Source organism: Streptomyces sp. NPDC057438 (assembly GCF_042802995.1).
Lineage (GTDB): Bacteria > Actinomycetota > Actinomycetes > Streptomycetales > Streptomycetaceae > Streptomyces.
Genome location: NZ_JBHVDD010000011.1, coordinates 1 through 57,671 on the forward strand (window position 1 = coordinate 1; position 57,671 = coordinate 57,671).

49 protein-coding genes (1 of these 49 running past the window's edge) are annotated in these 57,671 nt (G+C 71.6%); 21 read left to right on the plus strand and 28 right to left on the minus strand.

The window, feature by feature from the left end; genetic code table 11:
* Positions 1-120 precede the first annotated feature (120 nt).
* From ACFU5F_RS09150 to ACFU5F_RS09185, 8 genes are all read right to left on the minus strand, one after another.
* Positions 121-453 (minus strand): metal-sulfur cluster assembly factor, encoded by a 333-nt coding sequence (locus tag ACFU5F_RS09150; RefSeq protein ID WP_005477879.1) that lies wholly within the window; start codon positions 451-453, stop codon positions 121-123.
* Entirely contained in the window at positions 450-920 is a 471-nt protein-coding gene (gene sufU, locus ACFU5F_RS09155; RefSeq protein ID WP_059079336.1) for a Fe-S cluster assembly sulfur transfer protein SufU, read from the minus strand. Before sufU ends, ACFU5F_RS09150 begins: the two co-directional genes overlap by 4 nt.
* A gap of 16 nt (positions 921-936) precedes the next feature.
* Entirely contained in the window at positions 937-2,193 is a 1,257-nt protein-coding gene (locus tag ACFU5F_RS09160; RefSeq protein WP_383884167.1) for a cysteine desulfurase, read from the minus strand.
* Positions 2,190-2,954 (minus strand): Fe-S cluster assembly ATPase SufC, encoded by a 765-nt coding sequence (sufC, locus tag ACFU5F_RS09165; protein ID WP_383884170.1) that lies wholly within the window; start codon positions 2,952-2,954, stop codon positions 2,190-2,192. Before sufC ends, ACFU5F_RS09160 begins: the two co-directional genes overlap by 4 nt.
* Positions 2,955-2,961: 7 nt before the next feature.
* A complete protein-coding gene (locus ACFU5F_RS09170; RefSeq protein WP_383884172.1) occupies positions 2,962-3,282 on the minus strand; it encodes a non-heme iron oxygenase ferredoxin subunit in 321 nt (106 codons plus the stop codon).
* The gene (gene sufD, locus ACFU5F_RS09175) at positions 3,279-4,472 is read right to left on the minus strand and encodes a Fe-S cluster assembly protein SufD (protein WP_383884175.1); all 1,194 of its coding nucleotides are present in this window, start codon (positions 4,470-4,472) and stop codon (positions 3,279-3,281) included. The genes ACFU5F_RS09170 and sufD overlap by 4 nt, the downstream gene beginning before the upstream one ends.
* 83 nt (positions 4,473-4,555) lie before the next feature.
* Positions 4,556-5,980 (minus strand): Fe-S cluster assembly protein SufB, encoded by a 1,425-nt coding sequence (gene sufB / locus ACFU5F_RS09180; protein ID WP_383884177.1) that lies wholly within the window; start codon positions 5,978-5,980, stop codon positions 4,556-4,558.
* A complete protein-coding gene (locus ACFU5F_RS09185; protein ID WP_383884180.1) occupies positions 5,977-6,711 on the minus strand; it encodes a helix-turn-helix transcriptional regulator in 735 nt (244 codons plus the stop codon). The genes sufB and ACFU5F_RS09185 overlap by 4 nt, the downstream gene beginning before the upstream one ends.
* 161 nt (positions 6,712-6,872) lie before the next feature.
* Between ACFU5F_RS09185 and ACFU5F_RS09190 the strand changes: the two genes are divergently transcribed.
* From ACFU5F_RS09190 to ACFU5F_RS09205, 4 genes are read left to right on the plus strand one after another with little or no spacing between them, the layout of a single operon-like run.
* The gene (locus tag ACFU5F_RS09190) at positions 6,873-7,706 is read left to right on the plus strand and encodes an aminoglycoside N(3)-acetyltransferase (protein WP_383884183.1); all 834 of its coding nucleotides are present in this window, start codon (positions 6,873-6,875) and stop codon (positions 7,704-7,706) included.
* Positions 7,707-7,716: 10 nt separating this feature from the next.
* Positions 7,717-8,640, plus strand: a complete 924-nt coding sequence (locus ACFU5F_RS09195) for an ABC transporter ATP-binding protein (protein ID WP_383884186.1) — start codon at positions 7,717-7,719, stop codon at positions 8,638-8,640.
* Complete coding sequence (locus ACFU5F_RS09200; RefSeq protein WP_383884189.1) at positions 8,637-9,422, plus strand: ABC transporter permease; 786 nt, start codon at positions 8,637-8,639, stop codon at positions 9,420-9,422. The genes ACFU5F_RS09195 and ACFU5F_RS09200 overlap by 4 nt, the downstream gene beginning before the upstream one ends.
* 59 nt (positions 9,423-9,481) lie before the next feature.
* Positions 9,482-10,504 (plus strand): heme A synthase, encoded by a 1,023-nt coding sequence (locus ACFU5F_RS09205; protein ID WP_383884191.1) that lies wholly within the window; start codon positions 9,482-9,484, stop codon positions 10,502-10,504.
* 41 nt (positions 10,505-10,545) lie between these two features.
* On the opposite strand, the gene ACFU5F_RS09210 is transcribed toward ACFU5F_RS09205, so the two are convergent.
* The 4 genes from ACFU5F_RS09210 to ACFU5F_RS09225 all read right to left on the minus strand — a co-directional run bounded on the left by ACFU5F_RS09210 (position 10,546) and on the right by ACFU5F_RS09225 (position 13,985).
* Positions 10,546-11,316: a nucleotidyltransferase gene (locus tag ACFU5F_RS09210; protein ID WP_383884193.1), complete on the minus strand. Its 771-nt coding sequence runs from the start codon at positions 11,314-11,316 to the stop codon at positions 10,546-10,548.
* A gap of 18 nt (positions 11,317-11,334) precedes the next feature.
* Positions 11,335-12,441: an amidohydrolase family protein gene (locus ACFU5F_RS09215; protein ID WP_383884196.1), complete on the minus strand. Its 1,107-nt coding sequence runs from the start codon at positions 12,439-12,441 to the stop codon at positions 11,335-11,337.
* Between the two features lie 57 nt (positions 12,442-12,498).
* Entirely contained in the window at positions 12,499-12,861 is a 363-nt protein-coding gene (locus ACFU5F_RS09220) for a hypothetical protein (RefSeq protein WP_383884199.1), read from the minus strand.
* A 167-nt stretch (positions 12,862-13,028) separates the two neighbouring features.
* A complete protein-coding gene (locus ACFU5F_RS09225; RefSeq protein ID WP_383884202.1) occupies positions 13,029-13,985 on the minus strand; it encodes a heme o synthase in 957 nt (318 codons plus the stop codon).
* A 374-nt stretch (positions 13,986-14,359) separates the two neighbouring features.
* On the opposite strand from ACFU5F_RS09225, the gene tkt reads away from it, so the two are divergent.
* Genes tkt through pgl form a run of 5 tightly spaced genes read left to right on the plus strand, consistent with a single transcriptional unit; the run spans position 14,360 to position 21,178 of the window.
* Positions 14,360-16,447: a transketolase gene (gene tkt, locus ACFU5F_RS09230; RefSeq protein WP_383884205.1), complete on the plus strand. Its 2,088-nt coding sequence runs from the start codon at positions 14,360-14,362 to the stop codon at positions 16,445-16,447.
* 42 nt (positions 16,448-16,489) lie between these two features.
* Positions 16,490-17,608, plus strand: a complete 1,119-nt coding sequence (gene tal / locus ACFU5F_RS09235) for a transaldolase (protein WP_383884207.1) — start codon at positions 16,490-16,492, stop codon at positions 17,606-17,608.
* On the plus strand, positions 17,605-19,137 hold the full coding sequence (zwf, locus tag ACFU5F_RS09240; protein WP_374194952.1) for a glucose-6-phosphate dehydrogenase: 1,533 nt from the start codon (positions 17,605-17,607) through the stop codon (positions 19,135-19,137). Before tal ends, zwf begins: the two co-directional genes overlap by 4 nt.
* Positions 19,134-20,399 (plus strand): glucose-6-phosphate dehydrogenase assembly protein OpcA, encoded by a 1,266-nt coding sequence (gene opcA, locus ACFU5F_RS09245; RefSeq protein WP_383884210.1) that lies wholly within the window; start codon positions 19,134-19,136, stop codon positions 20,397-20,399. Before zwf ends, opcA begins: the two co-directional genes overlap by 4 nt.
* The gene (gene pgl, locus ACFU5F_RS09250; protein ID WP_383884213.1) at positions 20,396-21,178 is read left to right on the plus strand and encodes a 6-phosphogluconolactonase; all 783 of its coding nucleotides are present in this window, start codon (positions 20,396-20,398) and stop codon (positions 21,176-21,178) included. Before opcA ends, pgl begins: the two co-directional genes overlap by 4 nt.
* A 199-nt stretch (positions 21,179-21,377) precedes the next feature.
* Here the strand turns inward: pgl and ACFU5F_RS09255 are convergent, their stop codons facing one another.
* Complete coding sequence (locus ACFU5F_RS09255) at positions 21,378-22,775, minus strand: MFS transporter (protein WP_383884215.1); 1,398 nt, start codon at positions 22,773-22,775, stop codon at positions 21,378-21,380.
* 536 nt (positions 22,776-23,311) lie between these two features.
* On the opposite strand from ACFU5F_RS09255, the gene ACFU5F_RS09260 reads away from it, so the two are divergent.
* The 12 genes from ACFU5F_RS09260 to fabG all read left to right on the plus strand — a co-directional run bounded on the left by ACFU5F_RS09260 (position 23,312) and on the right by fabG (position 36,403).
* Complete coding sequence (locus tag ACFU5F_RS09260; RefSeq protein WP_383884218.1) at positions 23,312-24,160, plus strand: class I fructose-bisphosphate aldolase family protein; 849 nt, start codon at positions 23,312-23,314, stop codon at positions 24,158-24,160.
* On the plus strand, positions 24,157-25,407 hold the full coding sequence (locus ACFU5F_RS09265) for a 3-dehydroquinate synthase II family protein (protein ID WP_383884221.1): 1,251 nt from the start codon (positions 24,157-24,159) through the stop codon (positions 25,405-25,407). Before ACFU5F_RS09260 ends, ACFU5F_RS09265 begins: the two co-directional genes overlap by 4 nt.
* A 6-nt stretch (positions 25,408-25,413) precedes the next feature.
* A complete protein-coding gene (locus ACFU5F_RS09270) occupies positions 25,414-26,829 on the plus strand; it encodes a class I adenylate-forming enzyme family protein (protein ID WP_383884223.1) in 1,416 nt (471 codons plus the stop codon).
* Positions 26,830-26,877: 48 nt separating this feature from the next.
* Positions 26,878-27,192, plus strand: a complete 315-nt coding sequence (locus ACFU5F_RS09275; RefSeq protein WP_383884226.1) for an acyl carrier protein — start codon at positions 26,878-26,880, stop codon at positions 27,190-27,192.
* Positions 27,189-27,506, plus strand: coding sequence for an acyl carrier protein (locus ACFU5F_RS09280; protein ID WP_383884228.1), 318 nt, complete (start codon positions 27,189-27,191; stop codon positions 27,504-27,506). The genes ACFU5F_RS09275 and ACFU5F_RS09280 overlap by 4 nt, the downstream gene beginning before the upstream one ends.
* Complete coding sequence (locus tag ACFU5F_RS09285) at positions 27,496-28,773, plus strand: beta-ketoacyl-[acyl-carrier-protein] synthase family protein (protein WP_383884230.1); 1,278 nt, start codon at positions 27,496-27,498, stop codon at positions 28,771-28,773. Before ACFU5F_RS09280 ends, ACFU5F_RS09285 begins: the two co-directional genes overlap by 11 nt.
* Positions 28,770-29,654, plus strand: coding sequence for a hypothetical protein (locus tag ACFU5F_RS09290; RefSeq protein WP_383884232.1), 885 nt, complete (start codon positions 28,770-28,772; stop codon positions 29,652-29,654). The genes ACFU5F_RS09285 and ACFU5F_RS09290 overlap by 4 nt, the downstream gene beginning before the upstream one ends.
* The gene (locus ACFU5F_RS09295) at positions 29,641-31,341 is read left to right on the plus strand and encodes a class I adenylate-forming enzyme family protein (protein WP_383884235.1); all 1,701 of its coding nucleotides are present in this window, start codon (positions 29,641-29,643) and stop codon (positions 31,339-31,341) included. Before ACFU5F_RS09290 ends, ACFU5F_RS09295 begins: the two co-directional genes overlap by 14 nt.
* Positions 31,338-31,892: a hypothetical protein gene (locus tag ACFU5F_RS09300; RefSeq protein WP_383884238.1), complete on the plus strand. Its 555-nt coding sequence runs from the start codon at positions 31,338-31,340 to the stop codon at positions 31,890-31,892. Before ACFU5F_RS09295 ends, ACFU5F_RS09300 begins: the two co-directional genes overlap by 4 nt.
* Before the next feature lie 98 nt (positions 31,893-31,990).
* A complete protein-coding gene (locus ACFU5F_RS09305) occupies positions 31,991-34,054 on the plus strand; it encodes an FAD/NAD(P)-binding protein (RefSeq protein WP_383884240.1) in 2,064 nt (687 codons plus the stop codon).
* 2 nt (positions 34,055-34,056) lie between these two features.
* A complete protein-coding gene (locus ACFU5F_RS09310; protein WP_383884243.1) occupies positions 34,057-35,529 on the plus strand; it encodes an adenylosuccinate lyase family protein in 1,473 nt (490 codons plus the stop codon).
* A gap of 157 nt (positions 35,530-35,686) precedes the next feature.
* The gene (gene fabG, locus ACFU5F_RS09315; protein ID WP_383884246.1) at positions 35,687-36,403 is read left to right on the plus strand and encodes a 3-oxoacyl-ACP reductase FabG; all 717 of its coding nucleotides are present in this window, start codon (positions 35,687-35,689) and stop codon (positions 36,401-36,403) included.
* Between the two features lie 80 nt (positions 36,404-36,483).
* Here fabG and pgi read toward each other — a convergent pair whose 3' ends face one another.
* The 15 genes from pgi to ACFU5F_RS09390 form a co-directional block, all read right to left on the minus strand.
* Positions 36,484-38,136: a glucose-6-phosphate isomerase gene (gene pgi, locus ACFU5F_RS09320; RefSeq protein WP_383884249.1), complete on the minus strand. Its 1,653-nt coding sequence runs from the start codon at positions 38,134-38,136 to the stop codon at positions 36,484-36,486.
* Positions 38,137-38,397: 261 nt separating this feature from the next.
* The gene (locus tag ACFU5F_RS09325; RefSeq protein ID WP_383884252.1) at positions 38,398-38,733 is read right to left on the minus strand and encodes an RNA polymerase-binding protein RbpA; all 336 of its coding nucleotides are present in this window, start codon (positions 38,731-38,733) and stop codon (positions 38,398-38,400) included.
* A gap of 230 nt (positions 38,734-38,963) precedes the next feature.
* Entirely contained in the window at positions 38,964-39,194 is a 231-nt protein-coding gene (gene secG, locus ACFU5F_RS09330; RefSeq protein ID WP_029181151.1) for a preprotein translocase subunit SecG, read from the minus strand.
* Between the two features lie 100 nt (positions 39,195-39,294).
* The gene (gene tpiA / locus ACFU5F_RS09335; protein WP_383884255.1) at positions 39,295-40,071 is read right to left on the minus strand and encodes a triose-phosphate isomerase; all 777 of its coding nucleotides are present in this window, start codon (positions 40,069-40,071) and stop codon (positions 39,295-39,297) included.
* Between the two features lie 6 nt (positions 40,072-40,077).
* The gene (locus tag ACFU5F_RS09340; protein WP_383884257.1) at positions 40,078-41,289 is read right to left on the minus strand and encodes a phosphoglycerate kinase; all 1,212 of its coding nucleotides are present in this window, start codon (positions 41,287-41,289) and stop codon (positions 40,078-40,080) included.
* 135 nt (positions 41,290-41,424) lie between these two features.
* Positions 41,425-42,435, minus strand: a complete 1,011-nt coding sequence (gene gap, locus ACFU5F_RS09345; RefSeq protein ID WP_059079307.1) for a type I glyceraldehyde-3-phosphate dehydrogenase — start codon at positions 42,433-42,435, stop codon at positions 41,425-41,427.
* A gap of 269 nt (positions 42,436-42,704) precedes the next feature.
* Complete coding sequence (locus tag ACFU5F_RS09350) at positions 42,705-45,659, minus strand: M14 family zinc carboxypeptidase (RefSeq protein WP_383884260.1); 2,955 nt, start codon at positions 45,657-45,659, stop codon at positions 42,705-42,707.
* A gap of 178 nt (positions 45,660-45,837) precedes the next feature.
* The gene (gene whiA / locus ACFU5F_RS09355) at positions 45,838-46,827 is read right to left on the minus strand and encodes a DNA-binding protein WhiA (RefSeq protein WP_013004513.1); all 990 of its coding nucleotides are present in this window, start codon (positions 46,825-46,827) and stop codon (positions 45,838-45,840) included.
* A complete protein-coding gene (gene yvcK / locus ACFU5F_RS09360) occupies positions 46,818-47,897 on the minus strand; it encodes a uridine diphosphate-N-acetylglucosamine-binding protein YvcK (RefSeq protein ID WP_383884264.1) in 1,080 nt (359 codons plus the stop codon). The genes whiA and yvcK overlap by 10 nt, the downstream gene beginning before the upstream one ends.
* Positions 47,894-48,964, minus strand: a complete 1,071-nt coding sequence (gene rapZ, locus ACFU5F_RS09365; protein WP_383884267.1) for an RNase adapter RapZ — start codon at positions 48,962-48,964, stop codon at positions 47,894-47,896. The genes yvcK and rapZ overlap by 4 nt, the downstream gene beginning before the upstream one ends.
* Positions 48,961-51,045 carry an excinuclease ABC subunit UvrC gene (uvrC, locus tag ACFU5F_RS09370; protein ID WP_383884270.1) on the minus strand — a complete coding sequence of 695 codons (2,085 nt, stop codon included), beginning with the start codon at positions 51,043-51,045 and terminating at the stop codon, positions 48,961-48,963. Before uvrC ends, rapZ begins: the two co-directional genes overlap by 4 nt.
* Before the next feature lie 83 nt (positions 51,046-51,128).
* Positions 51,129-51,800, minus strand: a complete 672-nt coding sequence (locus ACFU5F_RS09375) for a response regulator (protein ID WP_383884273.1) — start codon at positions 51,798-51,800, stop codon at positions 51,129-51,131.
* A 305-nt stretch (positions 51,801-52,105) separates the two neighbouring features.
* Positions 52,106-54,859 carry a PAS domain S-box protein gene (locus ACFU5F_RS09380; RefSeq protein ID WP_383884275.1) on the minus strand — a complete coding sequence of 918 codons (2,754 nt, stop codon included), beginning with the start codon at positions 54,857-54,859 and terminating at the stop codon, positions 52,106-52,108.
* Between the two features lie 93 nt (positions 54,860-54,952).
* Complete coding sequence (locus tag ACFU5F_RS09385; protein ID WP_383884278.1) at positions 54,953-56,356, minus strand: ABC transporter substrate-binding protein; 1,404 nt, start codon at positions 56,354-56,356, stop codon at positions 54,953-54,955.
* Positions 56,353-57,671 carry the 3' portion of an ABC transporter substrate-binding protein gene (locus tag ACFU5F_RS09390; RefSeq protein WP_383884281.1) on the minus strand. The gene runs 79 nt beyond the window's last position, so 1,319 of the gene's 1,398 nt are visible here — the last part of the coding sequence; the start codon falls outside the window, past its right edge; its stop codon occupies positions 56,353-56,355. Before ACFU5F_RS09390 ends, ACFU5F_RS09385 begins: the two co-directional genes overlap by 4 nt.

The following is a 57,671-nucleotide window of genomic DNA, read 5'->3' on the forward strand; positions in this document are numbered from 1 at the left end:
GTATGCCTACGGGCTACCGCTTGCAAACGGGCAGGTCTTAACCCCGCTGCCCCCACCTGCCCTTGGGGTTTGCCCCCGGGCTATTCAAACATCCGGGGGGCCCCACACCCCTGTCACATCTCAGACGTTGAAGCCGAGCGCCCTCAGCTGCTCGCGGCCGTCGTCGGTGATCTTGTCGGGGCCCCACGGGGGCATCCAGACCCAGTTGATGCGGAGTTCGTTGACGATGCCGTCCGTCGCGGACTTGGCCTGGTCCTCGATGACGTCCGTCAGCGGACAGGCCGCGGAGGTCAGGGTCATGTCGATCGTCGCGATGTTCGCGTCGTCGATGTGAATGCCGTAGATGAGGCCGAGGTTGACGACATCGATGCCCAGCTCGGGGTCGACGACGTCGTACAGGGCCTCGCGGACCTCCTCCTCGGAGGCCGGCTTCATCTCCAGGGTCTCGCTCATGCCGTCTTCCTTTCGACGTCGGCGTCGGCGCCCAGCGCCTGGGCCGTCGCGTCCTTCCACGCCATCCAGCTGAGGAGGGCGCACTTGACCCGTGCGGGGTACTTGGAGACACCGGCGAACGCGACCGCGTCCTCCAGCACCTCCTCCATCGCGTCGTCCGGCTCGATCTTCCCCTTGGACTGCATCAGCTCCAGGAAGGTCTCCTGGATCTTCCGCGCGTCCGAGAGGTCCTTGCCGACCAGGAGGTCGTTCAGCACGGAGGCCGATGCCTGGCTGATCGAACAGCCCTGGCCCTCGTACGACACGTCCTCGACGGTCGTGCCGTCGTACTTCACTCGCAGGGTGATCTCGTCGCCGCACGTCGGGTTCACGTGGTGCACCTCGGCGTCACCGTCCCGCAAGCCCCGGCCGTGCGGGTGCTTGTAGTGGTCCAGGATGACTTCCTGGTACATCGAGTCCAGCTTCATGCGATCGCTCGTCCCCTCAGCCGAAGAAGTTCCGTACGTGCTCCAGGCCGTCGACCAGGGCGTCGATCTCGGCCGGGGTGGAGTACAGATAGAACGACGCTCGGGTGGTCGCGGGAATTCCGTAGCGCAGGCAGACCGGACGGGCACAGTGGTGGCCGACCCGGACCGCGATGCCCTGCTCGTCGAGCACCTGGCCCACGTCGTGCGGGTGGATGTCGCCGAGCGTGAAGGAGATCGCCGCACCCCGCTCCTCGGCCGTGGCCGGGCCGATGATCCGCAGGTCAGGCACCTCCGTGAGCCGCTTCACCGCGTACTCGGTGATCGCGTGCTCATGGGCGAGGATCTTGTCCATGCCGATGGAGTTGAGGTAGTCGATCGCCGCGCCGAGGCCGACCGCCTGGGCGATCGGCGGGGTGCCCGCCTCGAACTTGTGCGGGGCGGGGGCGTACGTCGACGAGTGCATCGACACCGTCTCGATCATCTCGCCGCCGCCGAGGAAGGGAGGCAGGTCCTCCAGCAGCTCCTGGCGGCCCCAGAGCACGCCGATGCCCGTCGGACCGCACATCTTGTGGCCGGTGAAGGCCACGAAGTCGGCCTGGAGGGCCTGCACGTCCAGCGGCATGTGCGGCGCGGCCTGCGAGGCGTCGATGCAGACCAGGGCGCCGACCTCCTGCGCCCGGCGCACTATCGCCTCGACGGGGTTGACCGTGCCGAGGATGTTGGAGACCAGCACGAAGGAGACGATCTTCGTCTTCTCGGTGATGATCTCGTCGATGTTGGACAGGTCGAGCCGGCCGTCGTCGGTCAGCCCGAACCACTTCAGCTTCGCGCCCGTGCGCTGCGCGAGCAGCTGCCACGGCACGATGTTGGAGTGGTGCTCCATCTCCGTGATGACGATCTCGGTCTCGGCGTCCACCCGGTAGGGCTCGTCGGCCCAGCCGAGCATGTTCGCCACGAGGTTCAGCGACTCGGAGGCGTTCTTGGTGAAGATCACCTCGTCGCGCGAGGGCGCGTTGATGAAAGCGGCGACCTTGTCGCGCGCGCCCTCGTACAGCGCCGTGGCCTCCTCGGCGAGCACATGCACACCGCGGTGGACGTTGGCGTTGTAGCGCTCGTAGTACTCGCTCAGGGCGTCCAGCACCTGGCGCGGCTTCTGCGAGGTCGCCGCGTTGTCCAGGTACACGAGCTTCTTACCGTCGTGGACCTGGCGGTCCAGGATGGGGAAGTCCTTGCGGATCGCCTCGGTGTCGAGGAGGCCCGGCAGCTGTGTCACGCGGATGCGCCACCCTTCACGTACTTGTCGTAGCCCTCGGACTCGAGCTGGTCGGCGAGCTCCGGGCCGCCGGACTCGGCGATACGGCCGTTCGCGAACACGTGCACGTGGTCGGGCTTGATGTAGCGCAGGATGCGCGTGTAGTGGGTGATCAGCAGGGTGCCGACCTCACCGGTCTCGCGGACGCGGTTCACGCCCTCGGAGACGATGCGCAGCGCGTCGACGTCCAGACCGGAGTCCGTCTCGTCGAGGATCGCGATCTTCGGCTTGAGCAGCTCCAGCTGGAGGATCTCGTGGCGCTTCTTCTCACCGCCGGAGAAGCCCTCGTTGACGTTGCGCTCGGCGAAGGCGGGGTCCATGTTGAGGCGCTGCATGGCCTCCTTGACCTCCTTCACCCAGGTGCGGAGCTTGGGGGCCTCGCCGCGGATGGCGGTGGCGGAGGTGCGCAGGAAGTTGGAGACCGAGACGCCGGGGACCTCGACCGGGTACTGCATCGCCAGGAACAGGCCCGCGCGGGCGCGCTCGTCGACGGACATCTCCAGGACGTCCTCGCCGTCGAGGGTGACGGTGCCGCCGGTGATCGTGTACTTCGGGTGACCCGCGAGGGAGTAGGCGAGGGTCGACTTGCCGGAGCCGTTCGGGCCCATGATGGCGTGCGTCTCGCCCTGCTTCACGGTGAGGTCGACGCCCTTGAGGATCTCCTTCGTGGCGTTGTCGGCCTCGACGGTGACGTGCAGGTCGTGGATTTCAAGCGTTGCCATGGGTGCCTCAGGACTCCTGGGAGAGGGAGACGAGCACGTCGTCCCCTTCGATCTTTACGGGGTATACGGGGACGGGGCGCGTCGCGGGAAGACCGGACGGCTTGCCGGTTCTGAGGTCGAACGCGGAGCCGTGCAGCCAGCACTCGATCTGGCAGTCCTCCACCTCGCCCTCGGAGAGCGAGACGTTCGCGTGCGAGCAGATGTCGTGGATGGCGAACACCTCGCCCTCGGTCTGCACGACCGAGACCGGCGTGCCGTCGAGCTCCACCCTTTTCGGGGTGTCGTCCTCCAGCTCGCTCAGCCCGCAGGCGCGTACGTAGGTGGTCATCGGCCGGATCCAGTCACAGTCTCCAGCTCCTCGTCGATCTTCGCGAGGAGCCGCTCCTGGATGTCGTCGACACCGATCTGCTGGACCAGCTCGGCGAAGAAGCCGCGGACGACGAGACGGCGGGCCTCGTCGGCCGGGATACCGCGGGCCATCAGGTAGAACAGCTGCTCGTCGTCGAAGCGGCCGGTCGCGGAGGCGTGGCCGGCGCCGACGATCTCGCCGGTCTCGATCTCCAGGTTCGGCACCGAGTCGACCCGGGCGCCGTCCGTGAGGACCAGGTTCCGGTTCATCTCGTAGGTGTCGGTGCCCTCGGCCTTGGCCTCGATGAGCACGTCGCCGATCCAGACGGCGTGGGCGCCCTCGCCCTGGAGCGCGCCCTTGTAGACGACGTTCGACTTGCAGTGCGGGACGTTGTGGTCGACCAGGAGGCGGTGCTCCTGGTGCTGGCCGGCGTCCGTGAAGTACAGCCCGAACAGCTCGGCCTCGCCGCCGGTGCCGGCGTAGGAGACGCGCGGGTGGAGGCGGACGACGTCGCCGCCGAAGGTGACGACGACCGACTTGAAGCTCGCGTCCCGGCCGACGAGGGCGTTGTGCTGGGCCACGTGCACGGCCTTGTCGTCCCAGTCCTGGACGGAGACGACGGTCAGCTTGGCGCCGTCACCGAGGACGTAGTCGACGTTGGCCGCGAGGACGGCGTCACCGGTGTGGTCGATGACGACGACGGCCTCGGCGAAGGCGCCCAGCTCGATCACCTGGTGGGCGAAGGCGGTGCCGCCCTCGCCGTGCACGGCGATCCGGATCGGCTCGGCGAGGACCGTCTCCTTGGGGACGGTGATCACGCCGGCCCGCTCGAACGCCGAGTAGGCCTGGGCGGCGATGCGGTCCACGGGGGTGCCCGCCCTGCCGAGGCGCGCGTCGTCGCGGCCGACGCCCTCGACGGTGACGCCCTCGGGGGCCTGCACGTCGACCTTCAGGCCGCCGTCGCTCGCGACGGCGGTGCCGTCGTGCAGCCCGCGCAGCCGCTCCAGCGGGGTGAACCGCCACTCCTCCTCACGGCCGTGCGGGACCGGGAAGTCCGCCACGTCGAAGGACGGGGGCGCGCTCATGCGCGTGGCGACGGTCGACTCGGCGGCAACGGCCACCGCGCCGGCGGTGGTGGAGCCCACCGGGATGTTCTGAGCCTCAGCCATGGCTGTCGGTCTGCTCTCTTCCTACGTTTCGAACCTCGGCCCGCCCGGGGAGGCGGGCCGCTAGCTGCTGATCCGACGGCGCGTCAGCCGACCGCGCCTTCCATCTGCAGCTCGATCAGCCGGTTGAGCTCCAGCGCGTACTCCATGGGCAGCTCCTTCGCGATGGGCTCGACGAAGCCGCGCACGATCATCGCCATGGCCTCGAACTCGGTCAGGCCGCGGCTCATCAGGTAGAACAGCTGGTCATCGGAGACCTTGGAGACGGTCGCCTCGTGGCCCATGGACACGTCGTCCTCGCGGACGTCGACGTACGGGTAGGTGTCGGAGCGGGAGATCGTGTCGACGAGCAGGGCGTCGCACAGCACGTTCGACTTGGAGCCGGGCGCGCCCTCGCCGATCTCGACCAGGCCGCGGTAGGAGGTACGGCCGCCGCCGCGCGCCACCGACTTGGAGACGATGTTGGAGGAGGTGTTCGGCGCCATGTGGACCATCTTGGAGCCGGCGTCCTGGTGCTGCCCCTCGCCCGCGAAGGCGATGGAGAGCGTCTCGCCCTTGGCGTGCTCGCCCATCAGGTAGACGGCCGGGTACTTCATGGTGACCTTGGAACCGATGTTGCCGTCGATCCACTCCATGGTCGCGCCCTCGTACGCCACGGCGCGCTTGGTGACCAGGTTGTAGACGTTGTTCGACCAGTTCTGGATGGTCGTGTAGCGGCAGCGGGCGCCCTTCTTGACGATGATCTCGACGACCGCGGAGTGCAGGGAGTCCGACTTGTAGATCGGGGCCGTACAGCCCTCGACGTAGTGGACGTAGGCGTCCTCGTCGACGATGATCAGCGTCCGCTCGAACTGGCCCATGTTCTCCGTGTTGATACGGAAGTAGGCCTGGAGCGGGATCTCCACGTGCACGCCCTTCGGCACGTAGATGAAGGAGCCGCCGGACCACACCGCGGTGTTCAGCGACGCGAACTTGTTGTCGCCGACCGGGATGACCGTGCCGAAGTACTCCTTGAAGAGTTCGGGGTGCTCCCTCAGGGCGGTGTCGGTGTCGAGGAAGATGACGCCCTGCTCCTCCAGGTCCTCACGGATCTGGTGGTAGACGACCTCGGACTCGTACTGGGCCGCGACGCCCGCGACGAGGCGCTGCTTCTCCGCCTCGGGGATGCCGAGCTTGTCGTACGTGTTCTTGATGTCCTCGGGCAGGTCCTCCCAGGACTCCGCCTGCTTCTCCGTGGAGCGCACGAAGTACTTGATGTTGTCGAAGTCGATGCCGGACAGGTCCGAGCCCCAGTTCGGCATGGGCTTCTTCTCGAACAGGCGCAGGCCCTTGAGACGGAGCTTGGTCATCCACTCCGGCTCGTTCTTCTTGGCCGAGATGTCGCGGACGACGTCCTCGTTGATACCGCGCTTGGCAGAGGCACCGGCCACGTCGGAGTCGGCCCAGCCGTATTCGTAGTTACCCAGACCCTCGAGCTCGGGGTGGGCGGTCTCCTCGATGGGGAGCGTCATGCGGGGTTCCTCCCGGCGGTACGTGCAGATGCGGTGTCGGTGGCTGTGTGGGGAATTCTGGGGATGAACGTCGTGCAGACGCCGTCGCCGTGGGCGATGGTGGCCAGCCGCTGGACGTGTGTGCCGAGCAGCTCGGCGAAGAGCTCGGTCTCGGCCTCGCAGAGCTGCGGGAACCGCTCGGCGACATGCGCTACCGGGCAGTGGTGCTGGCAGAGCTGCTCTCCCTGGTGCGGGTGGGGCGCGCTGCGCGCCGTAGCAGCGTACCCGTCGGCACTCAGGGCCTTGGCCAGGGCTTCGGTCCTGTCCTCGGGGTCCGCGGCCTCGACGGCCCGGCGGTAGGCGCCGGCCTCGGAGGCGACCCGGGCCCGGGCGAAAGCGGCGACGGCCTGCTCCCCGCCCTCCTGGTCGGCGATCCAGTGGAGCGCGTCCATGGCGAGCTTGTCGTAGGACTGGTCGAACGCGTCCCGGCCGCAGTCCGTCAGAGCGAACACCTTGGCGGGGCGCCCGCGCGTGCGCGCGCCGTAGACGCGCTGCTCGCGGGGCTGCACGACGTCGTCGCCGACCAGTGCGTCGAGGTGCCGACGGACGGCGGCCTGGGTGAGGCCGAGGCGCCCGGCGAGGTCGGCGACCGTGGACGGGCCGTGGGACAGGATGGAGCGCGCGACACGGTTGCGGGTGGACCGCTCACCGGTCGCGAGTTCCTCCTGCGGAGCCTCGCCGACGTTTTTCACAACGCCATTGTTGCGTAATTCCTCAGACAGGGGCAAGCCGCGCCCGGACGGGCGGCCGGTGCCGTGCATCACTTAGGTAAACCTAAGCTGACCTGGGGAAACGATCATTGATCGATCAAGTCGGTGGCGCCGCGCGAGCGGCTCCGGAAGACTGCCACACCATGCCGACAACCCCTCCCACCGGCCCGCTCGTCACCCGCGCCGGCCTGGCGGCGGACCTGCGCGCCGCCGGTGTCGAACCCGGCGAGACCCTCCTCGTGCACTCCTCGCTCAGCGCGCTCGGCTGGGTCTGCGGAGGCGCGGTCACGGTGGTCCGGGCGCTGCTCGACGCGCTCGGTCCGGACGGCACCCTGGTCGTGCCCACCCAGACCGGTGACCTCTCGGATCCCGCGCTCTGGGCCCGTCCGCCGGTGCCCGAGGAGTGGTGGGAGCCCATACGGGTGACCATGCCCGCCTACGACCCCGCGATCACGCCCTCCCGCGGGGTCGGCGTGATCCCCGAGACGGTACGGACCTGGCCGGGCGCCCTGCGCAGCGCGCACCCCCAGACGTCGTTCGCGGCGATCGGCCCGGCCGCGGCCGCGCTCCTCGCCGACCACGCCCCCGACTGCCGCCTCGGTGAACGCAGCCCGCTGGCCCGGCTGGAGCGGGCGGGCGCCCGGGTACTCCTGCTCGGCGCGGGCTACGACACCTGCACCAGCTTCCACCTGGCCGAGTACCGCACGCCCGCGCCGCTGGTCGAGGTCGGCCGGCCGGGTCCGGACGGCTGGGAGGTGGTGACCGAGGTGTCGATCGACTCGGACCGGTTCGACGAGCTGGGCCACGACTTCGAACGCGACCGGGGCATCCGCCGGACCAGGGCGGGCGCGGCGGACGTACGTCTGTTCCCGGTGGCCGACGCGGTGGCGTACGCCGAGCGCTGGCTCCCGTTGCACCGTCCCCGTGAGGAGGAGATCTCCGGACCCGGCCGCCTCGGCGCCCGGCCGCGTCCCTAGACTCGGGCCCATGCGAAGTGACCCCGTGGTCCAGGTCCGCTCCCTGGTGAAACGGTACGGCGACAAGACCGCGGTGGACGGCCTGGACCTGACGGCCCGAGCGGGCGTCACCGCCGTCCTCGGCCCCAACGGCGCGGGGAAGACGACCACGATCGAGACCTGTGAGGGCTACCGGAGCCCGGACTCCGGCTCGGTGTCCGTCCTCGGTCTCGACCCGGTCCGCGAGGCCGCGGCCCTGCGCCCCCGGATAGGCGTGATGCTCCAGTCCGGCGGCGTCTACTCCGGCGCCCGCGCGGAGGAGATGCTCCGGCACGTGGCCCGGCTGCACGCCCACCCCCTCGACATGGACGTCCTGATCGAGCGGCTGGGGCTCGGCGGCTGCGGCCGCACCGCCTACCGCCGGCTCTCCGGCGGCCAGCAGCAGCGGCTCGCCCTCGCGATGGCCGTGATCGGCCGCCCCGAGCTGGTCTTCCTCGACGAGCCCACCGCCGGCCTCGACCCGCAGGCCCGCCGGGCCACCTGGGAGCTGGTCCGGGACCTGCGCGCGGACGGCGTCGCGGTCATCCTCACCACGCACCACATGGACGAGGCCGAGCAGCTCGCGGACGACGTCGCGATCATCGACGGCGGCCGGGTCGTCGCCCAGGGCTCGCCCGAGGAGCTGTGCCGGGGCGGTGCCGAGAACACCCTGCGCTTCACCGGCCGCCCCGCCCTCGACGTCGGCTCCCTGCTCAAGGCCCTCCCGGCGGACTCCGCCGCCGTCGAGCTGACGCCCGGTGTCTACCGGGTGACCGGCAAGATCAACCCGCAACTCCTCGCGACCGTCACCTCCTGGTGCGCCCAGCACGGGGTGATGCCGGACCGCATCTCGGTGGAGCGGCACACCCTGGAGGACGTCTTCCTGGAGCTGACCGGCAAGGAGCTGCGTTCATGAGCGCGACGACCGACAGGGGCGCCGGCACCTACGCGCCGAAGCCGGGCGCCGCCCCCCTGCCCCGCATGATCGCGGCGCAGGCGGCCCTGGAGACACGGATGCTGCTGCGCAACGGCGAACAGCTGCTGCTCACCGTGGTCATCCCGACCCTGCTGCTGGTGCTGTTCGGCTCGGTGGACATCGTCGACACGGGCGAGGGCGAGGCGGTCGACTTCCTGGCGCCGGGCGTCCTGGCGCTCGCCGTGATGTCGACGGCGTTCACCGGACAGGCCATCGCCACCGGCTTCGAGCGCCGCTACGGCGTGCTGAAGCGGCTGGCGGTCTCGCCGCTCCCGCGCTGGGGCCTGATGACCGCGAAGACCCTGTCCGTGCTGGTCACGGAGATCCTCCAGGTGGTCCTGCTCACGGTGATCGCCTTCGCGATGGGCTGGGACCCGCACGGCAACCCCTTCGCCGTACTGCTCCTGCTGGTCCTCGGTACGGCCGCCTTCTCCGGCCTCGGGCTGCTGATGGCGGGCACGTTGAAGGCGGAGGCGACACTGGCGGCGGCGAACCTGGTCTTCCTGCTGCTGCTGGTGGGCGGTGGCGTCGTGGTCCCGCTGGAGAAGTTCCCGGACGCGGCGCAGAGCGTGCTCGGGCTGCTCCCGATCGCGGCCCTGTCGGACGGGCTGCGGGACGTCCTCCAGCACGGCGCCGGCGTTCCCTGGGGCGACCTCGGGATCCTCGCCGTGTGGGCGGTGCTCGGGCTGGGTGCGGCGGCCCGGTACTTCCGCTGGGAATAAGCGCAGGTCACCGGACCGGCCGTACCCTCGTGAACGCGTGCACAAGCGGCGGGCCTACCATGGTGCGCGTGCCGAAACCGACCCGCGACGACCTCGTCTCCGCTGCGCGCAACCCGCTCGCCTTCATCGCCGACCGCTGGACCCCGGACCCCGGAACGGTCCGGCGGGCGGCCCTCGCCGCCCTCGTCATGGCGGTGGTGATCGTGGTGACCGGCGGTGCCGTACGGCTCACCGGGTCGGGCCTCGGCTGCCCGACCTGGCCCAAGTGCACCGAGGACTCGATCACCGCGACCCGTGAGATGGGCGTCCACGGCTACATCGAGTTCGGCAACCGCTTGCTGACGTACGTGCTGTGCGCGGCGGTCGGCTGGGCGATCGTCGCCGCGCGCTCGCAGAAGCCGTACCGTCGCGGTCTGACCCGGCTGGGCTGGGCGCAGTTCTGGGTCGTCATGAGCAACGCCGTGCTGGGCGGCATCGTCGTCCTGGTCGGCCTCAACCCGTACACCGTGGCCGCGCACTTCCTGCTCTCCACCGCCCTCATCGCCGTCGCCGCCGTGATGTGGCACCGCACCGGCGAGGGCGACACCGCCCCGCGTCCGCTGGTCGGCCAGGCGGTGCGGCAGCTGGTGGCGATCCTGGTGGGCGTCACCCTGCTGCTGATCGCGGTGGGCACGGTCGTCACGGGCGCCGGCCCGCACGCCGGCGACTCCAGCGAGGTCCATCGCATTCCGCTGAACTGGGAGAACGTCACCAAGCTGCACGCGGTGCTGGCCTGGATCGTGGTGACGCTCACCTTCGCCCTGTGGTTCGTCCTGAAGGCGGTGGACGCCCCGCGCGAGCCGCTGAACCGCACCCGTGACCTGTTCCTGGTCCTGCTGGCCCAGGGCGTCGTCGGCTACGTCCAGTACTTCACCGACCTTCCCGAGATCCTGGTCGGCGCGCACATGCTGGGTTCCTGCCTGGTGTGGATCGCCACGCTCCGCGTCCTGCTGTCGCTTCGTGAACGGCCGGCGGACGAGGTGGAGGGGGCGGACGTGCCGGGTCCGGCCGTCACCGAGACACCGGTCGCCGCGCAGGGCTGAGGCACGGACGGCGAAGGCCCGGACGGGGGGACGGGCCCGCGTCAGCCGTACGTCCGTACGAGGTCGTCGATCGCCGGGCCGAGGAACAGCCGGGTCAGCTCGCCCCGGTGAGGCACCCGCCCGGCCCGGCGCCCGTACCGGCGCCGGGCGATGTCCTCGACCACCTCGGCGGGGGCGCCCAGGGCGGGCAGCAGGTCCAGGGCCTCGCGCTTGGTGATGAGCCGGCCCTCGCGCAGGGTGACGGTGGCGCGGGCCAGGGTGAGCAGTCCGAGGTCGACCCAGACGTCCTGGTCCCACAGGTGGGCCCGGTCCACCGCCGGGCGCCAGAAATCCCGCTGGTCGCGCAGGACGAAGGCGTCGAGCTCGGTGTCGGAGACCGGCGGCAGCAGCGCCCCGGGCGGTTCGCCGTGCAGGACGAGCCCGAACGTGAGCAGCTCACGCCGGGTGACCGGGGTGATCGTGCGCCGGAACAGCCGCCCGTGCGCCCAGGTCAGGTGCGGGCGGCCGGCGTCGGCCGCCGCCGTGCCGGGCGTCGGATACGAGCAGTGCAGGTTCGCCGCCAGTGGCGTGTGGCGCAGGCCGGCGTGCAGGCGCCCCACCCGCCATGCGGTCCGGGCGGTGACCGGGCCGTCCAGGACGGCGATCAGGTCCAGGTCGCTGCGGCCCTCCTGGTAGTCGCCGCCGCCGAGGGAGCCGTGGGCCCAGAGGGCGAGCGGGGTGAGGTCCCGCAGCCCGTCGAGGAACCGTCCGACGAGGGCCGCGGTGTCGGTGGCGGGGGCGGGGAGGCCGCCCCTCGCGTCGCTGGGGGTCATACGGTCAGTCTCATCGGCTCACCCCAGCCCGTACACCCGCCGCGCGTTCCCCGCCGCGACCAGTCCCGCCACGCGCTGCGCGTCCGCCGGCGACCAGGCGCCCTCCGCCACCCAGGCCCCCAGCACCCGGGCCAGCGCCTCGCGGAACAGCCGGGCCCCGACCACGTGCAGCTCGGGCAGGCCGTGCGCGCCGCTGGAGAAGAGGACCTTGCCGAAGGGGGCGAGTTCCAGGACCTCGGCGAGCACGGCGGTGGCGCGTGCGCCGGTGCGCACGAGTTCGGCGCCCAGGTCGACGTGGACGTGCGGGAAGACCCCGGCGAGATGGGCCGCGTGGCGGTGGTAGGGGTAGCCGTGCAGCAGGACCAGGTCGGTGCCGAGGCCGGCCGTGGCGCGGGCGAAGTCGGTCAGCAGGACGGGGTCGGTGGCGTCGATGCGCAGGCCCGGTTCGCCGAGGCCCGCGTGGAGCTGGAGGGGGCGGCCCGAGGCGACGGCGATCCACAGCAGATGGCGCAGGAGGACCGGGTCGGTGAGCGCCCCGCCGACCGGCCGGTGCGCGAGCCAGCGCCCCACCGCGCCGCGCACCTCCCCCGGCCCGGGCGGCTCGGGCGCGAACGCCAGGCCGTGCCGTACACCCGACACCGAGGTGAAGGCGACGGCGTTCGCGGCGGCCGCGTGCACCGACTCGGCGAGATTGGCCAGGAACGCCTCGACGGTGCCGGAGGTGTCGGCGACCTGTTCGGCGAGGAGTTCGAGGCGGACGATCTCATGGGCGTCGGCGTCCGCGGTGGAGGCCATCTCGCCCGGGCCGGTGAGGTCGCCGGGCAGCCCCGTGTCGACGAGGTAGGTCGTGATGCCGCTGCCCCGCAGGAGTCTGCGGCCGGCCTCCAGTACGCCCAGTTCGCGGCGCCGGGCCAGATAGCGGGCCGGCGGGCAGTGGGGTTCCAGACCGAGCAGGGGCGGGCACCAGCGGCGTACGGCGAAGCCCGTCTGGGTGTCGAAGAAGGTGGTGCCGGGCGCGGGCGGGCCCTCGCTGCGCGCGAGGTGGGCCTCGAAGGTGCCGAGGCCCAACTCCGTGCGCAGTACGCCGTGGCAGTACTGGTCCACGAGGGACGGCGTCTCGATCATCGGGCTCCCCGGGGCTGGACCTGTGCACTCGCACAGGTCCTAACGGGTGAGCCGGGCTCAGGTGTTGCTGTTGGCGGGTCCGCCGACCTGGATTCCGGCCATCCGTGACCATTCGTACGGGCCGGTCCGCACCTTGGCGGCGAACTCGCCGTCGAAGTCCTCGTGCACGGTGACGCCGGCCTTCTGGACGGCCAGCTCGGCGACGGCGTGGGTGGGGGCGACGAGATCGCCCCAGCCGCCGTCCTCACCGACGAGGACGATGCGTGCGCCGAGTTGGCCGATGTAGGCGACCTGGGCCTCGGCTCCCCCGTGGGCCTTGGCGAAGGCGCCGATCTGCTTGGCCAGCCGGGCCGCTCGGCGCTCGGCCTTGGCGGCGGCCTTGGTTGCCCCGGCCTCGTCTGCCTGCTTGGTGTCTGACATGGTCAGGATGCTACCGATGGGTATTCGCTCGGGCGACGGGCGGGGTCAGTGGGCTTGGCCACTCGCCGCCGCGTGGCGCGGTGCGCGGGCGCGTGCGTCGTGGTAGCCGCGCCCACACGGCGGAGCCGCACATCGCCACGGCCCCGCGCCCCTTGTGGGGCGCGGCCTCAGCGCAGGAAGGGGTCCACCGCCACCGCCACGAACAGCAGCGACACGTAGGTGATCGACCAGTGGAAGAGGCGCATCTCCTTGAGCTTGGCGCCGGTGGTGCCGTTCTTCGCGCGGTTCTGGAGGGCGTGCGCCTCCCAGAGCCACCAGCCGCCCGTCACCAGGGCGACCGCGGTGTAGAACCAGCCCGTGTAGCCGAGGGGGGTCAGCAGCAGGGAGACGGCGACCATCACCCAGCTGTAGAGGACGATCTGCCGCGCGACGACCTTGTTGGACGCGACCACGGGGAGCATCGGGACGCCGACGCGGGCGTAGTCGTCCTTCACCTTCATGGACAGGGGCCAGTAGTGCGGCGGGGTCCAGAAGAAGATGACCAGGAAGAGGATGACGGCGGCCCACGACATCGAGTTCGTGACGGCGGACCAGCCGATGAGGACCGGCATGCAGCCGGCGATGCCGCCCCAGACGATGTTCTGCGACGTACGCCGTTTGAGGATCATCGTGTAGACGACGACGTAGAAGAGGAGCGCCCCGAGCGACAGCCAGGCGGACAGCCAGTTGACGAGGAGGCCGAACCAGGCGGTGGAGACGGCCGCGAGGGTGAGGCCGAAGACCAGGCCCTCACGCGGGGTGACCATGCCGGTGACCAGCGGCCGCTGGGACGTGCGCTCCATGAGCGCGTCGATGTCGCGGTCGATGTACATGTTGAGCGCGTTGGCACCGCCGGCCGAGAGGTAGCCGCCGACGCAGGTGGCGAGCACCAGCCAGAGGTCCGGGACGCCCTGCTCCGCGAGGAACATCACCGGAACGGTGGTGATCAGCAGCAGCTCGATGATCCGCGGCTTGGTGAGCGCCACGAACGCCATGACTCGGGCCCCGATCGGCCGCTGACCCCGGCTGCTGCTCGTGCTGCTCGCGCCCAGCACGCCCGGTGGACGGGATTCGACGGCCGTCACGCACACCCCTGACAGAGACTCCTCAGCAAGCCTCCGGTCGTGAACTCCCCGTAACGGCTCGCGCGTACCACGCCACTGTAGACGTTGCCCAGAGCCAGCCTTTCAAGGGGGGTGGGTCGTGTTGGCGGGTGCTCCGGGGCGAGCCGGACACACGTGCGTTGAGCAGTCGGATGAGCGGCTGCGTATTCACATGTCGAACAGCGGAACCCCCTGGTCTCAGCATGCGAACCACTGGTCGGGAGGCGGACGGGACACAGTCCCGGCAGTCTGGAATGACTCGAAAAAATGCGCGTTCCTACGGGGGTAGGCTCGACAACGGCCGGTGCCGTGAAGAACACCGGCACGAGACATGTGGAGAGGAGCCCTGACCCAGGGTGAGCACCAAGCCGACCACTACAGACCTCGCGTGGAACGAATTGGACCAGCGGGCCGTCGACACCGCCCGGATCCTGGCCGCCGACGCCGTCCAGAAGGTCGGCAACGGCCATCCGGGTACGGCGATGAGCCTCGCGCCCGCCGCGTACACCCTCTTCCAGAAGGTGATGCGCCACGACCCCGCCGACCCCGACTGGGTGGGCCGTGACCGGTTCGTCCTGTCCGCCGGCCACTCCTCCCTGACCCTCTACATCCAGCTGTACCTGGGCGGCTTCGGCCTGGAGCTCCAGGACCTGGAGTCCTTCCGCACCTGGGGTTCGAAGACCCCGGGTCACCCCGAGTACGGGCACACCAAGGCCGTCGAGACGACGACCGGCCCGCTCGGCCAGGGTGTGGCCAACGCGGTGGGCATGGCGATGGCCGCCCGCTACGAGCGCGGCCTGTTCGACCCGGAGGCCGCTGTCGGCGAGTCCCCGTTCGATCACCACATCTTCGTGATCGCCGGTGACGGCTGCCTCCAGGAGGGCATCTCCGCCGAGGCGTCCTCGCTGGCCGGTCACCAGAAGCTCGGCAACCTGGTCCTGCTGTGGGACGACAACCACATCTCGATCGAGGGCGACACCGAGACCGCCGTGTCCGAGGACACCGTCAAGCGGTACGAGGCCTACGGCTGGCACGTGCAGCGCGTGGAGCCCCAGGAGAACGGCGACCTCGACCCCGCGGCGCTGTTCGCGGCGATCGAGGCCGCGAAGGCCGTCACCGACCGTCCGTCGTTCATCGCGATGCGCTCGATCATCGCCTGGCCGGCCCCGAACGCGCAGAACACCGAGGCCGCGCACGGCTCGGCGCTCGGCGCGGACGAGGTCGCCGCCACCAAGCGGGTCCTCGGCTTCGACCCCGAGAAGAACTTCGAGGTCGCGGACGAGGTCATCGCGCACACGCGCGCCCTGGGCGAGCGCGGCCGTGAGGCCCGTGCCGTCTGGGAGAAGCAGCTGCAGGAGTGGCGTGACGGCAACGCCGGGCGCGCCGCCGAGTTCGACCGGATCAGCGCGGGCGAGCTGCCCGAGGGCTGGGAGTCGCACCTGCCCGAGTTCGAGACGGGCAAGGGTGTCGCGACGCGTGCCGCGTCCGGCAAGGTGCTCCAGGCGCTCGGCGCGGTGATCCCCGAGCTGTGGGGCGGCTCCGCCGACCTCGCCGGTTCGAACAACACGACGATCGACAAGACGTCGTCGTTCCTCCCGGCGGACAACCCGCTGCCGGAGGCGAACCCCTACGGCCGCACGATCCACTTCGGCATCCGTGAGCACGCCATGGCCGCGGAGATGAACGGCATCGCGCTGCACGGCAACACCCGTATCTTCGGCGGCACGTTCCTCGTGTTCTCCGACTACATGCGCAACGCCGTGCGCCTGTCGGCGCTGATGCACCTGCCGGTGACGTACGTGTGGACGCACGACTCCATCGGTCTGGGCGAGGACGGCCCGACGCACCAGCCGGTCGAGCACCTGGCCGCGCTGCGGGCGATCCCGGGCCTGAACGTGGTCCGCCCGGCCGACGCCAACGAGACCGCGATCGCCTGGCGCGAGATCCTCAAGCGGTACACCAAGGAGTTCGGCAAGGGCGCCCCGCACGGTCTGGCGCTGACCCGTCAGGGTGTGCCCACGTACGAGGCCGACGAGAATGCCGCCAAGGGCGGTTACGTCCTCTTCGAGGCGTCGGGCGGTACGCCGGAGGTCGTTCTCATCGCCACCGGTTCCGAGGTGCACGTGGCCGTCGAGGCCCGTGAGCGGCTGGAGGCCGACGGGGTGCCCACGCGGGTGGTGTCCATGCCGTCCGTGGAGTGGTTCGAGGAGCAGGACCAGGGGTACCGGGACAGCGTTCTGCCGCCGTCCGTCAAGGCGCGTGTCGCGGTCGAGGCCGGGATCGGGCTCACCTGGCACAAGTACGTCGGGGACGCCGGCCGCATCGTCTCGCTGGAGCACTTCGGCGCTTCGGCCGACGGCAAGGTCCTCTTCCGCGAGTTCGGCTTCACCGCCGAGAACGTGGCCGCGGTCGCGCAGGAATCCCTCGCCACGGCTCGGCGCTGACGCTCACAGACGCTTCCATCCACACGTAGGAGATGTAATTCCATGACAGACGCACTCAAGCGCCTCTCCGAGGAGGGCGTCGCGATCTGGCTGGACGACCTGTCGCGCAAGCGCATCACGTCCGGCAACCTCGCCGAGCTGCTCGACCAGCAGCACGTCGTGGGCGTCACCACCAACCCGTCGATCTTCCAGAAGGCCATCAGCAGCGGTGACGGCTACGAGCAGCAGGTCTCCGACCTCGCCGCCCGCAAGGTCACCGTCGAAGAGGCCATCCGCATGATCACGACGGCGGACGTCCGTGACGCCGCCGACATCCTGCGCCCGGTCTTCGACGCGACCGGCGGCCAGGACGGCCGGGTCTCCATCGAGGTCGACCCGCGCCTGGCGCACGACACCAAGGCCACGGTCGCCGAGGCCAAGCAGCTGGCCTGGCTGGTGGACCGGCCCAACACGCTGATCAAGATCCCGGCCACGATGGGCGGCCTGCCGGCCATCACCGAGGTCATCGGCCTCGGCATCAGCGTCAACGTGACGCTGATCTTCTCGCTGGAGCGCTACCGCCAGGTCATGGACGCCTACCTGGCAGGTCTGGAGAAGGCCAAGGAGCGGGGTCTCGACCTGTCGAAGATCCACTCGGTGGCCTCGTTCTTCGTGTCCCGCGTGGACACCGAGATCGACAAGCGCATCGACGCGCTCGGCACCGACGAGGCCAAGGCCGCACGCGGCAAGGCCGGTGTCGCCAACGCCCGTCTCGCGTACCAGGCGTACGAGGAGGTCTTCTCCGACGGTCGCTGGGCGGCCCTGGAGAGCGCGGGCGCCAACAAGCAGCGTCCGCTGTGGGCCTCGACCGGCGTCAAGGACCCGGCGTACAAGAGCACGCTGTACGTCGACGAGCTGGTCGCGCCGAACACGGTGAACACCATGCCGGAGGCCACGCTGGAGGCCACCGCGGCGAGCGGTGAGATCCGCGGCAACGCGATCGCCGGGACGTACGAGCAGTCGCGTGCCGAGCTGGACGCGGTCGAGAAGCTCGGGATCTCGTACGACGAGGTCGTGCAGCTGCTGGAGGACGAGGGCGTCGAGAAGTTCGAGGCGTCCTGGAACGACCTGCTCAAGTCGACCGAGGCGGAGCTTCAGCGCCTCGCACCCTCGGAGGGCTGAACACCTTGTCGAGCAGCAATCCGCTGCGTGACGCCGCGGACCGACGGCTCCCGCGTATCGCGGGGCCGTCGGGCCTGGTCATCTTCGGCGTCACAGGCGATTTGTCACGTAAAAAGCTGATGCCTGCCGTGTACGACCTCGCCAATCGCGGACTGCTGCCGCCGGGCTTCTCGCTCGTCGGCTTCGCACGTCGGGAGTGGGCCAACGAGGACTTCGCGCAGGAGGTGCACGACGCGGTCAAGGAGCACGCCCGCACGCCCTTCCGCGAGGAGGTCTGGCAGCAGCTCATCCAGGGCATGCGCTTCGTCCAGGGCACCTTCGACGACGACGAGTCCTTCGAGCGGCTGCGCGACACCATCGAGGAGCTGGACAAGGCGCAGGGCACGGGCGGCAACTTCGCCTTCTACCTGTCCGTACCGCCGTCCGCCTTCCCGGTCGTGATCCAGCAGCTGAAGAAGCACGGCCTGGCCGACCAGAGCAGCGGCTCCTGGCGGCGCGCGGTCATCGAGAAGCCGTTCGGGCACAACCTGGCCTCGGCGGAGGACCTCAACAAGGTCGTGCACGAGGTCTTCGCCCCGGACCAGGTCTTCCGCATCGACCACTACCTGGGCAAGGAGACCGTCCAGAACATCCTGGCGCTCCGTTTCGCCAACACGATGTTCGAGCCGATCTGGAACCGGTCCTTCGTGGACCACGTGCAGATCACGATGGCCGAGGACATCGGCATCGGCGGCCGGGCGGGCTACTACGACGGCATCGGCGCCGCCCGTGACGTCATCCAGAACCACCTCCTGCAGCTGATGGCGCTGACCGCGATGGAGGAGCCCGCCTCCTTCGACGCGGACGCGCTCGCCGCCGAGAAGACCAAGGTGCTCGGCGCGGTGCGGCTGCCGAAGGACCTGGGCCGGGACACCGTGTTCGCGCAGTACGCGGCGGGCTGGCAGGGCGGCGAGAAGGTCATCGGCTACCTCGAGGAAGACGGCATCGACCGCAGGTCGAAGACCGACACCTACGCGGCGATCAAGGTCGAGGTCGACAACCGCCGCTGGGCGGGCGTCCCGTTCTACCTGCGGACGGGCAAGCGCCTCGGCCGCCGGGTCACGGAGATCGCGGTCGTCTTCCAGCGCGCCCCGCACTCCCCGTTCGACTCGACCGCCACGGAGGAGCTGGGCCAGAACGCGATCGTCATCCGCGTCCAGCCCGACGAGGGTGTCACGGTCCGCTTCGGCTCCAAGGTGCCCGGCACGTCCATGGAGATCCGGGACGTGTCGATGGACTTCGCGTACGGCGAGTCCTTCACCGAGTCGTCGCCCGAGGCGTACGAGCGCCTGATCCTCGACGTCCTGCTCGGCGACTCGAACCTGTTCCCGCGCACCGAGGAGGTCGAGCTGTCCTGGAAGATCCTCGACCCGATCGAGGAGTACTGGGACAAGAGCGGCAGGCCCGCGCAGTACCAGGCGGGCACCTGGGGTCCCGTCGAGGCGGACGAGATGCTGGAGCGAGACGGACGGAGCTGGCGCCGGCCATGAAGACGGACCTCACGGACACCACGGCCAGCAAGATCAACAAGGCGCTGGTCAAGGCCCGCCGGGAGATAGGCACCCCGGCGGTCGGCATGGTGCTCACGCTGGTCATCGTGACGGACGAGGAGAACGCGTACGACGCGCTCAAGTCCGCCAACGACGCCTCCCGCGAGCACCCTTCGCGCACGATCGTGGTCATCAAGCGCGTCTCCCGCTCCCCCCGCGACCGCACGAAGTCCCGCCTCGACGCCGAGGTACGGGTGGGCGCGGACGCCGGCACCGGTGACACGGTCGTGCTGCGGCTGTACGGCGAGGTCGCCGACCACGCCCAGTCGGTGGTGCTTCCGCTGCTGCTGCCGGACGCGCCCGTGGTCGTCTGGTGGCCGGTCAACGCGCCGCTCGACCCGGCCCGCGACCCGCTGGGCGCGCTCGGCCAGCGCCGGGTGACCGACAGCTACGCCGCCGAGAAGCCCATCGAGGAGCTGCGGACCCGCGCCGACAACTACGAGCCCGGTGACACGGATCTGGCCTGGACCCGCATCACCCCCTGGCGCTCCATGCTGGCCGCCGCGCTCGACCAGGTGGACTGCGAGGTCATCTCCGCGGAGGTGCAGGGCGAGCAGTACAACCCGAGCGTGGAGCTGCTGGCGATGTGGCTGGCGGACCGGCTCCACGTCCACGTACGGCGTGGGGTGTCGGCCGGGCCCGGCCTCAACGAGGTGCGGATGCTGACCAGCACGGGTCCCATCCGGCTGTACCGGCCCAATGGCGGCCTCGCCCTCCTCACCCTGGAGGACCAGCCGGACCGCGCGGTGGCGCTGAAGCGCCGGGAGACGTCCGAGCTGCTGGCGGAGGAGCTGCGCAGGCTCGACCCCGACGACACGTACGCGTCGGCGCTGCGGTTCGGTGTGGACCGGCTGGGCGGGGCCTTCGGGAGCACGTCGGGCAGTGCGCCGGCGGCCGCCACGGCCCCGGTGACGACCACGGCGGCCGCGCCGGCAGCCGCGGGCGGCACGTCGGGGGCCTCTTCGGTCCCGGGTTCGGGACCCGGCTCGGTCTCCGGCTCCGGCCCCGGGCTGGGTTCGGCCGTCGCGTCGGCCGCCGCCGCGGCCCGCGCGTCCGCGTCCGCGCCCGCGCTGCCGCCGGCCGCTCCGTCGGGTCCGGTCGCCTCCCCGGCTTCGGGCGGCTCCGCGGGAGCCGCCGGTGACGAGGACTCCGAGCGGCCCACGCCCGCGCAGATGCCTCCCGTGAAGAAGGCCGCGCCATGAGTACCCCGCAGCTGGTCGTGCACCGCGACAAGGAGCTGATGGCCCAGGCCGCCGCGGCCCGGCTGATCACCAAGGTCGTGGACGCGCAGGCCTCGCGCGGCTACGCCTCGGTGGTCCTCACGGGCGGCCGCAACGGCAACGGGCTGCTCGCCGCGCTGGCGGCGGCCCCCGCCCGGGACGCGATCGACTGGACGCGGCTGGACCTGTGGTGGGGCGACGAGCGGTTCCTGCCCGAGGGCGACGCCGAGCGGAATGTCACCCAGGCCCGCGAGGCACTGCTGGACTCGGTGCCGCTGGACCCGAAGCGGGTGCACGCCATGCCCGCGTCGGACGGACCGTGGGGTGCCGACGTGGGCGCGGCGGCCGCGACGTACGCGGAGGAGCTGGCGCGTGCGGCGGGGCCCGAGAACCACGGGTCCGTGCCGACGTTCGACGTGCTGATGCTCGGGGTCGGGCCGGACACCCATGTGGCCTCCCTCTTCCCCGAGTCGCCGGCCGTGCGGGAGACCGAGCGGACGGTGGTGGGGGTCCATGGGGCGCCGAAGCCGCCGCCGACGCGGATCACGCTGACGCTGCCAGCGATCCGGGCCGCGCGCGAGGTGTGGCTCCTCGCCGCGGGTGAGGACAAGGCGCGGGCCGCGGCCATCGCCCTGTCCGGGGCGGGGGAGATCCAGGCGCCGGCCGCGGGTGCGTACGGGCGGTCGCGGACCCTGTGGCTGCTGGACGCGGCCGCGGCGTCGCAGCTGCCGCGGTCGCTGTATCCGCCGGCCTCCCCCTGAGGTCGTCCGGGTGAGGTCGTCCGGATGAAGTCGTCCGGGTGCGGGTCCGGTGGGGGCTGGTCGCGCGGTTCCCCGCGCCCCCGAGAAGCACGGCTGCGCCCCGCGCTTCTCAGGCCCGTAGGGCCTGGGCTTTCCAGGGGTGCGGGGAACCGTGCGACCAGCCGACCGGACCCGCGCCTGACGGCGCACCGGTGCGCCGTCAGGACGTGAAGTCGTCCTCGCGGGTCTCCGGCAGCGCCCACAGGCACAGCAGGCTCACCAGGCACAGCCCACCCGAGTAGAACCCGAGCACCAGCGGCGACGACCACTGGCTGTTCAGCCAGGTGGCGACGAGCGGAGCGAAGCCGCCGCCCAGCGTGTTGGCCAGGATGAACGCCGCCGACGCCCCGGTGTACCGCAGTCTCGCCGGGAACAGCTCCGCGAGGAACGCCGCCGCCGGCGAGAACATCAGGGCGAGCAGCCCGAGGCCCACGGTGTACGCCCCGGTGATCACGAACGCGTTGCCCGTACCGAGCGACCCGTACATCGGCACGGCCCACACCACACTCCCGACCGCGCCCGCCAGCATCAGCGGACGGCGCCCGACCCGGTCGGCGAGCCGGGCGACGGGCAGGGTGATCGCGATACCGGCCGCCGCCCCGATGCTCGCGGCGGTGAGCATGGTGCTCTGCGGGATGCCGAGCGATTTCGGCCCGTAGGACAGGCTGTAGACGATGGTCAGGTAGTAGACGGCGGACCCGCCGACCGCCGCGCCTGTGCCGAGCAGCAGCCGCCCGGGGTACCGCGCGACGAGCGTGCCGAGCGGGAAGCGCGAGACCGGTGGCACCGGGGCCACCGGCGAGGCCGCCGCCGGGGACGGGCCCTCGAACACCGGCGACTCCGACACCGTCGACCGCACCCACAGTCCGACCACCACGAGCACCGCGCTGAGCAGGAACGGCACCCGCCAGGCCCAGTCGGCGAAGCCGTCGCGGCCCACGAGGTTCAGGGTCGGGAGGATGACGGCGCTGGAGAGCAGGAAGCCGAGCGAGGGGCCGAGGTTCGGGACGGCGGCGTACAGGGCGCGGCGGCCGGGCGGGGCGTGCTCGGCGGCCAGCAGGACCGCGCCACCCCACTCACCGCCCATGCTGACGCCCTGCAGCAGACGGAGGGTCACCAGCAGGACGGGGGCGAGGAGTCCGGCGCTCTCGTAGGTCGGGAGCAGGCCGATGCCGACCGTCGCGACGCCCATGAGCAGCAGGGAGGTGACGAGGGCCCTGCGGCGGCCCAGCCGGTCGCCGATCGTGCCGAACAGCACGACGCCGAGGGGGCGGGAGAGGAAGGCCGCGGCGAAGGTGAGGAACGCGGCGAGGGTGGAGACGGTCGCGTTCCCGGAGGGGAAGAAGGCGGGGCCGAGGACCAGCGCGGAGGCCGTGCCGTAGACGGCGAAGTCGTAGTACTCGATGGTCGTGCCGATGAGACTCGCGGCGGCGACCTTCGGCGCCTTGCTCGGCTCGGCCGGCGACGATGACGGCGACGGCGAGGACACCGACGACGGTAACGCGGCCTGCCCCGGGTCGGCGGCCTCGTCGACGGTCTCGGAAGGGGATTCGGGCATGGGGGCTCACTTCCGGTGCGCCCGGACACGAATGGGTCCGGGCCCAGAGGGGGACGGCCACGCATGAAACACGAACCGGACACCGCCTGTCACCCCAGGCCAGGAAATTCTACTCCCCCAAGGAAGTCTCACCGAAGGACCGCCCGGAGACCTCATCGAATTGTTTCGACGGCGGACCGGGCTCACCGATGACACGCGACAACGACATATTTATAGCGTCACATGAGATCCCATGAGATCCCATGTGATCTCCCTATGTGTGCGGACAGATCGCCCCGATACACCACGAACACCATCCTCCGCCGCCGTCAACCCGCGAGGTCCTGTCAAGTCGCTATCAGATAGTCATGTGCCCGCTCGCATAAAAATTTGCCCGCGGCCATGCCTTGCCAACTCGCGATCACGCACGAAATGCTGACGCCCTGGCAGAACTTGAAAGTTCTACGACCATCGCTTTTCGGACATGAAGGCCGCGTCGGGTTGCCATGGTTCGACTTTCCTAAATGCAGCCTCGGAGCTGGGAAGGCGCATTACCCATGCTGAAAACTGGCAAGCCATTACGTTGGAGAAGACTTTCCCTGGCCGGTGACGACCGACATTTGCTCATACCTCTCGACCACAGCGTTTCGGACGGCCCGGTCGCCCCTCCGGGACAGTGGGAAGCCCTGCTGCGGGAACTGGTGGCCGGCGGGGCCGACGGGGTCATCGTCCACAAGGGGCGAGCCCGCACCCTCGCCCCCGAGCTTCTCGGGAACTGCGCGCTGGTGGTGCATCTGAGCGCCAGCACGGCGTGTTCCGCCGACGTGGACGCCAAGGTGCTGGTCGGCGATGTCGAGGAGGCGGTGACACTCGGCGCGGACGCGGTCAGCGTCCATGTGAACATCGGCTCGGACACCGAGGGGCGTCAGCTCGCCGACCTCGGCGCGGTGGCCCGCTCGTGCGACACCTGGGGCATGCCGCTGATCGCGATGGTCTATCCGCGCGGCCCCCGGATCGAGAACCCGCACGACCCCGCCCTCCTCGCGCACGTCGTGAACGTCGCCGCCGATCTGGGCGCCGACATGGTGAAGACGACCGTCGCCCTGCCGCTGGACCGGATGGCCGAGGTGGTGGCCCACAGCCCCATCCCCGTCCTCGCGGCCGGTGGCCCGCCGGACGGATCCGACCTGATCGAGTACGGCACCGCCGTGATGGCGGCGGGCTGCCGGGGGCTCGCCGTCGGCCGCCGTGTCTTCTCCTCCCCCTCCCCCGCCTCCCTGGTCTCCCGGCTCGCCGCGGTGGTGCACGGCACCGCCGGCGACGGGCTCCCCAATGGCATGAGCATGACTGATACGTCCTCCTCTCCCTCTTCCCGTTACTCGACGATCGTGGCAGGTGTCGCATGAGGTTCGCGTGGATCGATCTCCGTGAAGTCCCCCGTCCGCAGCTCCAGGCGGTGGTGGACGCGGCCGTCCACGCCCGGATGGCCGGAGTGGTCTCCGCGGACGCCGAGCTGCTGGGAACCCTGCCGCCGACGGTCACCCGGGTGCTGGCCTCCGCGTCCCGGACCGAGGCACCCGCGAAGAAGCCCGCCGACAAGCACGTCAAGAACGACAGGAGCGACGGGGGCGACAGGAGCGGCGGGGGCGAGAAGGACACGAAGGCCGGCGCCGGCGCCGGGCCCGCGAGCGGCACCTCGCCCGGCGCCGGATGCGACCTGCTGCTGCGGAAGTTCACCACCCAGGACGAGTTGGACGCCCTCGCCGCCGAGAACCGGGTCACCACCGGCACAACGGTGTCCGGTACGCCCGTCGCCGGGTTCGTCGACGTACGGGACGACCGCACGCTCCAGCTGTCGTGCGTGGGCGCCATGGCGCTGCCGTACACGGTGATCCATTTCGCCGACCCGACGAAGATCCCGCTGGAGATCGTGCTCGCGGCGGCCGAGTCGGCCGAGGGCAAGCTGGTGACCGTCGTCGGGGACCTGGAGGAGGCGGCCATCGTCTTCGACGTCCTCGAACGCGGTTCCGACGGCATCCTGTTCACGCCCCGGAGCGCGGACGACGTGTTCGCGCTGGCCCGGCTGCTGGAGGCGACGACCCCGCAGCTGGAGCTGTCCACCCTGACGGTGGAGAGCATCCGGCACGTCGGGCTCGGCGACCGGGTCTGTGTGGACACCTGCTCGCACTTCGAGGAGGACGAGGGCATCCTCGTCGGCTCGTACTCGTCCGGTTTCGTGCTCTGCTGCAGCGAGACGCACCCGCTGCCGTACATGCCGACCCGGCCGTTCCGGGTCAACGCCGGTGCCCTGCACTCGTACACGCTGGGCCCCGACAACCGCACCAACTATCTCAGCGAGGTCGGCTCCGGCAGCGCCCTGCTCGCGGTCGGCGCCGACGGCCGCACCCGGCGGGTGGTGGTCGGGAGGGCCAAGCTGGAGTCCCGGCCGCTGCTGGAGATCCGCACGCACGCGGAGGACGGGCGGCTGGTGAGCCTGACCGTGCAGGACGACTGGCACGTCCGGGTCCTCGGGCCGGGCGGCAAGGTCCTCAATGTCACCGAACTGCGGACCGGGGACGAACTGCTCGGCTACCTGGCGCAGGACAAGCGCCATGTCGGCCTGCCCATCGGCGAGTTCTGCAAGGAGGTCTGAGGTCCCATGGGCGAACTCGTGGCGGCCGCGGCCGGCGAGGACGGAATGCGCGTCCTGGTCCAGCGGCTGTTCGACGCGCGGGACGACGGCCTGCCGTATCTGACGCACCAGCGGGAGACCGTCGGGCGGGGCGGGTTACGGGAGCGCGTGGCCCGGCAGGCCGCCGTGTTCGCCGGCTACGGCATCGGTCCCGGCAGCACGGTGGGGCTGCGGACGCCGCCCAGCTTCACCCAGGTCGAGGTGCTGCTCGCGCTGTGGCGGCTGGGCGCGCAGGTGATGCTGTTCGACTTCCGGCTGAAGCCCGCCGAGGTGGACGCGCTCTGCGGCGGCTGCCGGCCGCAGTTCATGGTCCGGGCCGGGTCCAACGTCCGGGCGGCGTTCGGTTTCCGGCCCGAGTACGAGGTCGCCACCGAGTGCCGCAGGGGCGGCCTGCCCGCCGCGGGCGCGCACCGGCTGGTCCAGTTCAGCTCGGGCTCCACCGGGCGGCCGAAGGTGATCGGCAGGACCGCCGGGTCGATCGCCGCCGAGATCGAGTCGTTCGCGGCGGTGCCCGGGATGCCGGTTGAGGGCGACCGGCTGCTGCTGCTCAGCTCCACGGCGCACAGCTTCGGCCTGATCGGCGGGCTGCTGCACGCCCTCGCCGCCGGGGTCCGCGTCGTCTTCGCACCCCGGGTCTCCGCCCGCGAGATCCTGCGGGCCTCCGCCGACCACCGGGTCACCCACCTGTTCGGGGTGCCGATGCACTACGAGCTGCTCGCCGCCGCCCTCGATCCACCCGAGCTGCCCGAACTGCGGGCCGCCGTCTCCGGTGGGGAGCTGATGCCGCCCGAGGTCGCCGCGCGGTTCGCCGAACGGTACGGCGTGCGGGTCGGCGAGGCCTACGGCACCACCGAGACCGGCATCGTCACCATCGACGTCGGCGGCACGCTCCGGCCCACGGTCGGGCGGCCCGCGCCGGGGGTGCTGGTCCGGGAGCACAAGGGCGAACTGGACGTCGCGCTCGACGCGTCGCCGTACCTCTTCGACTCCGGCGGCACCCAGTACGAGGACGGCTGGCTGCACACCCGCGACCGGGCCACCGTGGGCGCCGACGGCACGGTCACCGTGGGCGGGCGCGCCGACTCGCTCGTCGTCGTCGGCGGCCTCAAGGTCGACCTCACGGAGGTCGAGCACGTCCTGCGCGCGCACCCGGCCGTCGAACAGGCCGTGCTGGTCCACGAGGACGTGACCGAGGCGTACGTGGCGGTCGCCGCCGGAGCCGTGAGCCCGTCGGCGGAGGAGCTGCTGCGCTGGTGCCGGGAGCGGCTGGCCGACCACAAGCTGCCCCGCGTGATCCGGCTGCTGGACACCCTGCCCCGCACGTCGAACGGGAAGCTGGTCCGCCGGGCGGCCACGCTCCAGGCGGCGGCGGGCGGCGCGTAGCGACCCGGCGGGAGGGCGCCCCGCACCACTCCCCGCACGACTTTTCGCATGAACCTTCTCACGACATTCCCCCTGGAGATGGCGATCATGAGCACGTCCACCCTGGACAACGAGATCCGCGAGTTCGTCCTGACCACGGTCATCGACGAGATGAACATCCTGCTGAGCCGCGACGGCATCACGGACGAGAGCCCGGTGACCGTCGGCGGGCTGGAGCTGGACTCCCTGAGCCTGATCGAGCTGACGCTGCGGCTGGAGTCGCGGTTCGGCGTGGAGATCCCGGACACCGACATCGAGCCGCTGGCCTCCCTGACCCTCGGCGGGCTCGTCTCCGAGGTCGTCGGGCGCGGGGCGAAGGCATGAGCGCGGAGGTCTCCGCGCCGTCCGCCCCGGAGGCGTCCGTGCCCTCGGTCATCACGCTCGACACCGTCCGGGAGCTGCTGTCCGACCGCAAGATCTTCCCCGGCGTCCCGGACGACCTCGGCGACGACTCCGAACTGGTCCTGGACTCCATGGGGTTGGTGTGGCTGCTGCATGTGGTGGAGGAGCGGTACGGCCTGGTCGTGGAGCCCGGTGACGAGGACATCGCGAACCTGACCTCGCTGCGGCGGCTCACGGAGTTCCTGAGCGCGTCCGCGGCGGACGCGGCGCAGGGGGGTGACCGCGTTGACCGGTGACGTGACGGTGACCGGGTTCGGGGTCCGCACGGCCTTCGGCGCGGGCGCGGACGCCCTGCGCCGCGGTGTCTTCGCCGGTGTTCCCTCCTTCGCGCCCACCACCCGCTTCGACACCGGCCCGTACCGCACGCCGATGGCCGGCGCCGCCCCCGACGGCCCTGACGCGGCCGGGTTCCGGTCCCTGCGCCCCGCTCTCGCCCGCTGCGGACGGGAGGCGCTCGACATGGCGGGCCTGCCCCCGGGCACCGAGGCGGCGGTCCTGCTCGGCGTCGCGGGCGACTGCACGAGCATCACGCGCTACTGGCGGGAAGCCTCCGCGAGGCCGGGCACCGGCGTGAGCGCCGACGCGGACCGGGCCGACCTCGACGGCGGCGCGGGCGCGGCAGACCGGAACGGCGGCGCGGGCGAAGCCCCGACCGACAGCGACAGCGACACGGTCGCGCACCTCGCCGACGCCGTCCCGGCGCACCTCGCCGAATCGCTGGCCCGCAGCCTCGGGCTGACGGGACCCCGGCTCACGTTCACCAACGCCTGTGTGGCCTCCGCCGCCGCGATCATCCACGCCTGCCGGCTGATCTCGTCCGGCCGGGCCGACGTGGCAGTGTGCGCCGGCGGCTACCTCGTGGAGGAGGAGACGTTCGGGAAGTTCGACTCGGGGCGGGCGCTGTCCCGCGACGGCCTGGTGCGGCCGTTCAGCGCGGACCGCACCGGGCTGCTGCTCGGCGACGGGGTCGCGGCGGTCGTACTGGAGTCCGCCGAGCACGCGCGGCGGCGCGGGGCCCGGCCGCTGGCGGGCGTGACCGGCTGGGGCGCCGCCACCGACGCCCACCACATCGCCCAGCCGCATCCGGAGGGCGTCGGCCTCGCCCGCGCCGCCCGGCAGGCACTGCGGCTGGCCGGCGACCCCGACGGGGCGGCCCTCGGTTATGTCAACGCGCACGGCACCGGCACCAAGTACAACGACGGCGCCGAGACCCGGGGGCTGCGCGCCGCCCTCGGGGACCGGGCCGCATCGATCCCGGTCAGCTCCACCAAGAGCACCACCGGCCATCTCCTGGAGGCGGCCGGTGTCGTGGAGTTCGTGATCACGGTGCTGGCCCTCATGGACGGCGTCCTGCCGCCGACCGCGAACCTCACGCGGCCGGACCCGGAGTGCGACCTCGACTACGTGCCGAACCGGCCCCGCCGGGCCGACCTGCGCCGGGCCCTCACCATCAACGCCGCCTTCGGCGGCGCCAACACCGCACTCGTCCTGGAGCGACCGTGACGACGACGGACCACGGCGAAGCCGCGCCGACCGACACGGAGGAGCCCGCGCCGGCCGGGAAGGGGCCCTTGCGCTCCCCCCTCGGCCTCCTCACCACCGCCACCGCCACCCACGGCACCGGGCGCCCCGGTGACATCCCGCTGCCGCGGCTGCCGGGGTTCGTGGAGTCGGCGTTCAGCCCCCTGGCGTACGAGGTCACCGCACGGTGTCTGACCGAGCGGCCGGGGGACAGCTCCCGCACCGCCGTCGTGCTGGCGAGCCTCCAGGGGGACACCACCACGGCCGATCTGGCGAGCCGGCGGGTGGTGTCCGGGCGGGTCCACAACCCGCTGCTGTTCATGCAGGCCACCCCCAACTCCGTGCTGGGGCACCTCAGCCGGGAGTTCGGGATCACCGGCCAGATGTTCAGCCTCTCCACTCTCGACGACCCGGTGACCGAACTGCTGGCCATGGCGGACCTCCTCCTGGAGGACCCGGAGCTGGACCGGGTCCTGGTGGCCGCCGTGGAACTGGGCGGGGGTGCGCGTACGGCCGCCGTGCGCCGGGAGCTGGCCGCCGGCACCGGCCGCCCGGCCGGGGACCTCCCGGAGGCGGCCGCCCTGGCGGCGGCCGTCCTCCTCGGTCGCCCCGGCGCGGACGCGCCCGTGACCGTCCGCGCGACGCGGGCCCACGGCGGCGAGCGGCCGGGGACGCCCACGCACCCAGGCAGCGTCCGTGGCCTGTTCGACCTGGCCGCCGCCCACCGACGGCTGCTGCGGGACGGCGGAACCCACGTCCTGGCCACCGAACGCCGGGCGCCCGCGTTCCTCCTCGACGCCGAACCGCTCCCGGACCGGGACGAGACGGAAAGAAACGAGACGGAGACCCATGCTCATCAGTAGGCAGGAGCGGGCGCGGATCTGCTCCGACACCGAACTCGGCGCGGGCAACATCCTCGGGCGACTGCGCGCGTACGAACGCCCGCTCGACGAACCGGTGCTGCGGACCGACGGCACCTGGCGGGCACCGGACGGCAGTCACCCCGAGGTGCTGACGCTCGGGCAGCTGTACGAGGCGGTGGAGACGTACGCGGGCTGGTACGCGTCCCGGGGCGTGCGCCCCCGTGACCCGGTGGCCGTCCACTCCTTCTGTGCCGCCGAGTTCGCGGTGAACTTCCTGGCACTGACCTCTCTCGGCGCCGTCCCGTCGTTCGTCAACGGCAACCTGGCCCCCGAGACCGCCCGGGAGTACGTCCGCCGCCAGGGCGCGGTGGGCGCGTTCACCGACGAGGCCCACCGCGAGGTGCCGGCCGACGGCCCGGCGGACGGGGCGGGCCTCGGCTTCCGGGTGACCGCCGCCGACATCCGGCCGCAGCACCGGGCGTCGCTCCCGGCGTCGTACCCGTACCGGCACGATGCGACCGACCCGGTGCTGATCTCCCACTCGTCCGGCACCACCGGCATGCCCAAGGGCGTGCCGCACACCCACCGGACGCTGATGTACGCCCAGGTGCACCGGCTGCGGTTCTCCACCGGCGCCGACATGGAGCGCACCCTGGTGGGACTTCCCGGCGCGCACAACGCGATGGTGGCGACGCTGCTGTACTGCCTGCTGCTGCGCACGGACATCAAGCTGCTCTCCAGCCAGCGCGGGCGGGACGTGCTGGACGCCGTCGAGGAGTACCGGCCGACGACGGTCCTGGCCTTCGCCGGGACCTTCGGCGAGATGGCGGCGGAGGATCTCGCCGCGCGGGACCTGTCGAGCGTGCAGGTGTGGTTCAACACCGGGGACGCGGCGCACGAGGCGCACATCCGGGCGCTCGTCCGGCACGGGAGCCATACCGAGATCCGGCGCGATCTGAGCCGGGTCCGGGTCGACGGTTCGGTCTTCGTGGACGGTCTCGGTTCGTCGGAGGCCGGCTACTCCGTCTTCCACAACCGGCACACCAAGGACACCTCGGCCTACGCGCGCCGCGTCGGCAAGCCGATCAGCTTCGCCGAGGCCGCGGTGCTGGCGGAGGACGGCACCCCGCTGCCGGCCGGACAGGTCGGCCGCCTCGGTCTCAAGTCGCCCACGCTGACGCCCGGTTACTGGAACGACTCCCTGACCTGGAATCGGATGCGGCTGGGCGGCTACTGGCTCACCGGCGACCTCGCGCACCGGGACGAGGAGGGCAACTTCTACCACCTCGACCGGGTCCCGGACGCCGTCCGCACCCGCGCCGGGATCGTCTTCAGCACCCGCACCGAGGAACTGCTGCTCGCCGAACTTCCCGGGCTCGCCGACTGCACGGTGGTCGGGGTCGCCCCCGACGGGGTCCGCGCGGACTGGGACGGCGACGGCGAGGCCGAGGCGTACGCGCTGCTCCAGCTGACCGAGGAGGAGGGCGAGGACGGCGACGAGGTGTGGACCGGGCGGGTCAACGCCGTGCTGGCGGCCGCCGGTTTCCCGCCGGTCACCCGGGCGCTGCGCATGCGCCCGGAGGACGTGGCCAAGGGCGCCACCGGAAAGGTTCTCAAACGAGTGATGCGCGACCGGTTCGCCGCCCGCCCGGCCGCCGCGAACACCGCCGAGGAGCAGCAGGCATGAGCACGCACGACGGCGCCGACGGCGTCAACCACCGCGCCCGCGCCGGTGAGGCGTACCGGCTGTGGTGGCAGCACGACGCGAACTGGTACCAGGGCGTGGCCGCGCGGTACGGCCAGGAGGTCGCGAACGAGATCAACGCTGAGGCGATGCAGAAGGTCGCCCTGCACGTCGGGCAGCGTGTCGCCCGGCTGCACGGACCGCTCCCGGACACCGGCGACGCCCGCAAGGACCTGGAGGAGCTGCGCCGCCGCTACGACGACTGCGGCGACCGGATGTTCCCGCCGGAGCTGCGCAACGCGGCCACCGAGGTCGAGGACGACGACCTGATCGTGCTCACCCTGAAGCGGAACTTCGCCATCACCATGGTCCGGATGGCCGGTTCGCTGGAGGGCTACCGGTGCCCGTGCACGGCCGTCCACGCCGGATGGTCCGAGGGCCTGGGCGCGCGGCTCACGGAGAACCGGGCCGAGAGCTGTCTGCGGGACGGCGACCCGGCGTGCCGTCTGATCATGCGGGTCTGCGGCACCGCCACACCCGGCGCGGAGGCCTGAGCGGTGCGTGTACGCGTCGCCGGGGCCACCGGAGGGGCCCGCACGGTCCTGGGCTGGAAGCCGGGCCGACAGGGCCGACGTGACGGGCGGGGCCGGGAATGATCCGAGCCGAGGACGCGCTCGCGATCTGTGTGATCGGCGCCGGTCCGCGTGGCCTGTCCGTACTGGAGCGGATCTGCGCCAACGCGGACGCGGCCGGACGGCCGGTCGAGGTCCACCTCGTCGACCCGTATCCGCCGGGTGCGGGGGCGGTGTGGCGCACGGATCAGCCGGGCGAGTTGCTGATGAACACGGTCGCCTCCCAGGTGACCCTGTTCACCGACGACAGCGTGGACTGCGCCGGACCGCCGGTGCCGGGGCCGAGCCTGTACGCGTGGGCGTGCGCGGTGCGCGACGGGACCGCCGGACAGGACCTGCGGCGGGCGCTTCCGGCGCGGGCCGTGGAGGAGGCCCGGCGGCTGGGCCCCGACACCTATCCGACCCGCGCGTTCCACGGCCACTACCTGGAATGGGTGTTCCGGCACCTGACGCGCACGGCCCCCGGCCGGGTGACGGTCCGCACCCACCGGACGACGGCGGTCGCGCTGACCGACGACACCGGGCCCGGGCGCGGCGAGGACACCGCGGGCCGGTACGGCGCCGGGGTCCCGGCCCCGCCGCAGCGGGTGACGCTGGCCAACGGCGACCGGCTGGCGGGGCTGGACGCGGTGGTGCTGGCCCTCGGCCACGGCGCCCTGACGCCGTCGCCGGAGGAACGCGCCCTGTGCTCCTTCGCCGAACGCCACCGTCTCGCCTACGTGGCCCCCGCCAACCCGGCCGACGCCGACCTGAGTCGCATCGCACCGGGCACCCCGGTCGCCCTGCGGGGGCTGGGCCTGAACTTCTTCGACTGCCTGGCCCTGCTCACCGAGGGCCGGGGCGGCACCTTCAAGGAGGGCGAGTCCGGCCTCGTGTACCTGCCGAGCGGCAACGAGCCCGTGCTGTACGCCGGTTCGCGGCGCGGCGTCCCGTACCACGCCCGGGGCGAGAACGAGAAGGGCGCGCTCGGCCGCCACGAGCCGCGCTTCCTGACCCCGGACGTCATCGCGGGTCTCCGGCGCCGGGTGGCCGACGGGCGGCCGCTCGGCTTCCGGCAGGACCTGTGGCCGCTCGTCGACCGCGAGGTACGGACCGTCTACCACGAGGCGTGGATCCGCGCCGCCCGGGGACCGGAGGCGGCCGGGGAGTTCGTACGGTCGTGCCTCGCGGGCGCGAGTGGACGGGACGAGGCAGCCCTGCTGGACCGTCACGCGGTCCCGTCCGGGGAGCGCTGGGACTGGACACGGATCGAACGGCCCTACGGCGGGCGGCGGTTCGCCGGCCGCGCCGACTTCCGGCAGTGGCTGCTGGCGTATCTGCGCCGGGACGTCGCCGAGGCCCGGCTGGGCAATGTGAGCGGACCGCTGAAGGCGGCGCTGGACGCCCTGCGGGATCTACGCAACGAGATCCGGCTCGTCGTCGACCACGGGGGTGTGTCCGGCGCTTCGTACCGTGCCGAACTCGACGGCTGGTACACCCCGTTGAACGCCTTCACCTCGATCGGCCCGCCCGCCTTCCGCGTGGAGCAGCTGATCGCGCTGATCGAGGCGGACGTCGTGCGGGTGCTCGGCCCGGGCATGCGGGTGCGGGCGTGGGCGCCCGGGGCGGGGGGCGCCGGCGAGGGCGGTTTCCTCGTGGACGCGGAGTCGGTGGACGAGGCTCCGGTACGGGTGCGCGGCCTGATCGAGGCCCGGCTGCCCGCCGTGGACCTGCGGCGGAGCACCGACCCGCTGCTCCGGGGGCTGCTCGCGTCCGGCGCGTGCGGCCCGTACCGGCTGCCGGGCGAGCCGGGGTACGAGCCCGGCGGGCTGGCGGTCACCGACGGCCCGCCCCGGCTGGTGGACGCGGCCGGCCGGGCGCATCCGCGCCGGTTCGCCTTCGGGGTGCCGGTGGAGGGGGTGCGCTGGGTGACGGCGGTCGGCGTGAGACCCGGCGTCGGCTCGGTGACGCTGGAGGACTCGGACGCGATCGCACGGGCGGCGCTGGGGCTGGGACCGGAGACGGGACCGGGGACGGGACCGGAGAGCCGCGAGGGCACGGTAGGTCCCTCCCCGCGTCCGGCATCAGGCACAAGGAGTCGATGAGCATGAACGCGATGTCCGTGGGCACCGACGCGGGCCTGCTCGCCCCCACGTGGGCGGGCACACCCGTGGCCGCCGAGGTGACCGACGAGGCGTGGCTGCAGGCCATGCTGGACGCCGAGGTGGCGCTGGCCCGCGCGCAGCACGCGGTCGGGCTGACACCCGCCGGCGCCGTGGCGGTGATCGTCGCGGCGGCCCGCGCGGAACGGCTCGACCTGGTGGCCCTGGCGCACGCGGCCCGGGCGGCCGCCAACCCGGTGGTCGCCCTGGTGACCGTCCTCACCGAGGCCGTCGCCGCGAAGGATCCGGCCGCCGCGGAGTACGTGCACCGGGGGTCCACCAGCCAGGACATCCTGGATTCGGCGGCGATGCTGATCGGCCGCCGGGTGCTCGACCTGATCGCGGCGGACCTGTGCCGGGTGGCGGCCGCCCTCGCCGCGCTGGCCGACACCCACCGCCGCACCGTCCTCGCCGGGCGCACCCTCGCCCAGCACGCGGTGCCGACGACCTTCGGGCTGAAGGCGGCGGGGTGGCTGGAGCTGGTCACCGACGCGTCGGTGCGGGTGCGGGCGGTGGCCTCGCGGCTTCCGGCCCAGCTGGGCGGAGCGGGCGGGACACTGGCCGCGTACCGCGAGTACGCGGTGGTGGACCGCGGCGGCCCGGACGCGACCGAGGGCGGACCGGACGGCGGCCCCGGTGAGGGCGGGCTGGAGCTGGTCAAGCCGTTCGCCGAGGCGCTGGGACTCGCCGAGCCCACCCTCCCCTGGCACACCGTCCGCACCCCGGTCGCCGACCTGGGGTCCGTGCTCCAGCTCGTCACCGGCGCGCTCGGTAAGTTCGCGCTCGACGTGCAGACGCTGTCCCGTACGGAGATCGGCGAGCTGTCCGAGCCGGCCGGGGCCGGGCGCGGCGCCTCCTCGGCCATGCCGCAGAAACGCAATCCGGCGCTGGCCACGCTGATCGTCTCGGCCGCCCGGCAGGTCCCCGCGCACGCCCTGGTGCTGGCGCAGTGTCTGCTCGCCGAGGACGAACGGCCCGCCGGGGCCTGGCACGCGGAGTGGCAGCCGCTGCGGGAGGCGCTGCGGCTGACGGGCGGGGCCGCGCACACCGCCGTCGAGCTGGCGGAGGGGCTGATCGTGCATCCCGGCCGCATGCGGGCCAACCTCGAACTGACCGGCGGCGCCATCGTCAGCGAACGCCTGAACGTGGCGCTGGCCCCGGTGCTCGGCAAGGTCCGCGCGAAGAAGCTCCTGGCGGCCGCCTCGGCCGAGGCGGCCGCCACCGGCCGACCGCTGCGCGCGGTGCTGACCGCCGACCCGGAACTGTCCGCCCGGTTCTCCCCCGACCGGCTCGCGCGGCTGCTCGATCCGGCCCGCTACACGGGCGCGGCCGAGGCCCTGGTCGACCGGGCCCTGCGCAGATACGGCGAGCTGAGCGCAGAACCGTGCGGCCACGAGGAGAACACAGGCACGTGGTGAGCCCCGCGAGCCGGACATCCGCGCTTGTCAGGAGCGCGGAGAACGGCGCGAGAAGCCCCCACCGGAGCCGCACCCGACACGAGCCCCCTCCCCCACACGCACCCACGCACCCACGCACCCACGCACCCACGCACCCACGCACGAAGAGGGAACACCCATGACACAGCCCACGCCCCGCTCGGTCCTGGTCACCGGTGGCAACAGGGGCATCGGACTCGCCGTGGCCCGCCGGTTCGCGGCGGCCGGTGACCGCGTCGCGGTGACGTACCGGAGCGAGGAACCCCCGGCCTCCGACGGTCTCCTCGCCGTACGGTGCGATGTGACGGACGGCGTCCAGGTCGACCGGGCGTTCGAGGAGGCCGAGTCCGCCCACGGCCCGGTCACCGTCCTCATCGCGAACGCGGGCGCGGTCCGGGACCGTCTGCTGGTGCGGATGTCCGAGGAGGACTTCACCTCCGTCGTCGACACCAACCTCACCGGGGCCTTCCGGGTGGCCCGGCGCGCGGTGCGCGGCATGCTGCGCGCGGGCCACGGCCGTATCGTCCTGGTCTCCTCCACGGCCGCCCTGCGCGGCGCCCCGGGTCAGACCAACTACGCGGCGGCGAAGGCGGGACTGGCCGGCTTCGCCCGCGCCCTCACCCAGGAACTCGGCCCCCGTGACATCACCTGCAACGTCGTGGCCCCCGGCCTCACCGAGACCGACATGAGCCGCGCCCTCACCGAGGACCAGCGTCAGGCGCTGCTGCGCACCACGCCCGCCGGGCGTACCGGCACCCCCGAGGAGGTCGCCGACGCGGTGGCCTTCCTGGCCGGCGCCGGCTATGTGCGGGGCGCGGTGATCCCGGTCGACGGGGGTGCCGGACTGGGGCACTGAGGCCGACGGGGGCGGCCCCCACAGGTTGGGGCGGGGAAGTGGACGTCGCGCGGCCGCCCGCTTCCCCGCCCCGGGTACGGCTACCGTCCGCGCAGCGCCCGGTAGGTGGCGACCAGCGCCTGCGTGGACGCGTCCAGGCCCGGCACCTGCGCACCCTCCGTCAGGGCCGGCTCCACGCGCTTGGCGAGGACCTTGCCCAGCTCGACGCCCCACTGGTCGAAGGAGTCGATGTTCCAGACGGCACCCTGGACGAACACCTTGTGCTCGTACAGCGCGATCAGCTGGCCGAGGACCGACGGGGTCAGCTCCTTCGCCAGGATCGTGGTCGTCGGGTGGTTGCCGCGGAACGTCTTGTGCGGCACCAGCTCCTCCGGCACACCCTCCGCCCGCACCTCGTCCGGCGTCTTGCCGAAGGCCAGCGCCTGGGTCTGGGCGAAGAAGTTGGCCATGAGCAGGTCGTGCTGGGCCTTCAGCGTGTCGCTCAGCTCGGCGACCGGCTCGGCGAAGCCGATGAAGTCCGCCGGGATCAGCTTCGTGCCCTGGTGGATCAGCTGGTAGTAGGCGTGCTGCCCGTTCGTCCCGGGCGTGCCCCACACCACCGGCCCGGTCTGCCACGCCACCGGCTCGCCGTCCCGGCCCACGTACTTGCCGTTGGACTCCATGTCCAACTGCTGCAGGTAGGCCGTGAACTTGGACAGGTAGTGGCTGTACGGCAGCACCGCGTGCGACTGGGCGTCGTGGAAGTTGCCGTACCAGATGCCCAACAGCCCCAGGAGGAGCGGCACATTGGACTCCGCGGGTGCCGTGCGGAAGTGCTCGTCGACGAGGTGGAACCCGTCGAGCATCTCGCGGAAGCGGTCCGGGCCGATCGCGATCATCAGGGACAGCCCGATCGCCGAGTCGTAGGAGTAGCGTCCGCCGACCCAGTCCCAGAACTCGAACATGTTGTCCGTGTCGATGCCGAAGTCCGACACCTTCCCCGCGTTCGTCGACAGTGCGACGAAGTGCTTGGCGACGGCGTCGGAACCGGCCTTCAGTTCGGCGAGCAGCCACTCGCGCGCGGAGGTCGCGTTGGTGATCGTCTCGATCGTGGTGAACGTCTTGGAGGCGATGACGAACAGGGTCTCCGCCGCGTCCAGGTCGCGCACCGCCTCGTGCAGGTCGGCGCCGTCCACGTTCGACACGAAGCGGACCGTGAGGTCGCGGTCGGTGTAGGAGCGCAGCACCTCGTACGCCATCGCCGGGCCCAGGTCGGAGCCGCCGATGCCGATGTTGACGATGTTCTTGATGCGCCGCCCGGTGTGGCCGGTCCACTCCCCGGACCGGATGCGCTCGGCGAAACCGCTCATCCGGTCGAGCACGGCGTGCACGGCCGGCACCACGTTCTCGCCGTCCACCTCGATCACCGCGTCGCGCGGGGCGCGCAACGCGGTGTGCAGGACGGCGCGGTCCTCGGTGGTGTTGATCTTCTCGCCGCGGAACATGGCGTCCCGCAGCCCGAACACGTCGGTCGCGGCGGCCAGCTCGCGCAGCAGCCGCAGCGTCTCGTCGGTGACCAGATGCTTGGAGTAGTCGACGTGCAGATCGCCGACCTCCAGCGTGTACCCGGCGCCGCGCCCGGGGTCCGCCGCGAACAGCTCGCGCAGCTGGACCTCACCCTGCTGCTCCCGGTGCTCGGCCAGCGCGGTCCATGCGGGCGTCTGGTCGAGCCTGGTACGGCTTTCTGCGTTCATCTCGGACTTCAGCCTTCTTTCCTACCTGGTCCTGCGTACCTTGCCCCGCTGCCGGTCCCAACCTAATTGATCACAGCCGGACACGAGCCGTCGTCCCGTGGTCGTCCGGGACAACAGCAGATACGTCCGTCCCGGGCGCCCGTGTCAGCACGGCACCGGACAGAACGGGGAAGGCCGACCCGACACGCCCGGGCGGCCCGGCGGGAGAACCCCCGGAACATCTCCGGCCGGGCACCCAGGGTGCCCGGCCGGTGTCGACGTCTAGATCTCGCCCCGCAGTTTGGCGAGCGCCTCGGCGAGGATCGCCTCGCCGTCCGCGTCGCTGCGGCGCTCCCGCACATAGGCGAGGTGCGTCTTGTAGGGCTCGGTGCGGGGTGGGGCCGGGGGGTTGTCCCGGTCCTGTCCGGCCGGGAAGCCGCAACGCGGGCAGTCCCAGGTGTCGGGGACCTGTGCGTCGCTGGCGAAGCTCGGCTGGGTCTCGTGTTCGTTGGAGCACCAGAAGGAGATGCGCAGCCGGGGTGCGGACTCGCCGCGCTCGGCTTCGCCCATCGGCCCCGCCCCGACCCGGCTTCCTCGGATCGCGTTGCCACTTGCCACGGTCGTAACTCCCTGCGTGATGGTGCGACGAAGCGAGTCGGCGTTTCGCTTCGCTGCGAGCGCCACAGTCTACGTAAGGCCCAACGCGCGTCCAGTGATGGGAGTTACATCCCGCACACAGACGCAAGCCCCATGATAGGCCGCGTTCGAAGTCGCGTACCCGTCATGGGGCTTTACGTGCGGATTGGTGCGTCCGTGACGCGTTGTCCCGCCGGCTCCGGCCTGTGGGGTCAGTTGTTGACCTTCATCAGGATGCCGAGGACGACGATGCACGCGAACCACAGCAGACCGACCACGACGGTGATCCGGTCGAGGTTGCGCTCGGCGACCGAGGAGCCGCCGACGGAGGACTGCATACCGCCACCGAACATGTCGGAGAGGCCGCCGCCCTTGCCCTTGTGCATCAGCACCAGCAGCATCATCAGCAGGCTGAAGACGATCAGGGCGATCGAGAACCCCATAACCACGGCTGGACCAACTTCCTCGGATTCTGATGGACTGCGGGGACCGGCCGCGTGGCCGGTCCCCGCAAGAGTACGACGTTACGCCGTCAGGGCCTACTCACTGGTCGCGGAAGCGCACGATCTTGACGAACTCGTCGGCGTCCAGCGAGGCACCGCCGACGAGAGCGCCGTCGATGTCGGCCTGGGCCATGATCTCGGCGACGTTGCCGGCCTTGACCGAGCCGCCGTACTGGATGCGGACCTTGTCGGCCAGCTCCTGACCGTACAGCTCGGCGAGCTTGGCTCGGATGGCCGCGCACACCTCCTGGGCGTCCTCGGCGCCGCAGACCTTGCCGGTGCCGATGGCCCAGACGGGCTCGTAGGCGACCACGACGGTCTCCGCGTGCTCGGCGGGGACGTCCTTCAGACCGCCCTCGACCTGGGCGAGCGTGTGGGAGACGTGGTTGCCCGCCTCGCGGACCTCCAGCTCCTCGCCGACGCACAGGATCGGGGTCAGACCGTGCTTGTAGGCGGCCTTGACCTTGGCGTTGACGATCTCGTCGGTCTCGTCGTGGTACTGGCGGCGCTCGGAGTGGCCGATCGCCACGAACGTGCACTTGAGCTTGGCCAGCATCGGCCCGGAGATCTCGCCGGTGTAGGCGCCGGAGTCGTGGGCCGAGACGTCCTGGGCGCCGTACTTGATCTTGAGCTTGTCGCCGTCGACCAGGGTCTGGACCGAGCGCAGGTCGGTGAAGGGCGGCAGGACCGCGACCTCACAGGCCTCGTAGTCCTTGTCGGCGAGGGCGAAGGCGAGCTTCTGGACGTGCGCGATGGCCTCGAGGTGGTTGAGGTTCATCTTCCAGTTGCCCGCCATCAGGGGCGTACGCGTGCTCATTGAGGGTCAGTCCTCCAGTGCGGCGAGGCCGGGGAGCGTCTTGCCCTCGAGGTATTCGAGGGAGGCGCCGCCACCGGTCGAGATGTGGCCGAATGCGTTCTCGTCGAAGCCCAGGATGCGCACGGCCGCGGCGGAGTCGCCGCCGCCGACGACCGTGAAGGCCTTGGAATCGAGGAGTGCCTGGGCGACCGCCTTGGTGCCCTCGGCGAAATCGGGGTGTTCGAAGACGCCCATGGGGCCGTTCCAGAAGACGGTGGCGGCGTCGGCGATCTTCGAGGCGTACAGCGTGGCGGACTCCGGACCGATGTCCAGGCCCATCTGCCCGGCCGGCATGGCGTCCGCGGCGACCGCGGTGGCGTCGGCCGGAGCCTTGGCCTTCAGGTCCGGGAAGGCGGGGGCGACGACGGCGTCCACGGGCAGGACGATCTCGACGCCGGTCCGCTCCGCGCGCTCCAGGTACTCGGTGACCGCGCCGAGCTGGTCCTCCTGGAGGAGGGAGCCGCCGACCTCGTACCCCTTGGCCTTGAGGAAGGTGTACGCCATGCCGCCGCCGATGAGGATGCGGTCGGCCTTGCCGAGCAGCTGGTCGATGACCGCGAGCTTGTCGGAGACCTTGGCGCCGCCGAGCGCGACCACGTAGGGCCGCTGGACATCGTCCGTGAGCTTCTTCAGGACGCCGACCTCGGTGGCGATGAGGTACCCGGCGTAGTGCGGCAGCCGGGCCGGGAGGTCGAAGACCGAGGCGTGCTTGCGGTGGACCGCGCCGAACCCGTCGCCGACGTAGACGTCCGCGAGGGCGGCCAGCCGGTCGGCGAAGGCGCCGCGCTCGGCGTCGTCCTTGCTGGTCTCACCGGCGTTGAAGCGGAGGTTCTCGAGGACGGCGACCTGTCCGTCGCCCAGGGCGGCGACGGTGGCGGTGGCTGAGTCGCCGACCGTGTCCGTCGCGAACGCCACGTCGGCGCCGAGGAGTTCACCGAGGCGGGCGGCGGCCGGGGCCAGGGAGAAGGCGGGATCCGGGGCGCCCTTGGGGCGGCCCAGGTGGGAGGCGACGACGACGCGCGCGCCCGCCTCGGCCAGCGCCTTGACCGTGGGCAGCACGGCGCGGATGCGGCCGTCGTCGGTGATGGTGGTGCCGTCCAGCGGCACGTTGAGGTCGGCGCGGACGAAGACCCGCTTGCCGGCGACTGGCTCGGCGAGGAGTTCGTCGATCGTCTTCATGAAGGAGGGCTCCCGGGGAGGACTGGTGGTGCTCGTGATCGTAGGAGGGCCTTTTCTTACGTGAGGCAGGGCCCGGGCGGCGCGTCCCTGCGCCGCCCGAGCCCTGCCTTCACACGGAGGTGCCTGCTCTGTCGGTCAGAGCTGCTCGCCGACGAAGACCGTGAGGTCGACGAGGCGGTTGGAGTAGCCCCACTCGTTGTCGTACCAGCCGAGGATCTTCACCGTGTTGCCCTCCTGGACCATGGTCAGGGAGGAGTCGAAGGTGCAGGAGGCCGGGTCGCTGACGATGTCCGAGGAGACGATCTCGTCCTCGGTGTAGGCCAGGTAGCCCTTGAGGGCGCCGTCCTCGGAGGCCTTCTTGAACGCGGCGTTGACCTCGTCCTTGGTGACCTCGCGCTGCAGCGTGACGACCAGGTCGGTGGCCGAGCCGGTCGGGACCGGGACGCGCATCGCGATGCCGTCGAGCTTGCCCTTGAGCTGCGGGAGGACCAGCGCGGTGGCCTTCGCGGCACCCGTGGTGGTCGGGATGATGTTCTCGGCGGCGGCGCGGGCGCGGCGCAGGTCCGAGTGCGGGAAGTCCAGGATGCGCTGGTCGTTGGTGTACGCGTGGACCGTCGTCATCAGACCCTTGACGATGCCGAAGTTCTCGTCGAGGACCTTGGCCATCGGCGCCACACAGTTGGTGGTGCAGGAGGCGTTGGAGATGACGTGGTGGTTGGCCGCGTCGTACTTGTCCTGGTTGACGCCCATCACGATGGTGATGTCCTCGTCCTTGGCCGGAGCCGAGATGAGGACCTTCTTGGCGCCGCCGGCGAGGTGCTTCGCGGCGTCGGCCTTCTTCGTGAAGATGCCGGTGGACTCGATGACGATGTCCACGCCCAGCTCGCCCCACGGGATGTCGGCGGGGTTGCGCTCGGAGAGGACCTTGATGGTGTGGCCGTCCACGGTGATCGTGTCGGCGGTGTGCGACACCTCTGCCTTGAGACGGCCCAGGATGGTGTCGTACTTCAGGAGGTGTGCGGTGGTCGCGGTGTCACCCAGGTCGTTGACAGCCACGATCTCGATGTCAGCACCCTGCTCCAGCAGCGCGCGGAAGTAGTTACGACCGATGCGGCCAAAGCCGTTGATGCCTACGCGGATCGTCACGAACCGATCTCCTCGTTGGTACGCCGGCTCAGTGCCGGCGAGCTGTATGGGATGTCCCCGACCGCCTACGACCCTACCTCCCCGGGGCCCGTCGGGTGACATCGAGATGCCCTATACATGCCGGTGCGGTCCGTACTCGCCGGTAGGGGTACGGACCGCCCTGGTTTTACAAGGTGATTACCTTTTGAGCGACCCCCCGATCATCTGATTTCAGACGTCCGGAGGGCCGCTCACGAGGGCGTTCGCCACCCGTTCGGCGCAGTCGGCACTCAGTTCTTCAGAGCCGCCAGCGCCTTGCCGAGCAGTGCCTTGCGGTCGGCCGCCGCGGGGACCTGCTCCAGACCGAAGCCCAGCAGCACCGTGTCGTCCGTGGTGACCGCGCCGAAGGTCTTGAACAGTTCACCCGACAGGCCCCAGTCCTTCACCACGGCGGGGCTGCCCGCGGGCGGGCCGGGCGTGCTCCAGGCGCCGAGCGACGTCTCGAAGCCCTCGACCGCGCCGGCCGTGCCGCCGATGACGACGGTGGCGTTGTCGGCCAGGACACCGCGGCCGCCGGACCCGGGGTCGGTGACGTAGCTGAGCGAGACCTCGACCTTCTTGCCGGCGTAGGCGGAGAGGTCGAACTCGACCTCCTGCCAGCCGTCCGAGGCTCCGGTGAAGCTGTTCCAGGCGCCGCTGGTGCCCGTGGGCGTGCAGCCGCCGGAGTTCAGGGTCAGGTACCGCTTCAGCGCCGGGTGGCCCTGGATGAAGTACCCGGCCTCGCACTCGACGGGCACGGCGGTGGAGGTGGCGCCGCCGGCCTCCGGCAGCGTCGTCCAGTCGTCCGCCCCCACCGTGTGCGCCTCAAGGAGGGCGTGGTCATACCCTTCCTCGGTGTTCCACAGGAGCTGGGTGCGCAGGGTGGGCTCGTCCGCCGCGGTCACCGAGGTGAGGTCGATGGTGCGGGTGAGACGGTTCCAGGCGTAGTCGGTGTGCGTGGCGGCCGCCATGGACGCGCCCTCGTACGGGCCGTACGGGTTGACGGTCCCGGGGTACTGGCCCGCGCCGGCGCTCTTGAACTGCGGGAAGTTCTCCACGGGCAGCGCGTCCGAGGTGACCCCGAACGAACCGGCCGTGTTCAGCGGGTTCCCGGGCGCGTCGCCGAGCTTGCCGCTGAAGCCGCCGAGCTTGCCGAGGCCCGCGAAGGCGGTGGCGTTCGGCAGGGAGGTGCGGTTGTAGGCGCCCAGGTAGTACTGGCTGAAGTCGTTCGAGAGGGTGCCCCCGCCGAGGTCGACGGAGCCGCCGGCGCTCTCGCCCGCCTCGATCAGCTTGCCGCCCTCGTTGAGGTAGGCGCGCAGCGCGAGCTGGGTGGCGACGCCCGGACGGACGGCGCCCGTGTAGTGCACGACGGTCTTGAAGTGCTCCAGTACGCCGAGCGCGTCGGGAGCGCCCTGGGTCGCGACGTCCCAGACGAGCGCCCTCTTGTTGTTGGCCTTCAGCGCGTCGAGGTAGGCCCCCGTCTGGGTCGCGGTCGCGCCCTCCTCCGCGACGACGAGGATGTCGCCCTTGGGGCGCTCGGCGACGGTGTAGGTGAAGCGCTCGCTCCTGGTGGGCTTGCCGCTCTTGGTCTCGCCGGTGAACCAGACCTCGACCTTGTCGCCGGGCTCGCCCTCGCGCACCCTGGCCCGGTACTCGTCGAACCAGAGGTTGTCCTCACCGCCGAAGGTCTCGCCGCCCTTCCAGGCCTTGAGCCTCTCCTGGTACGTGCGGCCGCTGCCGTTGACCCGGTAGTTCAGCTCCTTGTCGGTCACGGACCGGCGCGCGACGACGGAGACCTCCTGCTTCTTGCCGCGCGAGTACGACGTGGCGAACGTGGCCGGGGTGAAGTCGGGGGCGTCGACGCCGACCGAGGACTTCGGCCGGTCGGGCGTGACGGCGGACTCGGCGACGGAGAGCGCGAACGGGATGTTCTTCGCGAACTCCTGCTGGATCAGCTTCTCGTCGTCCGGGAACGTGAAGACGGAGGCGCAGTCCTCGGGCTTCCAGGCGTCGTTCGGGTCGATGCCCGACACCGTCTGGCAGGTCGACATCTCGGGGGTGAACATCGCCGTGCCGTTGACGTTGGCCGCGTGGCCGTCCGCCTCGCCGTTGGTGGTGTACAGCTCGGAGGAGAGCTGGGGGTGGTAGCCGGGGACCGCGGGGTTCTCCGGGGTGCCGGCCAGCGACTTGTAGAGCACGTCGTCCGGGCTGGGGCTGGCCACCTGCCATCCGACGCCGTAGAGGATGAGCTCGGCGGCCGAGTGGTAGTTGATGCCGTACTCGAAGCCGATGCGCTTCTCGAAGGCGTCCAGGGCCTTGGTCTCGGGCTCCGAGCCGGGGGTGGCGCCGCGGTAGGTCTCGCTGGTGGGGAACGGGGACGAGCCCTCGTTGTCGTAGCCCCACTTGTAGGCGAAGTTGCGGTTGAGGTCGACGCCGTCACCGACCGTGATGGCGTTGTCGCCGTTGACGTCCCGCAGGTTCTTGCGCCACTGGCGGTTGGCGGCGTCACGGTGGGTGAAGTCGTAGCCGTCGGGGTTGGCGGAGATCACGAACCACAGCTCGGTGGAGTCGACGATCTTCTTGATCCGCTTGTCCGTCTTGTAGTTGTCCAGGTAGTGGTGCAGCAGGCGCCGGGTCATCTCCGGAGTGATCCACTCGCGCGCGTGCTGGTTGGACATGTACAGCACGGACGGCTTGGCGCCGTCCTTGGTCTTCTTCGCGTCCTTGGTCAGCTTGACCGCGAGGATGTCCTGCCCCTGGAGGGACTTGCCGATGGAGACCACCTTGGTCAGGGAGGGGTTCTCCTGCCCCGTGCGGAGGATCTCCTCCTTGATGTTCCCGGCTCCGCTGTAGGGGCGGTAGACCCCGTCGGCGGCGGCCTCGACACGCGCCTCCGCCTTGCGCGTGAGCTGGTGCTCCCTCAGCTCGACGCCCTGTTCCTCCAGGGCGTCCGCCTGCTTGTCGGTGAGGTAGACCTCGACCGACGCGGTGCCCTTCTCCGGCGCCTGCTCGCTGAGTTCGTGGCCGTCCTGCCCGGCGGCGAGCAGCAGCGGTATCTGCTTCTTCGTCACCTCGGCCCGGAAGACCTTGACTTCGTCGGTGTCGGAGCCGTCGTTCTCGGCAGCCTGGGCCAGCGGCGCGAGACCCGCGCCGCCGCCCAGCAGGAGCGCGCCGGCAGCGAGGATCGATCTCGCTCTTCGTCTCATGAGCCCCCCTTGCGTGGTTCGCCCCAGTAGCGAACAGACGCCAGGCTCATGTCAGATCTGGGCCAAGTCAAGGAGGCGGCACAGGCCAATCACATAATTCACGCGGAAAGCAGAAAGCCGGTGCCGACAGGCCCAAGTGGGCGTCGGCACCGGCGAGTTGGGGCCTCCTGGCGGCCTGTCACCCCACCAGGTTTTCGGCCATCTCCTCGGTGATGCTGGACTCTGTCCCCGGGATGCCGAGGTCCGAGGCGCGCTTGTCGGCCATGGCCAACAGGCGGCGGATCCGGCCCGCGACGGCATCCTTGGTGAGCGGCGGGTCGGCGAGCGCGCCCAGCTCCTCCAGGGATGCCTGCTTGTGCTCCATCCGCAGCCGTCCGGCGGCCGCGAGGTGCTCGGGGACGTCGTCGGCGAGGATCTCCAGGGCGCGGCCGACCCGGGCGCCGGCCGCGACGGCGGCACGGGCCGAGCGGCGCAGGTTGGCGTCGTCGAAGTTGGCGAGCCGGTTCGCCGTGGCCCGGACCTCGCGGCGCATCCGCCGCTCCTCCCAGGCCAGCACGGACTCGTGCGCGCCGAGGCGGGTCAGGAGCGCGCCGATGGCGTCCCCGTCCCGGACGACGACCCGGTCCACGCCCCGCACCTCGCGCGCCTTCGCCCCGATCGACAGCCGGCGGGCGGCGCCGACCAGCGCGAGAGCGGCCTCCGGGCCCGGGCAGGTGACCTCCAGGGAGGACGAGCGGCCGGGCTCGGTGAGCGAGCCGTGGGCGAGGAAGGCCCCGCGCCAGGCCGCCTCGGCGTCACAGGTGGCCCCGGAGACGACCTGCGGGGGGAGGCCCCGGATGGGGCGGCCGCGGCCGTCCACCAGACCGGTCTGCCGGGCCAGCTGGTCGCCGCCCGCCACCACGCGGACGACATAGCGCGAGCCTCTGCGCAGGCCGCCGGGTGCCATCACGATCAGTTCGGAGCTGTGGCCGAAGATCTCCAGGATGTCCCGCTTGAGCCGACGGGCCGCCATCGCGGTGTCCAGCTCCGCCTCGATCACGATGCGCCCGCTCACCAGGTGCAGCCCGCCCGCGAACCGCAGGATCGCCGAGACCTCCGCCTTTCTGCAGCAGGTCCGGGTGACGGGTAGCCGGGAGATCTCGTCCTTCACCGCTGCCGTCATCGCCATGGGCCGATCCTTCCATGCATCCGAAAAATACGGTCGTACGCGGCGGCCAACAGCTCCGGGTCGTGCCGCGGAGATCCGTCGGTCCTGGCCACCGGCGCCAGCTCGACCGCGGCACCGAACCGTTCGGCGGCTTCGGTCAGGGAGTCGCGGTCGGGCACGGCGGCCTCGTCGGCCAGCACCACGTCCAGGGCGAGTTTAGGGGCGTGTCGTGCCAAAACCTCCAAATGACGCTGCGGGGAGAAGCCATCGGTTTCTCCCGGCTGCGGTGCGAGGTTCAGCGACAGCACGAGCCGGGCCTTGGTCTCGGTGAGCGCGTCGAGCAGCTCGGGCACGAGCAGGTGCGGGATCACGGAGGAGAACCAGGAGCCGGGGCCGAGCACCACCCAGTCGGCGTCGCGGACCGCCGCGACGGCCTCGGGCACGGCGGGCGGGTCGCCCGGCACGACGTGCACGGACTGCACCTCGCCGGGGGTGAGCGCGACGGTCGCCTGCCCCCGTACGGTCCCGACCTCCTCCGGGCGGGCCGGGTCGTGCCCCTTGACCAGGGCCTGGAGCTCCAGCGGCACGGCGGACATGGGCAGCACCCGGCCCTGGGCGCCCAGCAGCCTGCCCACCAGGTCGAGGGCCTGGACGTGGTCGCCGAGCTGCTCCCACAGGGCGACGATCAGCAGATTGCCGACCGCGTGCTCGTGCAGCTCGCCCTGGGACTGGAAACGGTGCTGGATGACGCGGGCCCAGGTCTGGCCCCAGTCGTCGTCGCCGCACAGCGCGGCCAGCGCCTTGCGCAGATCGCCGGGCGGCAGGACGCCCAGCTCGTCCCTAAGACGCCCGCTGGAGCCGCCGTCGTCGGCCACGGTGACGACGGCGGTGAGGTCGCCGGTGATCCGGCGCAGCGCGGCGAGCGAGGCGGACAGGCCCATGCCGCCGCCGAGCGCGACGACCTTGGGCTGGGCGCCCCGGCGGCGGGGCCGGGCCCCGCGGGTCTCGGCGGGCCTTTCCGCACGGCCCTCCGGGACGACCCGGCGCAGTCTGCTCAGCCGACTCAGCCGCGACGAGGTGGGTCCGGTCACTCGCGCCCCATGTCCCGGTGCACGACGACGGTCTCGACGCCCTGGGAGGCGAGGCGGGCGGCGAGCTTCTCGGAGGTGGCGACCGAGCGGTGCTTGCCGCCGGTGCAGCCGACCGCGATGGTCACGTACCGCTTGCCCTCGCGGCGGTAGCCGGCGGCGATCATCTGCAGCAGCTCGGTGTAGCGGTCGAGGAACTCCTTGGCTCCGGGCTGGTTGAAGACGTACGCGGAGACCTCCTCGTTGAGTCCGGTGAACGGGCGCAGCTCCGGGACCCAGTGGGGGTTCGGCAGGAAGCGCATGTCCACGACCAGGTCGGCGTCGACGGGGAGGCCGTACTTGAAGCCGAAGGACATGACGGTGGCCCGCAGCTCCGGCTCCTCCTCGCCGGCGAACTGAGCGTCCATCTTGGCGCGCAGCTCGTGCACGTTCAGGCTGGAGGTGTCGATGACCAGGTCGGCGTCGCCGCGCAGCTCGCGCAGCAGCTCCCGCTCGGCGGCGATGCCGTCGGTGATGCGGCCGTCGCCCTGGAGGGGGTGCGGGCGGCGGACCGACTCGAAGCGGCGCACCAGGGCGTCGTCCGAGGACTCCAGGAAGACGATGCGCCGGGTGACGTGCTTGGTCTCCAGGTCGGCGAGGGAGTCACGCAGGTTGTCGAAGAAGCGGCGGCCGCGGACGTCGACGACGACCGCGATCCGGGCCACGTTCCCCTGGGAGCGGGCGCCGAGCTCCACCATGGTGGGGATCAGCGCGGGCGGCAGGTTGTCGACGACGAACCAGCCGAGGTCCTCCAGACACTTGGCGGCCGTGGACCGTCCGGCGCCGGACATGCCGGAGATGATGACCAGCTCGGGGATGGCCGCCTCGGGGACCCCGGCTGTTTCGTTGCCCGTACTCACGTGTGCTCCGTCTTCCTGTGGCGCTGGGTGCCGCGGGGCAGCGTCGCCCACCGCGCTGTGGGCCGCCCCGTGCTCCGCTGTGTGCTCGTCGTGCTGTTCCTCCGGACGCTCCGCGCGCTCCGGCGGTTCTGGCTGCTCCGGGGGTCCCGGTCGCTGGTCGTGCTCGGTCATGTCTCCTGCCCTCGCCGCCGGTCCGGGGTGCCCGCGGCCACGGGCTCCCCCGAGGGGTCCGCGGTCGTACCGGGCTCCTCTTCCTCAATGATCTCTCCCGTGGCCGTGTTCACGGCGGGTGCGGCCGGAGCCGCCTCGGCGAGGGCCACGGCGATGGTCTCGGCCGTCTTGCGGCCTATGCCGGGGACCTCGCAGATCTGGTCGATCGTCGCGGAGCGGAGCCTCTTCAGCGAGCCGAAGTGCTTCAGCAGGGCCTGCTTGCGGGCCTCCCCGAGGCCGGGCACGTCGTCCAAGGGGCTTGCCCGGAAACGCTTGGCGCGTTTGGTGCGCTGGTAGGTGATGGCGAAGCGGTGGGCCTCGTCGCGGACCCGCTGCAGGAGGTAGAGGCCCTCGCTGCTGCGGGGCAGGACCACCGGGTCGTCGTCGCCGGGCACCCAGACCTCCTCCAGGCGCTTGGCGAGGCCGCAGACGGCGATGTCGTCGATGCCCAGCTCGTCGAGCGCCCGCCGGGCGGCGGCGACCTGCGGCTGTCCGCCGTCGACGACGACGAGCTGGGGCGGGTAGGCGAACCGCCTGGGCCGGCCGTCCTCCTCGGTGAGGGCGTTCCGGTCGTTCCCGGTGTTCCCGTCCTCCTCGACCCACTCGCCGGTCTTCTCCTTCTCCGCGAGGTAGCGCCGGAAGCGGCGGGCGATGACCTCGTGCATGGAGCGGACGTCGTCCTGGCCCTCGCCGTGCCAGACCTGGGTGTCCCCGACCCGGCCCTTGATCTGGAAGCGGCGGTACTCGCTCTTGCGGGCCAGTCCGTCCTCGAAGACGACCATGGAGGCCACGACGTCGTCGCCCTGGAGGTGGGAGATGTCGTAGCACTCGATCCGCAGCGGGGCGCTGTCCAGGTCGAGGGCCTCGGCGATCTCCTCCAGCGCGCGGGAGCGGGTCGTGAGGTCGGAGGCCCGCCTGGTCTTGTGCAGGACGAGCGACTGCTGGGCGTTGCGCTCGACGGTCTCCATGAGCGCCTTCTTGTCGCCGCGCTGCGGGACGCGCAGGGAGACCTGGGCCCCGCGACGCCCGGTGAGCCACTGCTGCACGGGCCCGACGGGGTCGGGCAGCGCCGGGACGAGGACCTCCTTGGGCACGGCGTCGCCGGTCTCCTCGCCGTACAGCTGCTGGAGCGCGTGCTCGACGAGGTCACCGGTGGTGACGGCCTCGACCTTGTCGGTGACCCAGCCGCGCTGGCCGCGCACCCGTCCGCCGCGGACGTGGAAGATCTGGACGGCCGCCTCCAGCTCGTCCTCGGCGAGGGCGATCAGGTCGGCGTCGGTCGCGTCGGCGAGCACGACCGCGTTCTTCTCCATGGCCTTCTTCAGGGCCTCGATGTCGTCGCGCAGCCGGGCGGCCCGCTCGTACTCCATCTCCTCGGCCGCGTCCGTCATCCGCTTCTCCAGACGGCGGATGTACGTGCCGGTGCGCCCCGCCATGAAGTCGCTGAACTCGTCGGCCAGTTCGCGGTGTTCCTCGGCGGAGATCCGCTCGACGCAGGGGGCCGAGCACTTGCCGATGTAGCCGAGCAGGCAGGGCCGGCCGGTGCGGGCCGCGTTCTTGAACACCCCGGCCGAGCAGGTGCGGACGGGGAAGACGCGCAGCAGCAGGTCGACCGTGTCCCGGATCGCCCAGGCGTGCCCGTAGGGCCCGAAGTAGCGCACGCCCTTCTTCTTGTGCCCGCGCATCACCTGCACCCGCGGGTACTGCTCGTTCATCGTGACCGCGAGGTACGGGTAGCTCTTGTCGTCGCGGTACTTGACGTTGAACCGGGGGTCGAACTCCTTGATCCAGGAGTACTCCAGCTGCAGCGCCTCGACCTCCGTGGACACGACGGTCCACTCCACGGAGGCGGCCGTGGTGACCATCGTGCGGGTGCGCGGGTGGAGGCCGGTCAGGTCCTGGAAGTAGTTGGCCAGGCGCTGACGCAGGCTTTTCGCCTTCCCGACGTAGATCACCCGACGGTGCTCGTCACGGAACTTGTACACCCCGGGAGAGTCCGGGATCTGCCCCGGACTGGGGCGGTAGCTGGAGGGATCGGCCATGCTCCACACCCTACTGGCGGGGAGTGACAGCCCGGGGGCCGGTGGACGCGGCCGAGGGGCCGCACGCGCCCGCTCCGAGGGTTCTAGCGTGTCTCCAGGAACGTCAGCACCGCCAGCACCCTGCGGTGGTCGTCCGGCTCCTCGGGCAGCCGCAGTTTCCCGAGGATGCTGCGCACATGCTTCTCCACGGTGCCCTCGGTCACCCACAGCCGACGGCCGATCCCCGAGTTGGACCGCCCCTCGGCCATCAGACCGAGCACCTCCCGCTCACGGTTGCTGAGCATCGACAGCGGATCGTCACGTCGCTGCGCGGCCACCAGTTCCTGCACCAGCGACGGATCGACGACCGACCCTCCCCGGCGGATGCGGTCGAGGGTCTCCAGGAACTCGTCCACGACCGTGATCCGGCTCTTGAGCAGATAACCGATGCTGCGTCCGCCCGCCAGCAGCTCCAGCGCGTCCTCGACCTCGACGAACGCCGACAGCACCAGGATCCCCACCGCCGGGTACCGCTCCCGGATGGCGCCGGCGGCCTTCAGACCCTCCGTGGACTGCGTCGGCGGCATACGGATGTCGACGATCGCGATGTCCGGAAGCTCCCTCTCGACGAGGTCCATGAGCCCGTCGGCGTCGCCGGCCTGCCCCACCACCTCGTAGCCGACGCGCTCGCACAGGCTCGCCAGCCCCTCCCGCAGGAGCACGTCGTCGTCCGCGAGCACCACCCGTCCGCGCACCGGATGCTGATCGGCCTCCATGGTCCCGGCCTCCCCCTTGCCCGACCTGTCCGTTCGTTCGTCAGCCTGCCCGAACCCGGGTCTTACGGCTAGCCGGAAGCCTAGTTGGGGGAGGGCCGTGAAGACACCGGAACGTCTGTCCGCCATGCTCACTGATGTGCGGCCGCGGGTGGACCGGCGCCTCCGACGGGAGACAACGAGACATCCGCCTGCCCAGGGACCGGACGGCCGTCTCCGCCGTCCGATTCGGCCGCCCGGAACGTACGCCCGTACCGAGTCCCGAACTCCCCCCTTTGAACGGGCCTCACCGCGTACGCTTCGGGCGGTCATGAACGCGGCAGGACGGCCGTCGCATCCTCCTCGGGCGGCGTCGGCGGCAGCCGCACGCTCAGCGTCGTGCCGTCGCCGGGCGGGCTGGTGAGCGTCAACCGGCCGCCGATCGCCTCCACCCGGTCGATGAGCCCGATGAGCCCCGACCCCTTGCCGGGTTCCGCTCCCCCGGCGCCGTCGTCGCGGATGACCAGTTCCAGCACGCCCGAGCGCTCCTGGCCGGCCACGGTCACCACGCTCGCGCGCGCGTGCTTGACGGCGTTGGTGAGGCTCTCGGAGATGACGTAGTAGGCGGCCACCTCGACCTGCTCCGGGAACCGGGCCCTGCCGAACGCGAGATCGAGTTCCACGGGCACGGCGCAGCGCCGGGCCAGGGCGCGCAGGGCGGGCCCGAGGCCGCCCCGGGAGAGGATGGACGGGTGGATGCCCCGGGCCACCTGGAGCAGGTCGTGGAAGGTGTCGTCGAGGCCCTTGGCCAGCTGGTCCAGTTGCCGGGCGAGTTCCGAGGAGGGATCCGCCACCAGGGTCTGGGCCATCCGCAGCTCCAGCTGCAGGGAGACCAGGCGCTGCTGGACGCCGTCGTGCAGGTCGCGTTCGATGCGCCGCCTTGAGGCGTCCCCGGCGGCGACCACGCGCGCGCGGGACGCGGCCAGCTGGGCGCGGCTGTCGGCGTTGGCGATCGCGGTGGCGATCAGTTCGGTGAAGTCGGCGAGCCGGGACTCGGTGCCGCCGGGCAGCGGGTCGAGGAGCGAGGCCGCCACGACGACCCCCCACAGGCAGCCCTCGACGACGATGGGGGCGCCCACACAGGTGCCCGACCGGGCGGAGCGCCAGGTGCGGGCCACCGCGGTGACGGCCCTGCGGGCCGCCTCGCGGCGGGTGGTGCGGACGATCTCGGCGGCCTCGTCGCCGCGCGCGTGCGCGATCCCGAGGATCTTGACGCCGCCGTCGGACTCGTAGCGCAGGACGGCCGCCGCCGTGCCCAGCAGGGCCGCCACCTCCTCGGCGACCTTCCGGAACACGTCGGCGGGCGGCACCCCGCGCGCGACCGCGGTGGCGACCCGGCGCAGCGCGCTCTGTTCGAGCGCGGCCCGGCGGCTCTCGGTGACGTCGCGGGCGGCCGCGTAGATGAGGCCCTCCTCGGGGACCGGCCGGGCGCTCCACTGGAGCCAGCATTCGGTGCCGTCGGCGCGGAGGTACCGGTTCTCGAACTCGGCGACCTCGGTGCCGCTCGCCAGCAGCGCGACGGCCTCGCAGGTCTTGTCCCGGTCCTCCTCGTGGACGAAGTCGAGCAGGGGCCGGGAGGTCAGCGTCTCGATCGGATAGCCCAGGGTGCGTTCGAACGCCGGGTTCACGCGCTTGAAGTAGCCGTCGACGCCGCTGATGCAGAGCAGGTCCGCGGAGAGGTTGAAGATGCTCTCCAGTTCCTGTTCGGCCCGTCTGCGCCGGCCGTGGGCGGCGGCGAAGGAGGCCATGGTGCCGTTCATGCCGCCCAGCAGCTGCGCCCAGGTTCCGTCGAAGGAGTCGACGTCGGCCCGGTGTCCGAGGCGGCCCGCGTCGATCGCGGTGTTCATGGCGCGGATCTCGTCGGCCAGCCGTTCACCGGTCACCCGCAGCTCGCGGAAGGTGTCGGCCACGTCCCCGAGTTCGTCGCGTCCCGTGTAGCGGATGTCGTACGAGAGGTCGCCCTGCGACAGGGCGCGGGCGCCCGCGGAGACCTGGCCGAGGGGGCGGGTGATCGAGCGGCGCAGGGCCAGCGCGAGGAGGGTGACGAGGGCCAGGACGGCGAGGGAGATGCCGAGTTCGGTGAGGGCGCGGGCCCGTATGGCGCGCAGATCGCGGTGGGCGGTGTCGTCGAGTTCGCGGGCGGCCCGGTCCTGGATGCCGCGCAGGGCGTCGACATAGCGCTCGGAGTGACTGAGCCAGCTGTCGTACGAGGGCCAGTCGGCGGGCCGGGGGCCGGTGTCGGCGAGCAGGTCGCGGACGGTGCGGACCTCACGTCCGGGGGCCTCGAAGATCGCGGCGTGCAGCTCGGCCTTCAGTCCGTCGGAGGCGGTCAGCCGGAACCTTCTGAGCTGGGACTTCTCCAGTTCGGTCCAGCGGCCCGCGGCGGCGGTGGTGCGCCGTTCGCCGGGGGCGTGGAAGAGGATGGCGAGTTCCGCCCGTTCGCTCTCGGTGGCGGCGACGGCCCGCAGGATCGCCATGTGGGCGTCGGCGGCGCGGCCCGCGGCCCGGGTGGGGCGCCCGGCTTCGAGGCGGGCGACCGTGTCGAGCACCTTGTTCTGGACGACCTCGTAGCGCCGGGTGAGGGTCCGGGCGTCCAGCGAGCCGGTGCCCGTCTGGACCCGCAGTGCGTGCAGTTGCCGGCGTACGGCGTCGAGGTCACCGGCGACGTCGGAGCCGACCTGCCGGTCGACGGCTTCGCCGAAGGCGTGCCGCAGGGCCTCGTCGGTGACGCGCTGGGCCCGCGCCCGGCCGCCCAGGGTGCCCGGTCCGGCGCTCAGCCGGGCCTGGACCGCGGCGATCCGCTCACGGGCGACGGCACCGCCGACCTCGCTGGCCGCGAACGAGACCTCGATCGCGGTGTCGAAGTCGCGCAGGGTCCGCGCCTCCTGCCACTGGGCCAGGGCGGTGAACGCCGTGAAGGACAGCAGGACGGTGACCGGCAGCAGGACGAGCAGCATCAGCTTGGGGCCGACCCGCAGCCGTGCCAGGAACGGGACGGCGCCCGCGTTCGTGTTCGCCGTCATGTTCGGGTTCGTGTTCGCGGCAGGCCGGCGGGGCACGGCGGGGCGTGGGGCGGGGGTTCGTCCGGGGGACGACGGGCGGAGCACGGCCGGGCCTCACGGTCCGGTCGGGGGGTAGTGGCCGTGGTCCGCCAGGTCCTTGTCGACGGCCCGCACCGCTTCGTCCAGCGCGGGCCGCACGGCCCCTCCCCGCATGATCTTCACGAAGGCACGGGAGAAGGCCTCGGTGATCGCCGGGTAGGCGGGGGTCTGCGGCCGGGGGCGTGCGGTCCCGCTCCGCAGTTGTTCTATGTAGAGGCGTCCCCGGCCGCCCTCGGCGAAGGCGTCGGTCCTCTCCATCGCGGCCGTGGTGGCGGGAATCGCGCCGTTGACCTCCGTCATCCGCAGGATCTCGTCGGGGCGGAGCAGGAACTCCAGGAACCGCCACACGGCGTCGCCGTCGGCCGTGCCCGCGGGGATGCCCCACTGCCAGGAGCCCATGCCGGTGGCGCTGCCCGTGCCGAAGTCCGGCAGCGGCACGATCGCCACGTCGCCCGGGTGGGCCTCGGTGTAGCGCCGGTAGCACCAGTGGCCGGTCCAGGACACCGGGGTCCTGCCCTTCTGGAAGGCCTCGAAGTCCTTGTTCGCGTCCACGTATCCCGCCTTCGCCCAGCCCTGCAGCGTCGTCAGCGCTTCGACCGACCGCGGTCCGTTGAGCACTCCGTCGGCCGTTCGATAGGTGGAGCGTTCGATCAGGTCGCCGCCCGCCGACCACAGCACCGGTGCGAAGCCGTACGTCCCCCATTCGGTGCCGGCCCACGGCATCTGCAGGTCCAGCGGCCGTTCGTGGCCCAGGGCGCGCAGTTTCCCCAGGATGCCCGTGAACTCGTCGGCGGTCCAGGCGTCGGCGATGCCCTTCGGTATGCGCACGCCCGCCTTCCTGAGCACCGACGGCCGCACGTACAGACCCAGCCCGGAGTCGAACGTGCCGAGGCCCCACAGCCTGCCTCGGTAGGTGCCCTGTTCGAGGACGGACGGCAGCAGGTCCGCGCGCAGGGACTTCGGGACGCAGGAGTCGATCGGCCGGAGGTCTCCGGCCCAGGCGTGGCTGAACAGTTTCGGCGCGTCGAAGTCGAGCAGGTCCGGCAGCTCACCCGCGTCGGCCGCCTCACGGACCAGGTCGTCGTGGTCGCCCTTCGGGTGGCGGACGAGTCGGACGGTGACGTCGTCCTGGGCGGTGTTGAAGGCCCTGACCTGGGCGCGTACGGCCTCCAGTTCACCGCGTGCCGACGGCTGGTGGTACCACATGGTGATCTGGGCGGGGGCGTCGATCCGCCCGTCGCAGGTCGCGTCGGAGCCCCGCCGGGTGCCCTTCTCGCCGCCTCCGCCCTCCTCGCAGCCCGCGAGCAGCAGGGCCGCGCAGAGCACGAACGCCCACGGGGCCCGGCGGGCCGGTCTCGCCGGGCCGGGCCGGCCGGCCGTGCGGGGTGTGCCGCGCCGGGGTCCGGCGGCTCGGGTCACGGTCCGCTCTTCGGATAGCCGTCGTGGGCGGCGAGGTCCTGGTCGATGGTGGCGACCGCCTTGTCCAGCGTCCTTTCGGCGGGGGCACCGGAGAAGACGATGTCGGCGACCGCGTGCGAGAACGCGACGGTCACCGCCGGGTACGCCGGTGTCTGCGGTCGCGGCCGGGCGGTGCCGCTGCGCAGCTGCTCGATGAACAGCCGCTCCGCGCCGTTCTCGTCGTACAGCGGGGACAGCCGCACTCCCCCTTCCGTCCCCGGGATCGCGCCGTTGGCCTCGCTCATCCGGGCCACCTGCTCGGGCCGCAGCAGGTACTCCAGGAACCGCCACACCGCGTCCCCGTCGGCGCCCCCGGAGGGGATGCCCCACTGCCAGGAACCCATCCCCGTGACGCTGCCCGTGCCGAAGTCCGGCAGCGGCACGATCGCCACGTCACCCGGGAACGCCTCGCTGAACTCCCCGTACTTCCAGTGCCCCATCCAGGAGATGGGGCTGCGTCCCTTCACGAACGCGCTCTTGTCCTTCTGCTCGTCCCGGTCGACGTAGCCCTCCTTCACCCAGCGCTGCAGGGTGGTGAGCGCCCCGACGGACTCCGGGCTGTTGAGGAACCCGTCGGCGGTACGGAACGTGCCGGGGTCGATGAGCTCGCCGCCCGCCGACCACACGGCCGGCGCGAAGGCGTAGGTGTTCCACTCGTCCGCGCTGCGGGAGTCGGTGAAGTTCAGGTCGAGCGGCGCCTCGTAGCCCTGGGCGCGCAGCTTGCGCAGGATCCGCGTCAGTTCGTCGGCGGTCCAGGCGTCGTCGACGCCCTTCGGGATGCGCACGCCCGCCTTCCTGAGCACCGACGGCCGCACGTACAGACCCAGTCCGGAGTCGAAGGTGCCGACGCCCCACAACCGGTCGTCGTACGTGCCCTGTGCACGGATGGACGGCAGCAGGTCCTTCCGGGTCCTGCCGGGCACGCAGGAGTCGATCGGCTTGAGGGTGCCGGACCAGGCGTAGCTGTAGAGGTTGGGGCCGTCGAAGTCGAGGAGGTCGGGCAGGTCGCCGCTGGCCGCCGCGGACAGGACGAGTTCGTTGTACGGGCGCTGCTCGGGCAGGGTGACCAGTTCGACCCGTACCTGCCGCTGGGACCGGTTGAACTCCCTGACCTGGGTCCTGAGCGTGCTCTGTTCACCGCTCTGGCCCGCGTGGAACCACATCGTGATGTGGGCGGTGCCCTCGATCCGCCCGTCGCAGGTGGTGTCGCCCGCCGCCTTGCCCTCCTCGTCCGTCCGTCCGTCACCGCCACCGCCGCCGCTGCATCCGGCGAGGA

Coding starts and splice junctions, on each gene's coding strand:
- ACFU5F_RS09150 (WP_005477879.1), bottom strand. CDS start 453: ATGAGCGAGACCCTGGAGATGAAGCCGGCCTCCGAGGAGGAGGTCCGC.
- sufU (WP_059079336.1), bottom strand. CDS start 920: ATGAAGCTGGACTCGATGTACCAGGAAGTCATCCTGGACCACTACAAG.
- sufC (WP_383884170.1), bottom strand. CDS start 2,954: ATGGCAACGCTTGAAATCCACGACCTGCACGTCACCGTCGAGGCCGAC.
- ACFU5F_RS09170 (WP_383884172.1), bottom strand. CDS start 3,282: ATGACCACCTACGTACGCGCCTGCGGGCTGAGCGAGCTGGAGGACGAC.
- sufD (WP_383884175.1), bottom strand. CDS start 4,472: ATGGCTGAGGCTCAGAACATCCCGGTGGGCTCCACCACCGCCGGCGCG.
- sufB (WP_383884177.1), bottom strand. CDS start 5,980: ATGACGCTCCCCATCGAGGAGACCGCCCACCCCGAGCTCGAGGGTCTG.
- ACFU5F_RS09190 (WP_383884183.1), top strand. CDS start 6,873: ATGCCGACAACCCCTCCCACCGGCCCGCTCGTCACCCGCGCCGGCCTG.
- ACFU5F_RS09195 (WP_383884186.1), top strand. CDS start 7,717: ATGCGAAGTGACCCCGTGGTCCAGGTCCGCTCCCTGGTGAAACGGTAC.
- ACFU5F_RS09200 (WP_383884189.1), top strand. CDS start 8,637: ATGAGCGCGACGACCGACAGGGGCGCCGGCACCTACGCGCCGAAGCCG.
- ACFU5F_RS09205 (WP_383884191.1), top strand. CDS start 9,482: ATGGTGCGCGTGCCGAAACCGACCCGCGACGACCTCGTCTCCGCTGCG.
- ACFU5F_RS09210 (WP_383884193.1), bottom strand. CDS start 11,316: ATGACCCCCAGCGACGCGAGGGGCGGCCTCCCCGCCCCCGCCACCGAC.
- ACFU5F_RS09215 (WP_383884196.1), bottom strand. CDS start 12,441: ATGATCGAGACGCCGTCCCTCGTGGACCAGTACTGCCACGGCGTACTG.
- ACFU5F_RS09220 (WP_383884199.1), bottom strand. CDS start 12,861: ATGTCAGACACCAAGCAGGCAGACGAGGCCGGGGCAACCAAGGCCGCC.
- tal (WP_383884207.1), top strand. CDS start 16,490: ATGACAGACGCACTCAAGCGCCTCTCCGAGGAGGGCGTCGCGATCTGG.
- opcA (WP_383884210.1), top strand. CDS start 19,134: ATGAAGACGGACCTCACGGACACCACGGCCAGCAAGATCAACAAGGCG.
- pgl (WP_383884213.1), top strand. CDS start 20,396: ATGAGTACCCCGCAGCTGGTCGTGCACCGCGACAAGGAGCTGATGGCC.
- ACFU5F_RS09255 (WP_383884215.1), bottom strand. CDS start 22,775: ATGCCCGAATCCCCTTCCGAGACCGTCGACGAGGCCGCCGACCCGGGG.
- ACFU5F_RS09260 (WP_383884218.1), top strand. CDS start 23,312: ATGCTGAAAACTGGCAAGCCATTACGTTGGAGAAGACTTTCCCTGGCC.
- ACFU5F_RS09265 (WP_383884221.1), top strand. CDS start 24,157: ATGAGGTTCGCGTGGATCGATCTCCGTGAAGTCCCCCGTCCGCAGCTC.
- ACFU5F_RS09270 (WP_383884223.1), top strand. CDS start 25,414: ATGGGCGAACTCGTGGCGGCCGCGGCCGGCGAGGACGGAATGCGCGTC.
- ACFU5F_RS09275 (WP_383884226.1), top strand. CDS start 26,878: ATGAACCTTCTCACGACATTCCCCCTGGAGATGGCGATCATGAGCACG.
- ACFU5F_RS09280 (WP_383884228.1), top strand. CDS start 27,189: ATGAGCGCGGAGGTCTCCGCGCCGTCCGCCCCGGAGGCGTCCGTGCCC.
- ACFU5F_RS09295 (WP_383884235.1), top strand. CDS start 29,641: ATGCTCATCAGTAGGCAGGAGCGGGCGCGGATCTGCTCCGACACCGAA.
- ACFU5F_RS09300 (WP_383884238.1), top strand. CDS start 31,338: ATGAGCACGCACGACGGCGCCGACGGCGTCAACCACCGCGCCCGCGCC.
- ACFU5F_RS09305 (WP_383884240.1), top strand. CDS start 31,991: ATGATCCGAGCCGAGGACGCGCTCGCGATCTGTGTGATCGGCGCCGGT.
- ACFU5F_RS09310 (WP_383884243.1), top strand. CDS start 34,057: ATGAACGCGATGTCCGTGGGCACCGACGCGGGCCTGCTCGCCCCCACG.
- fabG (WP_383884246.1), top strand. CDS start 35,687: ATGACACAGCCCACGCCCCGCTCGGTCCTGGTCACCGGTGGCAACAGG.
- pgi (WP_383884249.1), bottom strand. CDS start 38,136: ATGAACGCAGAAAGCCGTACCAGGCTCGACCAGACGCCCGCATGGACC.
- secG (WP_029181151.1), bottom strand. CDS start 39,194: ATGGGGTTCTCGATCGCCCTGATCGTCTTCAGCCTGCTGATGATGCTG.
- tpiA (WP_383884255.1), bottom strand. CDS start 40,071: ATGAGCACGCGTACGCCCCTGATGGCGGGCAACTGGAAGATGAACCTC.
- ACFU5F_RS09340 (WP_383884257.1), bottom strand. CDS start 41,289: ATGAAGACGATCGACGAACTCCTCGCCGAGCCAGTCGCCGGCAAGCGG.
- ACFU5F_RS09350 (WP_383884260.1), bottom strand. CDS start 45,659: ATGAGACGAAGAGCGAGATCGATCCTCGCTGCCGGCGCGCTCCTGCTG.
- whiA (WP_013004513.1), bottom strand. CDS start 46,827: ATGGCGATGACGGCAGCGGTGAAGGACGAGATCTCCCGGCTACCCGTC.
- rapZ (WP_383884267.1), bottom strand. CDS start 48,964: ATGACCGAGCACGACCAGCGACCGGGACCCCCGGAGCAGCCAGAACCG.
- uvrC (WP_383884270.1), bottom strand. CDS start 51,045: ATGGCCGATCCCTCCAGCTACCGCCCCAGTCCGGGGCAGATCCCGGAC.
- ACFU5F_RS09375 (WP_383884273.1), bottom strand. CDS start 51,800: ATGGAGGCCGATCAGCATCCGGTGCGCGGACGGGTGGTGCTCGCGGAC.
- ACFU5F_RS09380 (WP_383884275.1), bottom strand. CDS start 54,859: ATGACGGCGAACACGAACGCGGGCGCCGTCCCGTTCCTGGCACGGCTG.